The sequence below is a fragment of the Halorubrum sp. Eb13 genome (assembly GCF_002252895.1).
Lineage (GTDB): Archaea > Halobacteriota > Halobacteria > Halobacteriales > Haloferacaceae > Halorubrum.
Genome location: NZ_NHPE01000140.1, coordinates 54,411 through 95,665, shown reverse-complemented (window position 1 = coordinate 95,665; position 41,255 = coordinate 54,411). Strand labels below are relative to the sequence as shown.

Here is a 41,255-nt window from a genome sequence, read left to right as displayed (position 1 = left end):
GTAGGCTCGGCGGTCACGACACCGGTCGAAGCGGCTTTTCGCGGTCACCGGCTTTCGACTTCGACAGCGGCGGCGCTCTGGCCGTCGGCGGGTCGAGTGTGAGAGCGGAAGAGAGGTGTCGCCGGCGAGACCGTTTATTTCGGCGGTCGTCAGTGCTCGGCGGGCTCGTCGGGGGCGCGCATGTCGTCGATGCGGAGGATGAGGATGTTCGCGGTGTCGTCTTTCCCGTCGACGGTTCCGTCGATGACGAGCTTCGAGAGCGGCGTGGGGCCGACGGTGACTGAGTCGCCCTCGTGGAAGCTCCGGACGGAGCCCTGGACGTGGATCTCGGCGCGGCAGAGCTCGGGGTGGTGAACGCTGGAGAGGTCGATCCCGTCGACGTTGACGCCCGTTACCTCCTCGCCCTCGTGGAAGATCGGGACGTCGGCCGGCTCGTCCATGCGCTGGATGTCGAGCGCCTCGTACGCGTTCGAGGTTGGCTTGTAGCCGCCCTTCGGACCGGGGACGCCCTCGACCAGCTGGAGCGCTTTCAGGCTCTGCATCTGGTTGCGGATCGTGCCGGGGTTGCGGTCGACTTCCTCGGCGATCGCCTCGCCCTTGACGGCGTCTTCCTGTTCCCCGTACAGGTTGATGAGGGCCGTGAGGATGCTTTTCTGACTCGACGTGAGCTCGATCGATGACATGGTCGCGAATAGATTGCGGCACCGCTTAAATGCGATGGAAGCCCATTATAAACGATCGTGCGAGATCCGCCGATCCGCGCCGTCGACGGCTACGATCCGCGCCGTCGACGGCTACGATCCGTACGTCGACGGCTACGACCCGTACCGTCTGCGCAGCCGGACGTACGCGAGCGGGCTCGAGAGCGCGACGACGACGCCGACCCCGATCAGGGCCAGTCCGAGGTCGCTCACGAACAGGGCGAACCCGGCGCCGACGAGGCCGATCACCGCCCCGGTGAAGGCCACGGCGATCATGCCGCCGATCGGTTCGATGTCGCTGCCGCTGACGTCGGCGGGGTCGAACTCGGGAGGTGGCTCGTCGGCGGCGTCGCTTCCGGCGTCGTCCTCGTCGGCGGCGGCGGAACTGCCGTCGCCCTCGTCGACAGCGCCGGAACCGCCGTCGGTGCCGCTCATACCCGACGATCGGGACGCGGCGACAAAACCGTGTGCGATCGCGTCCGGCGGTCGGTCCGGCTGGACCCCCGCCATTCAAGCGCCGGGACGCCGCGTCCACTGGTATGACCACCGTCAGGATCATCGGCGCGCCGACCGACTACGGGGCGAACCGACGCGGCGTGGACATGGGACCGTCGGCCATCCGGTACGGCGGGCTCGCCGACCAACTCGCGAGCGCGGGCGTCGAGACCGTCGACGCCGGCGACCTCGCGGTCCCGCGCGCGGAGGAGCGCGACCCGGACGCGGACGCCCCGAGCGGGGGGAAAGCGAAGTTCCTCGGGGAGACGGCCGACGTCTGCCGGCGCCTCGCGGACGAAGTGGGCGGAACGCTCGCCGACGGCGCCGTCCCGCTCGCGCTCGGCGGCGACCACTCGATCGCCATCGGGTCGCTCGCGGGGTCCGCGCGCGACGCCGACATCGGGGCCGTGTGGTTCGACGCTCACGCCGATCTCAACACGCCCTCGACGACCCCCTCGGGCAACGTCCACGGGATGCCGCTCGCGGCCGCGCTCGGCTTCGACGAGTTCGCGGGGTCGGAGTGGGCGAACGCGCCCGGGCTCACCCCGGAGAACGTCGCGCTCGTCGGGCTCCGCTCCGTCGACGAGTCGGAGGTCGAGGTCATCCGCGAGCACGGCTTCGCGGCGTACACGATGTCCGACATCGACGAGCGCGGGATCACCGACGTCACCGAGGAGGCGATGGCGACCGCGGGCGACGGCGTCGACGGCGTCCACGTCAGCCTCGACCTCGACTGGCTCGATCCCAACGAGGCGCCCGGGGTCGGGACGCCGGTCCGCGGCGGGGTGACCTACCGTGAGGCCCACAGCGCGATGGAGATCGTCGACGAGGCCGGCAGCCTCCGGTCGATGGAGCTCGTCGAGGTGAACCCGACGCTGGACCAGCACAACGAGACGGCCGAGCTCGCGACGGAGCTGGCGGCGAGCGCGTTCGGGAAGCGGGTGTTGTAAGGAGTGACCCGCGGCGGTCAGACCCCGCGGTCCAGCTCGTCGACGACGCGCTGGAGGTCGGCCTCGCGCTCGATCTCCCGTTTGATCTCCTCGCGGCGACGGACGGCCGCGGAGTCGGCGTCGTAGGCGCGGACGAACTCGGCGCGGGTGTGCTCGTCGAACGCGTGTCGGATCGCGAAGTAGCCGTCCGGGACGATCGTGCCGCACACCTTGCACTCGTGGCGCTGGTGGCCGTCGGTCTGGTGGACGATGGCCGACTCAACGTCGTCGAAGGCGGCGTCACAGCCGTCGATTCCGCACGTCCAGCGGGGCATGTGTTCCCGTCGCTCCCGCGGGGGATTAACCGTTTCCCCCGGCGGCGACGGGTCGTCGGCGCCGCCCGGGAGCGTCGGCGTCGGACGCGCTCGCTGTACCCCGCGCCGGAACCGGATCCGCTCGCCGTCGAACGATACCCCTTTGCTCGGGGACGCATATCGTGCATTCGTGACCCGATCGAGAACGCGCGTCGACGCCCACGTGAAGGTGCTCGACGACGACGTCGTGGCCCTCGCGAAGGAGCGGGGGATCGACGCGCTCGTGTACGCGCCACACTTCACCCGGCTCCGGACGGTCCAAGAGCGCGCGGGTCGGTACGCCGACGACGACCTGACGATCGTCCCGGCTCGCGAGGTGTTCACCGGCGACTGGGGGAACCGCCGGCACCTCCTCGTCCTCGGGCTGGAGGAGCCGGTTCCCGACTACATCACCTTCGAGGCGGCCATGGCCGAGTTCGAGCGACAGGACGCCGTCGTGCTCGTCCCCCACCCCGGCTTCGCCACCATCTCGCTGACTCGCCCGGAGATCGCGGCGCACGCCGAGCGGCTCGCAGCGGTGGAGACGTACAACACCAAGCTCCTCCCGCACCAGAACGGCCGGACGCGACGGATCGCGGAGGTGACCGATCAGCCCGGGTTCGGCTCCTCGTACGCGCACCTCCCCGGCACCGTCGGCGAGGCGTGGACCGAATTCGAGGGCGACTTCGACGACGCCGACGCGGTCGTCGACGCCTTCCGACAAGAGCGTCCCCGGACAGTGGTCCACCGCGGCGGGGTCCGCCACCAGCTCCGCGGGCTCCTCGAGTTCGCGCACCTCGGCTACGAGAACACCTGGGAGAAGCTCGACCGGCTGTTCCTCTCCGGCGACGAGCCGACCCTGCCGACGAACGTCGTGTACGAGGGTCGGTTCAACGACGTGAGCGTCTACTCCGGGACGCTCTCGGACTACCGACCGAAGTGACGCGGCCGCCGTTCCGCGATCGCAGAGAAGTGAGACGCCTCAGACGCCGAGCCCCGCCGCCGCCTCCGAGGCGGCCGCCGAGAGATCGAGGTCGAGCGTCACGACGTAGGTATGGAGCGCCCAGAACGCCGCCAACTCCAGCGCCGTGATGACGACGGTGACGAGGTCGGCGTACTTGCTGCTCGTCGTCACGCCGGAGGGGAGGCCGTACTCCGTGTCCGACAGCGGGTGGAACAGCGCGATCCCCCGGCGGCTCCCGACGACGTCGAGGAGGTAGTGGGTCAACACGCCGATCCAGACGTACTGGAGGTTCCCGAAGACGATCGGGTACGCGACGAAGACGGCGAGCACCGGGAGGCTGTGGAGGGTCTTCCGGTGGCGACCGAACGCGGTGTCGACGTCGGGGAACAGCGCCCCCAGCACGATCGGCACGGTGATCTGGGCGGTGGTCCGCGCCGTGGCCATGTCGAGCCCGGGCTCGATGACGAAGCCGAGCCCGAGCGCGAGCAGCAAGGCGTTGAGGACGTGGCCGCGTTTGTTCATACCACCGGGTGGCTGGGGCCGTAAGTGAAACCTCCGGATTCGGGCGACCGGCGGAGGGCGGTCCAGCCGGTCGCGCGAGCGCGCCGTCCGTTTGACTCGGGCGCGCCGCCGGTCGAAAGAGCCACGGCGGACGCCGCCCAGCGGTCGGTATGGAGTACGAGGAGCCGAAGTTCTTCCACGTGATGCAGTACGCGGCCGCGGCCGACCGCGACGTCATCGACATGGTGAGCGGCAACCCCGACTGGGAGCCGCCCGCCGCGCTGCGGGAGGCGCTCCGCGAGTACGCCGACCTCCCCCCGGACGCCTTCCAGTACCCGCCGAGCGAGGGCCTGCTGGAGCTCCGGGAGGCGATCGCCGAGCGGCGGAGCGTCGACGTCGACCGCGTCGTCGTCACGAACGGGACCGGCGAGGCGAACTATCTCGCGATGGCGCGCGCGTTCGATCGGGACGCCGGCGACGAGGCCGTCCTCCTCGATCCGGTCTACCCGTATTACCCCGGGAAGGTGGACATGCTCGGCGGCGAGGCGGCGCTCGTCCCGACCGAGCGCGACGGCGGCCTCGACGTCGCGGCGATCCGCGAGGCCGCGAGCGCGGACACCGCGCTGATCGTTTTGAACACGCCGAACAACCCCACGGGAGCCGTGTACGACCTCGACGCGGTTCGCGAGGTCGTCGAGATCGCGCACGCGGTAGACGCCCTCGTCCTCGTCGACGAGGTGTACGACCACTTCGACCAGACCGGCCGCTTCGAGTCGGCGCTGACGCTGGACTCCGACCGCGTGATCGTCACCAGCGGCTTCTCGAAGTCGATGGCGATCACGGGCTTCAGAGTGGGGTACGGGATACTCCCGGCGGGCCACGTCGGCGACGCGAAGACGCGGCACATGCTCGTGAACGTCGCGGGCCCCCGGCCGTCGCAGTGCGCGGTCCACCACGCGCTCGCGGAGACGCCGCCCGAGTACTACGCGGAGGCCCGCGAGCTGCTGGCGGACCGGGCGGACGCGTTCACCGACGCGCTCGACGCGGCCGGCGCGGAGTACAGCCGCCCCGAGGGCGCCTTCTACGTGCTGGCGCGCTTCGAGGGCTTCCCCGGGACGATGGCGAACGTGAAGCGGTTAGTCGACGAGGCCGGCGTCGCCGGGATGCCCGGCGAGGCGTTCGGCAGCGCGCGCGACGAGTGGATCCGGTTCGCCCTCGTCACCCCCCGCGCCGTGGAGGCCGCGGAGCGGCTGGCGGACTACTTCGGAGACTGATCCGCGGCGGATCGCGGTCGGCGCGTGCCTGCGAGGCCGCCTGGCGGCCGAGCAGCACGCGCGAGGGAGTCAGTCGCCCGGAGCGACGCGGAGGGCGACTGACGAGGCTGGGGAGGTTGAGGTGTGGGACGGTGCGGACGGGTGGGATTCAAAGGGGCAGGCGCGAGGCGGGCGGAGGCGACGCAAGCACCGTAAGGAGTGAGCGCAGCGAACGACTGAGGAGCGCAGCGAGCGTGCGCCCGCCTCGCGCCTGGGGCTTTGGCGGTGTTCTCCGTCGATCCCCGACCAGCGATTCAGTAACGTTCAACCGAAACGTACCGAACCGCGTCTAGCCGAAGTTCTCGACCTTCGCGGCGTCCGCGTCGCCGCCGGCGGCGTCGATTGCGGCCTCGGCGTCGGCCACCAAATCGGCGAAGCCGTACACGAAGACGGTCTCGCCGTCGACGCCCGTCAGCGCCTCGGCGACCGCGTCGTCGAGTTCCTCGTCGGCGTCGAGGAGGTGGATCGCGGCGCCGCGCTCCTTCAGCCGGTCCAAGCGGTCCGCGTGCGACACGCCGTCGTCGCGGTAGACGACCGCGGCCTCCGCGCCGTCGTCGAGCGCGCGCTCCGCGATGGCGACCGCCGGGCCGACGCCCGGGCCGCCCGCGATCACGACCGCTCGCGGCTCGCCGTCGTAGTGCTGGTCGCCGAACGGGCCCGAGAGCGTCATCTCCGTGCCCGCCTCCGCGTCGGCGAGGAACGCGGAGAACTCGCCGCCCTCCTCGGGATCGATGCCGACCGTGACCTCGAAGCTGTCCCCGACCGTGGGCGACGAGAGGGTGTAGAAGCGGGCGACCGACTCGCCGTCGATCTCGGTGCCGAGCCTGACGAACTGACCGGGTTCGGCGGCGAACCCGTCCGGCGCGTCGAACCGGAGGGCGTACGTGTCGCGGCCGACCGCCTCGACCGCGCTGACCGTCGCTGTCGTGTCCATACGACGGATCCGGTCGGCGGACACAAACGTGTTCCCGTCCGCGTCGGTGTTGCCCGCGTCTGAGACGACCGGCCGGTGACGGGCGCTCGGGATTCGACGAACGTCGAAAACCGACTGCGACGCAGAGGGTCGATCGTGAGGAAAAATGGAAAACGATCGTCCACCTGAGACGGTTTTAGATAGGAATTTTTTGTTGTATATCCATATATACGATTAAATATGGACGAATGTTTGAAAAGCCGCTGGTAGCTCCTTCCAGAAGTCTTTTGATGAGTCCGGCGAAAACTGCGACATAGCATGGCTGCGGACTTCAACTGGGCCGTCGGCGGGGAGGCCGGCGACGGCATCGACTCGACCGGGAAGATCTTCGCGCAAGCGCTCTCCCGGGCGGGTCGACACGTGTTCACGTCGAAGGACTTCGCCTCGCGGATCCGTGGCGGTTACACCGCCTATAAGGTGCGAACCTCCGTCGACAAGGTACAGAGCGTCGTTGACCGGCTCGACGTGCTCATCGCGTTGACCCCCCGGACCATCGAGGAGAACCTCGACGAGCTCCACGAGGGGTCGGTGATCATCTACGACGGCGAGCGGACCACGATGCAGGACGTCGAGATCCCCGGGGAGATGACCGGGATCGACGTCCCGCTCAAGCGGCTCGCCGAGGAGGCCGGCGGGGCGATCATGCGGAACGTCGTCGCGCTCGGCGCGGCCTGCGAGGTCGCCGAGTTCCCCATCGAGAACCTCGACTCCGCCCTGGAGAAGCGATTCGCGGACAAGGGCCAGAAGCTCGTCGACAACAACAAGGAGGCCGCCCGCGCGGGGCGGTCGTACGTCGGCGAGGAGTACGACCACGAGTTCGACTACGACTTAGAGACCACCGACGAGGACTACGTCCTCCTCAACGGCGACGAGGCCATCGGCATGGGCGCCATCGCCGCCGGCTGCCGCTTCTACGCCGGCTACCCGATCACGCCCGCGACCGACGTGATGACGTACCTCACCGGCCGGATCGAGCGCTACGGCGGCCACGTCGTGCAGGCCGAAGACGAGCTCTCCGCGATCAACATGGCGCTCGGCGCGGCCCGCGGGGGCGCGCGGTCGATGACCGCGACCTCCGGGCCCGGGATCGACCTGATGACGGAGACGTTCGGGCTCATCGCCACCTCGGAGACGCCGCTCGTCATCTGTAACGTGATGCGCTCCGGCCCCTCGACCGGGATGCCGACGAAACAGGAGCAGGGCGACTTGAACCAGATGCTGTACGGCGGCCACGGCGAGGTGCCGCGGTTCGTGCTCGCGCCGACGACCATCGACGAGTGCTTCTGGAAGACGGTCGAGGCGTTCAACCTCGCCGAGAAGTACCAGCTCCCCGTCTACCTCACCGCCGACCTCTCGATGGCGGTCACCGAGCAGACGTTCTCCCCGGACACGTTCGACATGGACGCGGTCGAGGTCGACCGCGGCTTCGTCGTCGACGAGGCCGACATCGACGACCACATGAGCGACTCCGGCGGCTTCCAGCCCCACGAGATCACCGACGACGGGGTGTCGCCGCGGGCGTTCCCCGGCACCGCCGACGGCGCGCACATGTCCACCGGGCTCGAACACGACGAGCAGGGCCGCCGGACCGAGGACACCGAGATGCGCGTCGCACAGGTCGACAAGCGCAACCAGAAAGTCGAGACGGCCCGCGAGCGCGAGGACTGGAGCCCGCGCGAGTTCGGCGACCCGGACGCCGACACGCTCGTGATCACGTGGGGGTCGAACGAGGGCGCGCTCGCCGAGGCGGTCGAGATGCTCGACGACGAGGGGCTCGACGTGCGGGTGCTCTCGGTGCCGTACGTCTTCCCGCGGCCGGACCTCACCGACGACGTCGAGGCCGCGGAGAACGTCGTCGTCGTCGAGTGCAACGAACAGGGGCAGTTCGCGGACCTGGTCGAGCACGACGTACTCGCGCGCGTCGACCGCGTGAACAAGTACAACGGCGTGCGATTCAAGGCCGACGAACTCGCAGCGGAGATCAAAGCGACCCTCGCGGAGGGGGCGGAGGCGTAACCAATGAGCTCAGACATTCGATTCACCGATTTCAAGTCCGACAAGCAGCCGACGTGGTGCCCGGGATGCGGCGACTTCGGCACCATGAACGGGATGATGAAGGCCCTCGCGGAGACGGGCAACGACCCCGACAACACCTTCGTCGTCGCCGGCATCGGCTGTTCCGGCAAGATCGGCACGTACATGCACAGCTACGCGCTCCACGGCGTTCACGGACGCGCGCTTCCGGTCGGGACCGGCGTCAAGATGGCCCGCCCCGACATCGAAGTGATGGTCGCCGGCGGCGACGGCGACGGCTACTCCATCGGCGCGGGCCACTTCGTCCACGCCGTCCGGCGCAACGTCGACATGACGTACGTCGTGATGGACAACCGCATCTACGGGCTGACGAAGGGGCAGGCGTCGCCCACCTCGCGCGAGGACTTCGAGACGTCAACGACCCCCGACGGGCCGAAGCAGCCCCCGGTCAACCCGCACGCGCTGGCGCTGGCGTCGGGCGCGACGTTCATCGCGCAGTCGTTCTCCTCCGACGCGCTCCGCCACCAGGAGATCATCCAGAAGGCGGTCGAGCACGACGGGTTCGGCTTCGTCAACGTCTACTCGCCGTGCGTCACTTTCAACGACGTCGACACGTACGACTACTTCCGCGACTCGCTGGTCGACCTGAAGGAGACGGACCACGACCCGACCGACCGCGGCGACGCGAAAGACGTCATCCTCGACTCCGAGAAGGAACACCAGGGCGTCATCTACCAGAACGAAGAGTCGGTGCCGTACCACGAGCAGCACGGCGTCGACGAGGACATGTCGGTCATCCCGGACGGCGCGCCCGAGGGCGCGACCGACCTCGTCCGCGAGTTCTACTGACGCCGCCGTCCGTCTTCGCGACCGATTTTTTTGACGACCGGCGACCGCCGAAGCGCCCGACATTCCGACCTCGGCCGAGAGCCAAATTCCGGCGACGGAGCCGGCTCACGCCCTGTTCGTGACCGGTTTCAGCAAGCCTAATTACGTGGGTCCGAATTACATTGTATATGGTTGATCGCTACGACGTCGTTATCGCGGGCGCCGGACCAGCGGGGGCGCAGTGCGCCCGCGACCTGGCGACACGCGACTACGACGTCGTCGTTCTCGAAACGGAGCCGGAGGCCGAGTTCCCCCGCCAGAGCAACAAGTCGACCGCGGGGACCTTCCCGTCGATGATGTCGGCCTTCGGGATCCCCGACGACGTCGTGATGTCGTACACCGACGACGTGGTCCTGGAGTCGCCGAACAGCTACTACGAGAGCTACCAGCCCGGCGCGGTCTTGGAGTTCGCCGACTTCAAGCGCTTCCTCGTCGAGGACGGCCGCGAGAACGGCGCGGAGTACCGGTTCGACTCGCGCGTCTCCCGCCCGATCCTCGACGACGACGGGGTCGTCGAGGGCGTTCGGTACGACGGCGACGAGGAGGTGTACGCCGAGGTGGTGGTCGATGCCACCGGCCCGGCCGCGCCGATCGCGAGCGCGCTCGACGTGGTCGACCTCGAACGGGAGAACCAGGCGATCGGCATCGAGTACGAGATGGAGGGCGTCGAGATGAACCACCCCGAGTACGCCGACCTGCGGCGGGCGATGATGCTCCGGCTCGACCACGACATCGCCCCCGGCGGCTACTCGTGGATCTTCGCGACCGGTGAGGACACCGCGAAGGTCGGCATCTGTTACATCCAGAACGACCGCCACCGCGAGTTCGCCGAAGAGGGGAAAACCGTCGACGGCTACCTCAACGACTGGATCGAGCGCGATCCCCGGTTCGCGGACGCCGAACAGATCGACGACACGATCCACCGCGGCTCCGCGCACATCCAGATGCCCGACGAGATGCACACCGACCGGTTCCTCGCGATCGGCGACACCGTGCCCACCATCGACCCGCTGTGGGGCGAGGGGATCCACAAGGGGATGAAGTCGGCCCGCGCCGCGGCCGCCACCATCGACCGGTGTCTCACCGACTCGGAGCGGCGCCTCGACGCCGAGAGCCTCGCCGTCTACGAGCGGCTCTGGCACCGGGACGTGGCCCCGCGGATGCGCGCCCGGCTGATGCTCACCCGACTGCTGTACCTCGCGCCGAACGAGCGGTACGACCGGTTCATGGAGGACCTCCGCCGGACCGACGACAACACGCTTGAACAGGCGAATCAGGGGAACAAGGCCGCGATGGCGAAGCTGCTCCACCTCGACGACCTCCCGTTGTTGACGAAGTTCGCCCGGGAGCGGTGGGGCGCGTAGGTCGCTCGGTTTAGAGGTCGGCCGCGTCGCGAGAGACCGCTGCCGCTCCGTCTACCGCTCGTCGATCGGAACGATCTCGGCGCTCTCGGGGCCGGTGTACCGGGCGCGCGGACGGATGAGGCGGTTGTCGGCCTGGTACTCGACCATGTGGGCGATCCAACCGCCGGCGCGGCTCATCGCGAAGATGGGCGTGTACATGTCGACCGGGATACCGAGCGAGTCGTAGACGGAGCCGGAGTAGAAGTCGACGTTCGGCGCGATACCTTTGTCTAACAGTCCTTCGTCGGTGAGGTACTCCTCGATCGCGGTGGTGTAGTCGAGCCACTTCGTGTCGCCTGACGACTCGGAGAGGTCCCGCAGCTTCTCCTGGAGGATCTTCGCCCGCGGGTCCTTCACTTTGTACACGCGGTGGCCGAAGCCGGGGATGCGCCGGCCGTTCTCGCGGGCGTCTTTCACCCACGCGACCGGGTCCTTCGCGGAGTCGTCGATCTCGTAGAGCACTTCCATCACGTCTTGGTTCGCGCCGCCGTGGAGCGAGCCGGAGAGCGCGCCGATCCCCCCGGTGACGCCGGAGTAGACGTCGGCCAGCGTCGATCCGATCACCATCGCCGTGAACGTCGAAGCGTTGAGCCCGTGGTCGGCGTGGAGCGTGAGGGCCATGTCGAACGTCTCCTCGCTGACGGCGTCGGGCTCTGTGCCGGTGAGCATGTAGAGGAAGTTCCCGGCGTACGAGAGGTCCGGGTTCGGGGCGAGCGGCGCCTCGCCCTGACGCGCGCGTTCGAAGGCCGCGAGGACGGTGGGGACCTTCGCCGTGATCCGACGGCCCTGCCGGCGGGCCGTCTCCGTGACATCGTCGTCGTCCGTGTCCGCGTCGGGGTCGTACGCCGACAGCATGGAGGTCGCCGTCCGGAGGGCGGCCATCGGCCGCTCGCCGGCGTCGGCGAGGGTCCGGACCGTCTCGAGGACGTCGTCGTCGACGGCCCGCTCCGCGGCCAGGTTCGCGGCGAACGCGTCGAGCTCCTCGCGCGTCGGCAGCGAACCGTGCCAGAGGAGGTACAGCACCTCCTCGTAGCTCGCGCCGCGAGCGAGGTCCTCGATGTCGTACCCACGGTACACGAGCTTGCCGACCTCGCCGTCGACGTGGCTCAGCTCCGACTCCGCGACGAGGACGCCTTCGAGCCCGCGCTTTAACTCGTCTGACATGCAGTGACGTTCCGACCACCGCCAAAAAAGCGTTATCTTTCAGGAGGGATGAAGTTCGACGATCGACGAATATCGGGGAGTCGAACGACGCCGATATCGGCGGGCGAGACGCGGCGTATCGGCCGCGTCAGCGAGCCGGAACGACCGTCACGGTTCGCTTGCGGTCGATCGCGTCCTCCAACTCCTCGGCGATGGCCGAGCCGCGGGACACCTGCACCTCGCCGCCGCGCCCCACGGTGGCGGTGAACAGGTACTCGCCGTCCGCGCGCACCTCCACCGTCTCGCCGACGCCGTCGTCGACGTCGATGACGACGTGCCGGGACGTGATCTCCGGCTGGACGACGGTGCCGCGCTCCTCGCCGACCTGTCCGCCTCGGCCATCTCCCCCTCCGGCCGCGCCGCGGCTGCCGGCACCGGTGCCGCGCGAATCCTCCGGCTTCTCGTCGTGGGTGCGGACGTCGATCTCGATGCCGAGCCGGTTTTCGATGTCGCTGATGCGGCCGCCCCCCTTGCCGATGACGGTGCCGATGTCGCCCTCGGAGACGTACACGACCGCCTCGTCGTTCCCCCTGAGCTCGACGTCGACGTGGCCGTGCGCGACCGAGCGGATCTCGCGTTCGATCTCCTGTTTGGCGATGCGACCGACGCCGGTCTCGCTCTCGCCTTCGCCGTCCTCGTCGTTCAGCGGGACCGTGACGACCTGTCGGTTGAACGTGTAGATCTCGTACTCCGGACGGCCGGTCTCGAAGTTCGACACCTGGATGACCGGGCGGGCGAGGTCCTCGGCGGTGAGTCCGGCGGGCACCTTCACCTCGGTCGTCACGTCGTAGACCGTGTGGACCTCGCCGGCCTCGATGTACACCACGGTGTCGACGATCTGGGGGATCATCCCCAGCTCGACGCGGCCGACGAGCCGCTGGAGCGCGTCGATGGCGCGGGAGGCGTGGACGACGCCGACCATCCCGACGCCTGCCATCCGCATGTCGGAGAACACCTCGAAGTCGTTCGTCTTCCGCACCTCGTCGTAGATGGTGTAGTCGGGGCGGACTAAGAGGAGCGAGTCGGCCGTGTTCTCCATCTCGCCGCCGAGGGCGCCGTACTGGGTGATCTCCGGGCCGACCTGGAGGTCGCGCGGCTTCTCCATCGTCTTCACGGCGTAGTCGCTGTCGTTGAGGAACTCCGCGACCGCCTGCGCGAACGTCGACTTCCCGGCGCCGGGCGACCCGGAGATCAGGACGCCGCGCTTCCGCTCTTTGAACCGCTCGCGGAGCTCGTCGGCGAACTCGTAGTCGTCGAGCGTCGTCTTCGCGATCGGGCGGACCGCCGTGACCTCGATCCCGTCCGCGAACGGCGGTCGCGCGACCGCGATCCGGTAGTTCCTGAACTGGACGATGTCCATGCCGTCGTCGGAGAGCTCGATGAACCCCTCGTTGGACTGGCGGGCCAAGTCGACGATGGCGGTCGCCCACTCGTCCATCTGCGCCTCGCTCGTCGGCTCCTCGTCGATGATCTCGTACCGCATCTCGCCGAGGGCACCGCGCTTCGCCTTCGGCTTCGTCCCCGTCTTGAGGTGGACCGACATCGTCTCGTCGGTGAAGAACTCCTGAATCGGAAGCTCGTCGACGACGCCGCGGGCGACCGGCTCGACGTACTCGACGTCGATCCCCTTCGCGCGGGCGACCTCCGCCTGGACGATGTCGCTCGAGAGAAGCGTCGCGTCGTGGTCGGCCGCGATGTCGCGGATCAGGGCGTCGACGTCGCCCTCGTGGGCGTGCGATCGGGCGTCCCCGTCGGCGCGCTCGCCGACGTACCGGAGCTCGATCGTCCCCTCGTCGGCGAGGTCGGCGAGGCGCTTGAGCTCGCTCAGGCCGTCCCACCCCGACTCCAGCCCGTCGTTCGCCTGCGACTCCAGCTCTCCGACGACGGCCTCGGGGACGAGGACCGTCGCCCCCTCGTAGGTTCCGTCCGCGACGCGTTCGGACACGCGGCCGTCGACGACCGCACTGGTGTCCGGTACTACGTTCATACCGTGGTTCCGGGCGGGAGCGGTATAAGCGTGTTCGACCCGCGCGGCGTCCCGCTTTGCAGGGCCGAACCAGCGCCGCGGCCGCCGGGGCGCGACCGCTCAGTCGTCGGCCGCCGCCCGCGACTCGCGCTCCGATCGCAGCCGCCGGGCGTACTCGGTGAAGTTGTCGAACAGGCCCTTCACCTCGCAGGCGGCCTCGTGCGCCGACGGGGTGATGCCGTCGAGAACGGCGTCGACCCGGGCGTCGCCGAGCCGCTCGCGTTTCCCCTCGGTGACCTCGCGGGCGGTGTCGACGTCGTACTCCGGGTGGAACTGCACGCCCCAGCAGTGGCCGTCGCGGAAGGCGTGGACGCCGTGGTCGTTCTCGGCGAGCAGCGTCGCGCTCGGCGGGAGGTCGATCACCGCGTCGCCGTGGGTGGTGAACGCCGTGAACTCCTCGTCGATCCCGTCGAACAGCTCGTCGTCGCCGCGCCGACGCACGGCGTTGTACCCGATCTCGAAGCCGTCCATCCCCGCCACGCGCCCGCCGAGCGCCTCCGCGAGCACCTGGTGACCGTAACAGACGCCGAGCACCGGGACGCCGGCCTCCGCGGCGTCCGCGACGTAGTCCACGAGCGCGGGGATCCACGCCTCGTCCCAGTAGACCGACGACCGCGAGCCGGTGACCACCACGCCGTCGAAGTCGGTGTGGTCGGGAAGGTGTCCGTCGACCGCGTCGAACTCGACGAGGTCGGCGTCGAGCTCCCGTCGGAAGTTCCGCCGGGTGTCGGCGCCGTCGTGGGCCGCGTTCAGCAGGGCGAACCGAAGCCGTGTCATTGCCCGCACCGAGGCGGGACGGACGCAAAACGGTTGCGGCGGCGGGAAGCGCTACCGGCGTCCGGGAGGGGTCGATCCGAGGGGACCGAACGGGTCACCCGGAGAGCGGGTCGGCGCCGTGCTCCGCGAGCCACCCGGCCAGCGCGTCGTTGACCGCGGCCGACGCCTCGACGCCGACGAAGTGCCGCGCGCCCTCGACCACGTGGAGCTCGCCGCGGGGGAGCCCCTCCGCGAGCGTCTTCGCCGCCGACACCGGACAGACGGCGTCGTCGGTCCCGTGGACGACGAGCGTCGGCGTCGTGACCTCGTAGAGCCGGTCGGCGACGTCGAACGATTCGACGGCCGCGCGGTGCGCCTCGAACGTCTCGCGGTCGGCGTCCTCGGCGAGCCGCCACTCGGCGATCCGCGGGAGCGCGTCGGGGTGCGCCTCGCGGAAGTCGACGGAGAGCAGGCCGTGGAGGGATCCCTCCACCGCCGCCGGGTCGGTGGGATCGGCCCACACGCCGTCGGGATTGTAAGCGTCGCCCGCGGGCGGCGTGCCGACGACCGTCAGGCTCGCCGGGCGCGAGGAGGCGAGCGCGGCCGTGAGCGCGACCATCCCGCCGAGGCCGTATCCGACGAGGTGGGCGTTCCGGATCCCCTCCGCGGCGCATACCGCGTCGACGTCGGCGGCGAGGCCTTCGACCGCGTACGGGCCGGGCGGCGCGTCGGACCGGCCGACCCCGCGCGTCTCGGGCGTTATCACCGTGTGCGGCCCCGCCAGCGCGGCGTGCTGCCAGCCGAACTGCCAGGCGCCGAGCCCGACGTCGCCGCAGAACACGACCGCCTCGTCGGGATCGCCCGCGTCCGGCGCGTCGACCTCGTAGCGGACCGAGACGCCGCCGTTGTTCGCGTGTGGCATGGTGAACTCGCGGGTGGGTTAGGCCTCTTGGAGGCTCCGAAGCACGTCCGGCGCCGCCGCGAGCGCGTCGTCGAGGGCGTCGACGTCGGGGCCCCCGCCCTGCGCGAAGTCCGGGGGTCCGCCGCCGCCGCCGCCCACGCGGCCGGCGAGGTCGGCGACGACCTGTCCGGCGTTGACGTCGACGCCGTCGGGGACGCCGACGACGAAGCTCGCGGAGCCGTCCGCCCCGCTCCCGACGACCGCGACCTTCCCGTCGTCGACGTGCGCGTTCGCGGTCGCGCGCAGTTCGTCGGCGTCGCCGTCGAGCCGCTGGATCACGGCCGCGGCACCGCCCACGTCGACCTCCTCGGCGTCGGCGCCGCCGGAGGCCCGCGCGGCGGCGAGCTCCTCTTTCAGCGACTCGATCTCCTTGCCGCGCGCCTTCCACTCCTCGAAGAACCGCTCGGCCGTCTCGGGGATGTCGAGCGGGTCGACGTCGAGCACGCTCGCGGCGTCGTACAGCGCGTCCTCCGTGCGCTGGGTCGCCTCGATCGCCGCGCCGCCCGCGGCGAATACGATCCGCTCGACGCCGTCCTGGACGGGTTCCGTCTTCAGCACTTTGACGGCGCCGATCTCGCCCGTCCGGTCGACGTGAGTGCCCGCGCACGCCTGCACGTCGGCGTCGCCGACGTGGATCAGCCGGACGTTCGTTCCCGGCGGGACACCCCCCTGATAGAGGTCGAAGCCGTGTTCGGCCTCGGCCTCGTTGCGGTCGGGCCACTCCTGGCGCACGGGCACGTCGTCGCGGACGAGCTCGTTGGCGACGCGCTCGATCCGCTTGACGTCCTCGCGGGTGATCCGCTCGTAGTGGCGGACGTCGAGCCGCGAGGAGTCGATCCCCTTCTGCGCGCCGGCCTGCCGGACGTGTTCGCCGAGCACCTCGCGGGCGGCGTGGCCGATCAGGTGCGTCGCCGTGTGGTGCGCGCGGAGTCGGTCGCGGCGGTCGCCGTCTACCTGGCCCTTGACGAACTCCCCCTTGCCGGGGTCGGCGTCGGTTCGATGGAGCACGACGCCACCTTCCTCCTGCACGTCGACGACGTCGACCGTCGTCTCGCCGGCGGTGAGCTGCCCGCGATCGGCGGGCTGGCCGCCGCCCTCGGGGTAGAACATCGTCTGGTCCAAGACGACGTCGTAGCCGTCCTCGCGCTCGAAGACGTCGAGGACGACGGCCTCGAACTCGGTTCGGCCCTGGTCGTCGTAGAACAGCTTCTCCGTCTCCGGGAGGTCGCCGAGCCGCTCGTCGGCCGCGTCTTCCGCCTCGTCGGCGTCCGCCTCCTCGTGGCGGTCGGCGACGAGCCCGTAGAAGTCGTCCGGCACGTCGACCGTCGCGCCCCGCTCGGCCGCGATGTCGGCGACCATGTCCGGCTGGATCCCGTGGGAGTCGTACAGCTCGAGGAGCGTCTCGGTCGGGATCGGTTCGCCGGTGCCGGCGTACTCGTCGGCGAGCGACTCCACCTTGCGGGAGCCGCGTTCGAGCGTCTCGCGGTACTTCCGCTCCTCGGTGCGGACGATCTCGCGGATCGTGTCGCGGTTCTCGTAGCCGAGGCGCTCGGCCTGCATGTCGACGAGCTCGTCGAGCGGGGCGTCGACGTCGACCTCGTCGACGAGCCGCTTCGTCCGCCGGAGCACCATCCGGGCGAGGTAGCCCGTGCCGACGTTCGAGGGGACGATCCCGTCGCCGAACATGTACGCGAGCGTCCGCGAGTGGTCGGCGATCGCGTAGATGGATTCGAGGGGCTCGACGAGCTCGCGGAGCCGGTCGACGTCGACGTCGAGCCGGTCGGCGATCTCGCCGCGCGCGTCTTCCACGTCGTCGACGTCGTCGATGTCGAGCCGACCGGAGAGCTTCGCGGCGCGGTGGACGAGCGCCTGCTCTTCCTCCGTGTGCTCGATCCCCGCGTTCTCCTTCAGGAAGTCGATCGCGTCGGGGTAGACGGCCTCGTACACGGTCGCCGTCCCCTGGCTCATCCACGTCCACCGCTCGAGCCCGTACCCGGTGTCGACGATGTACGTGTCCATGAACGAGTACGTGTTCCCGTCCTTCATTTCGTAGTCGCCGTCCGGGTCCCGCTCCATGCACATGAAGACGAGCGTCGCCAGCTCGGCGCCCTTGTAGATGACCTCGATCGCCGGCCCGGCGTTGCCGCCGCCGACCCACGGGTCCTCGATATAGGTGATCTCGTCCAGATCGGCGCCGAGGCTCTCGAACAGCTCGTCGCAGTACGCGACCGTCTCGTCCTTCCAGTACACCTCGCCGTGGTAGGCGTACTCGCCCTCGTCGACCTCCTCGCGCGTGTTGAACGCGTGGTGGGCCATCATCTCGAACGCCATCGTGTGCCGGCCGGTCTTGCCGACGTTGTCGATGTCCTGCATCCGGATGCACGGCTGCGAGATGGTGAGGGGGTTCGCCGGCGGCGGGGTCTGCCCCGAGGTGACGAGCGGCTGGAAGTCGTAGATCGACGCCTGCGTCAGGAGGACGTCGTCGCGCCAGCGGTTCGCTGCGACCGGGTACGGGTCGATCCGCTCGTGGCCGTGTTCCTCGAAGAAGGAGAGGAACGCCTCCCGCATCTCGGACAGCGACCGCGGCTCCGGGAAGCCGGGGTCGTCGATGAAGCTGTAGTCCTCGCAGGGCGGCTCCCCGCAGAGTTCGCGGTCGCCGTCTCGGGTCCAGAAGTGCGCGCCGCAGGAGGTGCACTCCTTCCGGACGAACCCTTCCTCCTCGAAGTAGTCGAGACGGTACTCCGCTTCGAGATCGCTCATTACAGGAACGTGACCCGTGTTCGTGCAAAAGGGTTCCGGGGTGGGTCGCGCCGGGTCGGCGGCCCGCGAGTCGGGGCGTCTCGAGCTCCCCCGACGAAGGGAATACTTATCATCGCGTCGACCCGTTTCCGGATCACAGTGAACGCCGCGCCGAGCGAAAGACCGGTGGTACTGGTCCTCGCTACCGATGCTCACATCTCAGCCGATCTCCCCGACGACGCGACAGCGCGATCCGCAGAGCCGAACGAGGTCGACGAGGAGAGCCTGCGCGACGTCGACCTCGCGGTCGTCAGCGACGCCGCCGGGCTCGCTCGCGTCCGCGACGGCCGCGAGTCCCTCCCGGTCGTCGCCCTCGTGGACGACCCGGCCGGTGACGTGGCGACGGCCCCGACCGTCGACGCCGTGTCGACGACGACCGCCGACGTGGCGGCGACCGTCCGGTGGCTCCTCGCGCGCGACGGGTCAGTCCGGTCCGATCCGTCCCGACCGCCCTCACGGGTCGAGCGACTCAACGCCGGGGCGACGCGACTCGCGTCGGTCCGGTCCGTGGAGGAAACGCACCGGGCCGCGATCGCCGTCGCGGACGAGGTGTTCCCGCCGCACCACTGCCTCGTCGGCGTGCGCGACGGGAAGTGGATCGAGCCGATCGCGGCCTCGGCCGAGGTTCCGATCGAGGACTGCAACCGCGTCCGAGTCGGGAGCGGGGCCGCCGGGACCGTCGCGGTGACCGGCGAACCGGTCGTGGAACCGAATCCGAACGCCGAGAGCCCGTACGACACGGTTCTCACCCTTCCCGTCGGCGACGACACGGTCTTCCAACTGGTGACGGACGACCCGGACGGGTTCAGCGAGGCCGATCGACGCCTCGCCGGACTGCTCGCTTCTCACGTCGAGGAGACCCTCGATCGGATCCGGGCCGACGAGGCGCTCCGGAGCGAGCGCGACCGCCTGCTCGCGCTGTTCTCGAACGTCCCGGACCCCGCGGTCGCGTACGATTACGTCGACGGCGAACCGGTCGTCCACCGGGTCAACGACGCCTTCGAGGAGACGTTCGGCTACGACGCGGAGGCAGTCGGGGGCGAGTCCCTCGACGACTACATCGTCCCGGTTGAGGACGGCGCGGTCGAGGAGGCAATCGACCTCAACGAGCGGCTCCAACGCGGCGAGAACGTCCGGCGAGAGGTGACCCGGAAGACGGCGGACGGACTCCGCCACTTCATCCTGCACGTCATCCCGATCCGGCTCGACGCGGAGAACGCCTCCGGGTACGCGATTTACACGGACGTCACGGACCGGCGCGAGCGCGAGGCCACCCTCCGGGAGCAGAACGAGCGGCTCGACGAGTTCGCGAGCATCGTCTCGCACGACCTCCGGAACCCGCTCGGCGTCGCGCAGGGGTACGTCGAGCTCGCGAGCGACACCGGCGACACGGCTCACCTCCCCAAGGCGGGCGAGGCGCTGGAGCGGATGGGCGAGCTCGTCGACGACCTGCTCTCGCTGGCCAGACAGGGCCGGTCGGTCGGCGAGACGGAGCGCGCCTCGATCGCGGCGCTCGCGAGAGACGCCTGGGCGAGCGTCGACACCGGCGGGGCCGAGCTGGTCGTGGAAGGGGACGTGACCCTCGACGCTGACCCCGCCAGAACGCGCGAGCTCTTCGAGAACGTGTTCCGGAACAGCGTCGAGCACGGCCCGACTGACGGCCGGGCGGAGCCCGGCGAGAGCGTCGAACTCGGGTCCGCCGGCGGCCGACCGACCACCGTCGACGACGGGTGCGCTGCGGAGGGCCTCACCGTCCGCGTGGGCGAGGCCTCGCCCCGATCGGACGGCGACGGAGGGACCGGGTTCTTCGTCGAGGACGACGGCTGCGGACTCCCCGAGGAGACGGAGCGCGTGTTCGACACCGGCTTCACGACGGACGAGGACGGGACCGGCCTCGGGCTCGCGATCAGCGAACGTATCGCCGAGGCTCACGGGTGGGAGGCGCGCGCGGTGACCGGCGAGTCCGGCGGCGCAAGATTCGAGTTCAGAACGTCGTAACCGGGTGCCACGACGCCGGTGCGGGACCGCGGCCGCGACGCGGGTCGCCCGGCGTCTGCGGCCGCGCGGGTCCGAAACGACCTTAGGCCGCGCGCTCGCCTCTCCGGTATGGTCGAGAACGTCGTCTATCCCGCGTACTTCGACGCCGAGCGGTCGCGCTCGGAGGGCCGCCGCGTGCCGGCGGACCTCGCGATCTCCGAGCCCACCGTCGACGAGATCGCTAAGGCGGTCCAGCAAGTCGGCTACGACGCTGTGATCGAGCGCGACAAGACGTACTCCCGCGAGTTCGAGCCGCGGGGCGCGGTCGTCGTGCGCGGCACCGAAGACACCGCGAAGAACGACCTCGTGCAGGCGGTCGCCGCCTACCTCGGGGTCATCCGCGAGTGACGATGCGGCGAGTCGGTACCGTGGTCCGCACCGCCGGGGGGCTCGCGATCGCCCGCGGCGACCGCGGCGAGGAGCCGCCGCGGATCGGCTCGGCCGTCGTCGACGAGTCGCTCTCGACGGTCGGCCGCGTCGTCGACGTTTTCGGCCCAGTCGACCGGCCGTACGTGGCCGTCACCCCGAACGACGGCGACGGCCTCGCGTCGCTCGTCGGCGGGAAGCTGTACGCGCGCTGACTCAATCTCCGGCCGCTGCCTCCCCGTCCTCGGCTAGAGCCTCCCCGTCTCCGGCCGCTGCCTCGTCCTCGCCGACCGTCGCTTCCCCCTCCACGACGTCGAAGTCGGCCAGCGTCTTCGTCGAGCGGACGAGCCGCTCCGAGACGATCAACTTCTCCGTGCGGTCCAGCCGCGCCCAGTCGAGCTCCGCGGGCGGCGACTCCTCGAACGCGCGGAACTGCTGAAACACCGCGTCGTTAACAAACCGCTCGAACGAGCCGCAGTTCGGACACGTCACCGAGAGGTGCGACGTGTCGAACTCCCGGCTCACGGTGTGATCCAGACAGTTCAGACAGCGGTACGTCCGATTCCTACTCATACCGGATATTAACACTGGACGCGGGAATACCTGCGGTTACCGGACGGCTGATCGATCGGAAAAAACGAAAAGCGGGCGCGAACCGCGACGCCGCTAGAACAGCGCCGACGCGGCGGCCTCGGCGGTCTCGATGACCGGGCCGAAGCCGGGTAACAGCAGCACCGTCGCGACTGCCGCGAAGACGACCGCGGCGTACAGCGCCGTCGGCCGCACGTCGATCGTGTCCAGCGCGGTCGGCGACGCGGGATCGTCGATGAACAGCGCCTTCACGACCCGGCTGTAGTAGTACAGCGAGATCACGCTGTTGACGGCGCCGATCGCCGCTAGCCACAGGAAGCCGTTGTCGATGGCTCCCATGAACAGGAAGTACTTCGAGAAGAACCCGGCGAACGGCGGGAGCCCGGCCAGCGAGAACATGAACACGGCCATCGCCGTCGAGGCGACGGGCGCGCGTTTGGCCAGCCCGGCGTAGTCCTCGAAGGTCCGGCCGACGCCCCACCGCTCCGCCATCGCGACGAAGAGGAACGCGCCGGTGTTCATGAAGCCGTAGACGAGCAGGTGCGCCATCGCCGCGCCCATCACGGCGCCGTTACCGCTCCCGTCCGCGGAGAGCGCCGCGACGCCGATGAGCGCGTAGCCGGCGTGGCCGATCGAGGAGTACGCGAGCATCCGCTTGACCTCCTCTTGGACGGCCGCCGCGAAGTTCCCCAGCGTCATCGTCACAGCCGCCAGGATCCCGAAGGCGAGCACCCAGTTGATGTCGGCCGCCAGCGACGCGCCGACCGGGAACGCCTCGGTGAACACGCGGAACGCGACCACGAAGCCGGCCGCCTTCGACGCCGACGAGAGGAACGCGCTCACGGGTGCGGGCGCGCCCTCGTACGCTTCCGGCGCCCAGAAGTGGAACGGGACGGAAGCGGTCTTGAACGCGACGCCGCCGAGGATCATCACGATCCCGAGGCCGGCGATCCCGCTTCGGCTGCCGATCCCGTCGGCGTCGGAGGCGATATCGCCGAGGACGCCGGCGACCTCGCCGAGCATCAGCGACCCCGTCGCCGCGTACACCAGCGAGATGCCGAACAGGAAGATCGCCGAGGAGAGCGCTCCGACGAGGAAGTACTTCAGCCCCGCCTCGACGCTCCCGCGGTTCTGCTTCAGGAACGCGACGAGCACGTACGACGGCAGCGACACCATCTCCAAGGCGACGAACACGACCGCGAGCGAGTTCGCGACCGCGAGTAGCGACATGCCCGTCGCCGCGAACAGCGTCAGCGAGTAGAACGTCGCCGGGTTCGGGTGGTCGTGGAAGTAGTCGTGGGCCGCGACAACGACGAGCGACGTCACGGACGCGAAGATGGCCGTGAAGAACAGCCCAAGCGTGTCCACCTTGACCGCGTCGGCGAACAGCAGGATCGCGCCGCCGGTGTCGCCGCTCCCGGTCCCGGAGGCGACGAACCAGACCGTCGCGGCCAGCGATGCCAGCGCGCCGAGCGCGCTCACGACCGCCATCGAAGTGTTCGACCGCGTGTCGGGACGGAGCGTGTCGACGAGCAGCAGCGCGAGTCCGGTGAACCCGAGCAGCAGCACCGGCAGCAACGCCGTCACCTGCGGGAGCGAGTTAACCATCGATGCTCACCCCCTCGACCACGGGAACGGCGGCGTCACGGATCATCTCGAAGAAGATGTCGGGAGCGACGCCCAGCACGATGATCGCCACCAGCAGGACCGCAAGCGGGGCGACGTCGTGGAACGGCGCGGGACCGACCTCGTAGTCGGTTGAGAGCTCGAACGGCCCGAATAGCGTGCTCTGCATCGCCGACAACAGGTAGCCGGCGACGATGACGATGCCGAACATCGCGAGCGCCGTGAACAGCGGCGCGTACGGGAGCGCCGGCGCGGAGAACGACCCCACGAAGATGAAGAACTCACCGGCGAAGCCGGCCATCAGAGGCAGTCCCATGTAGCCGAACGCGCCGGCGACGAGGATGCCGACCGTGACCGGCATCCGGTCGGCCATCCCCGCCATGTCGCCGACCATCCGCGTGTGGGTCGCGTTGTAGACGACGCCGACCGCCATGAACATCAGCCCCGAGATGAGGCCGTGCGCGACCATCTGGAACGTCGCGCCGCCGACGCCGTACTCGGTGAACACGACAAGCCCGAGGATGACGTACCCCATCGACGAGACGGAGGAGTAGGCGACGATGCGCTTGAGGTCCTTCTGCGCGAGCGCCAGCATCGCACCGTAGATGACGCTGATGACGGCGATCGCGGCGATCGGGACCGCGAGCGCGGACGCCTGCTCCGGGAGCATCGTGAAGTTGAACCGGAGCAGCGCGTACGTCCCCATCTTCAGGAGGACGCCCGCCAGGAGCACCGACACAGGGGTCGGCGCCTCGACGTGGGCGTCCGGCAGCCACGTGTGTACCGGAACGATCGGGACCTTCACCGCGAAGCCGGCGAACATCGCGAGGAACGCGACCATCGCGATCCGGTCCGGCGAGATGCCGAACCAGGTTCCGAGTCCGCCGTCGGCGATCGCGCCGGTGATCTCCGGGAGCGCGAACGAGGTCACGGAGTCGCCGAGCGCGAACGTCAGCGACATGAACCCGATGAACATCAGCAGCGACGCCGCGTTCGTGTAGACGAAGAACTTGATCGCGGCGTACTTCCGGCGCGGGCCGCCCCAGACGCCGATGAGGAAGTACATCGGGACGAGGACGGCCTCCCAGAAGACGAACCAGAGGAAGAAGTCCAGCGCCGTGAAGACGCCGAGGAGGTTCGCCTCCATGAACAGCATGAGCCCGTAGAACTGGCTCTGGCGCGAGTCGATCGGCGTCCACGCGCTGACTATCGCCAGCGGGACGAGGAACGTCGTCAACACGACGAGCGGGAGGCTGATGCCGTCCAGCCCGACGAACCACGAGACCGAGCGGCCGCCGACTTCGAGCCACTCGATCTGGGTCTGGTAGGCGATGTCGCCGCCCGTGAGAGCGTTTCCGGAGCCGTTGAACCCGGACCAGAGGTACAGCGATCCCGCGAACGGGATCAGGCTCAGCGCGAACGCGAGCCGGCCCGCCCACTCGTTCGGCGAGAGGAGGACGACGAGCGCGCTCACGAAGACGACCGCGATGAGCGCTTCGAGTATCACAGGAACCACCCCCCGGTGACGCCGAGCACGAGAATCAGCGCGACCAGCCCCAGCGTGAGCAGCGCGGCGTACTGCGAGACGACGCCGTTCTGCACCTGCCGGATCCGGTCACCGCCGATGAGACTCACCGAGGAGACGCCGTTGACGACGCCGTCGACGATACCTTGGTCGAAGGTGTCGGCGCCGCCGGCGACGTCCTCGGTGCGATACGCGAGCCATACCTGCAGTTCGTCGAGGTAGTAGTTGTTGTACAGCACGTCTTTGATCCCGCCGAGTTTCGCCGTGTGCTCCGTCGGCGACGGAACGTTGTAGAGCCGCCACGCAACCAGCAGACCGGTCAGCGCCAGTCCGAGCGAGACGGCCGCACCGACGAGCACCGTGGCGACCTCGCCGCCGACGATGTACTCGCTACTGTACGGTCCGATGTCGCCGTAGTGGTGCGAGGAGAGCCCCTCAATTCCGCCCCAGTCGTTGTCGAGCCAGCGGTGGAGCAGGTCGATCCCCTCCAGTCCGAGGACCTTCTGGACCGGCACCATGTTAATGAGGCCGGTGACGACCGCGAGCGAGCCGAGGACCGTCAGCGGCCCCTTCACGTTCCATCGGACGGGTTCGGGGTCGCGCGCGGTGTCGGTGCGGGGCTCGCCGTGGAAGGTCAGGAAGACCATCCGGAACGTGTAGAAGGCGGTGACGGGGACCGCGAGCAGCCCCATCAGGTAGCCGCCGAACAGCAGCGGCTCGCCCGGCGCGTGGACGAGCGCCTCGTAGAGGATCTCGTCTTTCGACCAGAAGCCGGCGAACGGGAAGATGCCCGCGAGCGCCAGCGACCCGGCCAGGAAGGTGTAGTAGGTGACGGGCATCTTGTCCTTCAGCCCGCCCATGTCCCACATGTCTTCGTTGTGGTGCATCGCGATGATCACCGCGCCCGCGCCGAGGAACAGCAGGGCCTTGAAGAACGCGTGGGTGGTCAGGTGGAAGACCGCGGCCACGTAGCCGCCCGCGCCGAGCGCGAGCATCATGTAGCCGTACTGCGAGATGGTGGAGTACGCGAGGACCTGCTTCAGCTCGTCTTTGACGACGCCCATCGTCGCCGCGAACAGCGCGGTGAAGCCGCCGATGAAGGCGATCACCGCGAGCGTCGTCGGCGTCAGCGCGTAGAAGCCGTACATCCGCGCGACGAGGTAGACGCCGGCCGCGACCATCGTCGCGGCGTGGATCAGCGCGGAGACGGGCGTCGGGCCCTCCATCGCGTCGGGGAGCCACGTGTGCAGCGGGAACTGCGCCGACTTCCCGACGACGCCGCCCAGGACGAGCAGGCCGACGGCGGTGAGCCACGTCTGCAGGTCGAGTCCGCCGGGGGTCCACGCGACCGAGCCCTCGCCGGCGAGCGCCGCCTCGGCGAGGTGCGGGAACGACTCCGGCCCGGCGAACTGCGCCGTACCGAACGTTCCGATCACGGCGACGACGCCGACGAGGAAGAAGTAGTCCCCGAAGCGGGTGACGAGGAACGCCTTCTTCGCCGCCGACGGCGGGCCGGGCTGCCGGAAGTGGAACCCGATGAGCAGGTACGAGCAGAGCCCGACCAGCTCGAAGAACATGAACGCCATCAGCAGGTTATCGGCGACGACGAAGCCGAGCATCGACGCCGTGAACAGGCCGAGACCGGCGTAGTATCGGGGGAGCCCCGTCTCGCCCTCGTCGTTCATGTACCCGAGCGAGAACACGTGCACGAGCAGCGCGACGAGCGTCACGATGACGAGCATGAGCGCCGACAGCGGGTCGACGAGGATGCCGAAGGAAAGCTCGACGTCCGTCGGGCCGATCCCGCCGGCGCTCGCCCACGTGTAGATGGTCCGGTTCGCCGCCTCGCCCCCCGCGACCGTCGCGAGCACCCACAGCGAGAGCAGGAACGAGCCCGCCGTCGCCGCGATGCCGCCGAACGCGCCCCCCTTGGGGAGGTATTTGCCGGCACCGAGCGCGATCAGGAACGAGAAGAACGGGAGGAGTACGATCGCCGGAACGTATGAGAACACGTCTATCATGTTACCACCTCATCTCCGTTGGGACGGTCACGTCAGTGACCCCGAAGTTGCGGTACAGCACGAGGATGATGCCGATACCGATCGCGACCTCCGCGGCGGCGAGCGCGATGACGAACAGCGCGAACACCTGTCCCGTGAGGTCGCCGTAGTACAGCGCGAACGCGACGAAGTTGATGTTCGCCGCGTTCATCATGAGCTCGACGCTCATCAGGAAGTACAGCGCGTCGCGCCGCGTGAGCACGCCGAACAGGCCGATACAGAAGACGGCGGCCGCGAGCAGCAGGTACCACTCCGGCGGAATCGAGGAGGCGACGGCGGTCATCAGCGCTCACCTCCGTCGCGGCCGCCGTCGGTAAACGCCTGTCCCACGGCGGCGATGATCGAGCCGCCCTCCTCACGTTTCGCCAGGTACACCGCGCCGTCGACGGCGACGTCGAGGGCGACCGCGGCGATCAGGAACGCGGCGAGGAACCCCTCGGAGGGGATCGTCGCGATGTCGTACTCGCCGAGGTTGAACAGGGCGTACCCGATGTTGTGGACGACGGAGGCGTCGGCCGGGAAGCCGGCACCCCCTGCGGTGAAGTCCGCCGACAACGCCGTCAGGGCCATCGTGACGAAGAGGAGCCCGACCACCGCGGCGGGGACGAGGCGTCCCCCGCGGCCCGAGTCGTCGTCGCTCATGCGCTATTCACCTCCGTTTCCGTCTCCGATCGCGTGAGCATCACGCCGAACGTGACTAAGATCAGGACCCCGCCCACGTAGACGAGGATCTGCATGGCGGCGATGAATTCCGCCTGCAGCATCACGTAGTGGACCGCGACGCTCGTCAGGGCACCGCCCAGCAGCAGCGCGGCGTGGAACACGTCGCGCGCTAGGACGACCCCGAGGCCGAACGCCAGCGTGACCGCGGCGAACAGCCCGAACGCGATGGTAGGATAAACCATTGTGTTTGTCTCCTATGAGAACCCCTTTGAAGATTTCGAGACGCGCCCGCTACTGGTAGTCGACCTCGCCGTCGCCCTCCCCGATCCACGCGCCGCGATCGGGGTTCCGGGACTCCAGCGGGTCAATTCCCTTGTACCACGGGACGTTCTTGAGCTGTTCTTTGTTGAACACGAAGTCGTCCTTCGTGTCCGCAGTGAACTCGAAGTTCTGCGTCAGCAGGATCGCGTCGACGGGGCAGACCTCCTCGCAGAGCCGGCAGTAGATGCACTGCCCGATGTGGAGGTTGTACTGCTCCCCGTTACGCTGGTCGTCCTGCACGATCTGAATCGTGTCGTTCGGGCAGACGTTCTCGCACTGGCGGCACCAGATGCACCGCTCCTGGCTGAACTTGTGGACCCCGCGGAACCGCGGGCTCACCTCGGGCGCGTCCTCCGGGTATTCCACCGTGAATGTCGTCCCGTCCAGCGCGTGTTTCATCGTCGTCGCCATGGATTTCATGAGTCCGATCATATTACGCGATCACCCCCACGATTACGGCCGTGAGCACCAGGTTCGCGAACGACAGCACCAGCATTCCCTTCCAGCCGATCTCGATCAGCTGGTCGATACGGACGCGCGGCAGCGCGGAGCGGGCCCACTGCGTGAACAGGAAGAAGCCCCAGATCTTCACCACGAACCAGATGAAGCCGATGCTCTCCGGGCCCGGCCCGGAGGCGCCGCCGAGGAACGTCACGGCGAGGATCGCGCCGCCGAGGAAGATGTGCACGAACTCGCCGAGGTAGAAGAGGACGAAGTACGCGGAGGAGTACTCTGTCTGGTAGCCGGCGACGATCTCCGTCGGCGCCTCCGGGATGTCGAACGGGTTCCGGCCGATCTCGGCCATGTTCGCGGTGAGGAACAGCACGAACGCGAACGGGTTCACGAAGGCGTACCACGCCGGGATGTCGATCCCGGCGATCGTCACCAGCGTCGTCGTCTGCGCACCGACGATACCGCTCATCTGGAGCGTGCCCGCGAACAGCACGACGGACATCGCCGTGACGATGAGCGGGATCTCGTACGCGAGGTTCTGCGCGACCGCGCGGAGCCCGCCGAGCAGCGAATACTTGTTGTTCGACGCGTAGCCCGCCATAACCAGGGATATCGAGGCGATGGAGGCGAACGCAAACACCAGCGCGAAGCCGACTTCGGGGTCGGCGAGGTGGAAGTTGATCGGGCCGAGACGACCCATCGGGATCACCGAGAAGCCGAGCAGTGCCGACGCGGGCAGGATGACCGGAGCGATGTCCCAGGAGGGACGGTCGACGCCCTCGGGAACGATGAGCTCCTTCGCCAGCAGCTGGACCGCGGACGCCGGGATGATCAGGAGGCCGAACGGCCCGACCCGGTTGACCGCGATGCGGTCGGTGAACGCCGCCGTGATCTTCCGTTTCGCCCACGGGCCGGCGACGCCGGTAAACGCGAGGACGATGTTCCCGACGACGGCCGCCGCGATCAGCGCCGCGACGACCTCGCCGAGCACGCCCGGCAACCCGAACGTCTCGGCGAGGAACTCGGGGAACAGCTGTGCGGGTGCCGTCCCCATCAGCGGTCCACCTCCCCGAGCACGATGTCGAGGCTCCCGAGCGCCGCGATGACGTCGGGGATGTACTCGCCGTTGGCCATCTCCGGCAGCGTCTGGAGGTTCGAGAAGCACGGCGACCGGATCTTGAACCGGGCCGGCTTGTCGGTGCCGTCAGAGCGGATGTAGATGCCGAGCTCGCCCTTCGCGGCCTCGACCGCCCGATAGATCTCGGCGTCGTCGTCCGGCCGCAGCGTGCGGGGGACGTTCGCCTGGATGTTGCGCTCCTCCTCGGGCCAGTCCTCGAGCAGGTCGACGCACTGCTCGATGATCTTCGCGGACTCCTCGACCTCGCGCATCCGGACGAGCAGGCGGCTGAAGTTGTCGCAGCCGTCCTCCGTGACGACGTCCCAGTCGAGTTCGTCGTAGTAGCCGTACGGGTCGTCGCGGCGCAGGTCGTAGTCGACTCCCGATCCGCGGGCGACGGGACCGGTCGCGCCGTAGTTCTTCGCGACCTCCGGCGGGAGGATCCCGGTGTCGATCGTCCGCATCTGGAAGATCTCGTTGGAGGTGACGAGGTTGTGGTACTCCTCGACGGACTCCGGCAGTTGATCGAGGAAGTCCCGAGTCTTCGAGAAGAACTCCTCGCGCGGCTCCGGGAGGTCCCAGACGACGCCGCCGAGCCGGAAGTAGTTGAACATCAGCCGCTGGCCCGTCAGGTCCTCCAGCAGGTCCTGCACGCGCTCGCGGTCGTTGATCGCGTACATGAACGTCGCGGTGAAGTCGCCGTTCACGTCGAGCGCGAACGTGGCGAGCGCGAGCATGTGCGCGGCGATCCGGCACATCTCGGCGCCCATCGTCCGGATGACCTGCGCGTACTCCGGCACCTCGATCTCGGCGAGGTCCTCGGCCGCGCGGGCGTACGCCCACTCGTTGAGCAACCCCGCGGAGATGTAGTCCCAGCGGTCGGGGTACGGCATGATCTGGTGGCGGTACGTGCCGGCTTGTGCCATCTGCTCCTCACAGCGGTGGAGGTAGCCGATGTCGGGCTCGACGTCGACGACCTGCTCGCCGTCGAGCGTCGTCTTCAGGTGGAGCACCCCGTGGGTCGCCGGGTGGTGCGGCCCGATGTTCAGGAACATCGTGTCAGACTCGGAGTCCTTGTGGTGCTCCTGCAGCGGGTTCGCGTGCTCCGGCAGCGTGGCGATCTGCGGCCGGTCCTTGTCGTAGTCCATCGACAGGGGGTGTCCCTGCCACGTCTCGGGCAGGAGGATCCGGCGCAGGTCAGGGTGGTCGTCGTACTCGACGCCGATCAGGTCGTACGCCTCCCGCTCGTGCCAGTCGGCGGTGCGGAAGACGGGCTCGGCCGACTCAGAGACCGGGTCGTCCTTGTCGGCGGGGACGACGACGCTGACCTCCTGGGTCGGGTCGTCGAACTTCTTCAGGTGGTAGATCGACTCGTAGCGGTTCTCGTACTCCTGCGCGGAGACCACCGAGAGGTGGTCGTATCCCGCCTGCTCTTTCAGGGTCGAGAGCGTCTCCTGAACGGTGTCCGGGCGGATGACGAAGCCGGGCGCGTTCAGATGGTCGTCGCGACCGACGACGAGGTCACCGAGAAGCGCCTCCAGCTCGTCCGGAGTGCGCTCGAGCGCCGCGTCGTCGGTGGTGTCCGGTCGTTCGAGGCTCATGGTGAATCAGCGAAGTTGTACCGCATGACGAGTTCGTCCTCGTCGATCTGGTCGGCGAGCTTGTCGACGAGCTCGTCCCGTTCGAGGTCGGAGAACTCCTCCAGTTCGTACGGCTTGACCGTCACGGGCGCGGCCTCGCCGTTGGCGACGCGCTCCTGCAGCTTCACGACGCCGTAGACGAGCGCCTCGGGACGGGGCGGGCAGCCGGGGACGTGGATGTCGATCGGGATGACCTCCTCGGCGCCCTTGATCACGTTGTACCCCTCCTGGAACGGGCCGCCGGAGATGGTACACGAGCCCATGCCGACGACGAACTTCGGCTCGGGCATCTGGTCGTAGACGCGCTTCATCCGCGGCGCGAACTTCGAGACGATCGTCCCGGGGACGATCATCACGTCCGCCTGTCGCGGCGACGCGCGGGGGACCCCGCTCCCGAACCGGTCGAGGTCGTGTTTCACGGCGTAGGTGTGCATCATCTCGATGCTGCAGCAGGCGATGCCGAACTGCAGCATGAACATGGAGGAGCCGCGACACCAGTTCAGGAACTTGTCGAACTTGGTGAGGATGAACGGCGAGGAGCCGAACGCCTCACGGAGGCGGGAGTTAAACCGGTCTCCCTGCCCGGTCATCCGGGCGTCTCGAGTCTCCGTTACGACTTGCGATTCGTCGGTGATGAATGGTTGATCGCTGCTCATTAGTTGAGGTCACGCTCCGTTTTTCTGCTGGTCGCGCGGGGACTCCGAGCCCAGCTGATCGCCCCCGACCGCCACGCCCAGACGAGCCCGATCGCGAGGATCCCGACGAACGCCAACATCGGCCACAGCAGAGCAGTCATCGGCACGCCGGCCTGGATGGCCGGGCGGTAGATGACGGCCCACGGGAACAGTAACACGGTCTCGATGTCGAACACGACGAACAACAGCGCGACCATGTAGTACTGGATGTTGAACCGGATCTTCGTCCCGCCAGTCGGGGTCTCGCCGGACTCGTAGGTGGTGCTTTTACCGGTCTCAGGCACGCTCGGACGGAGCAACGCCGACACTGTCATCATCCCTATCGGGATGAGCAGGCCGACGGCCGCCAAGGCGCCGATCGCTATCCAATCGCTCATATAGGTCTCCGTAACGTGCTGAGGTTTGGACCGCCCCCTCATAAGCGTTGAGTCTTCAGGGCATCGCCGCAAGGAGGCCGCAGACGACCGCGAGACCGCTCAACACCCGATCCGTCCGTGCTCGGTTCCGCGGTCGACCCGGTCGTCCGGACGCGTCCGAGACGATCCGTCGGGGGCTACTCCAGCAGACCCGTCCGAGGCTACTCCTCGTCTCGCGCGCGGAACCCGTCGATACCGAGGTCGTGGAGGTCGGCCGAGACGTCGGCGACGCCGCCTTTGAGGTCCTCGTGGTACGCGATCAGCCGCTCTTCGATGGCGTCGTGCTCGCGTGCGAGCACCTGTGCGGCCGACAGACCGGCGTTGAACGACTTCCCGGCGTCGACGGCGACGATCGGCGCCCCGGTGGGCATCCCGATCACGGAGTCCACCGACTTCTCCTGTACCGGCACCCCGATGACCGGGATCGGGTACGCGAGCGACGCGGTCATGTTCGGGAGGTCAGCGGACTTCCCGCCCGCCCCGGCGATCACCACGTCGAGGCCGCGGTCTCCGGCGGTCTCCCCGTAGGCGTACATCAACTCGGGGGTTCGATGGGCGGAGACGACGTAGCTCTCATAAGTGAACCGGGCGTCCGGCGCCTCGTCGAAGTCGGTCTGCTCCGCGAAGCCGAGCTCGTCGAGCGCGTCGAACGCGCCTTCCATCGTCGGGAGGTCCGAGTCCGAGCCCATGATGATCCCCACGTCGGGAGTCGTTTCGGGATCGGCGTCGGACTCCGCTTCCGCTTCGAGCCGCCGGATGAGGTCCTGCACCGTTGGCATGGACGAGGGTTCGGCGGAGGGCTACAAGGAACCCCCGGATGCGGCGCAGCCGCCGGGTGCTGCGAGGCGTCAGTCGCCCCGGGAGATCAGACGCCCGGAGGACTAGTCGCCCCGGAACGTCGTCGCGTCGCGGAGTTCTCTCGCCCGCGAGAGGAGGGCGTCGCGGTCGCTTTCGCCGTCTCCGGTCACCGTCAGGTGTCCCATCTTCCGGAGCGGGCGCGCGTCCTCCTTCCCGTACCAGTGGAGGTCGGCGTCGGGCGCCGCGAGGACCGATTCGGCGCCGCGGAGGGTCGCCGGTCCCGTCTCCTCGACGTCACCGAGGGCGTTCGCCGTGACCGCGGGCGCGGCGAGGTCGGTCGGACCGAGCGGCCATCCGAGGACGGCCCGGACGTGGTTCTCGAACTGCGAGGTCCGCGCGCCCTCGATGGTCCAGTGGCCGGAGTTGTGCGGGCGCGGCGCGATCTCGTTGACGAGCACCTCGCCGTCCCGGGTCTCGAACAGCTCGATCCCGTAGACGCCGCGTCCGTCGAGGAACTCCAGCACGTCGCCGGCGACCGACTCGGCCTCGGCGACGACCGCGTCGTCGGCGCGGGCGGGCGCGACGCTCTCGCGGAGGATCTCCTCCCGGTGGACGGTCTCCGTCACGGGGTAGGTCCGCGTCTCCCCGTCGGCGCCTTTCAGCCCCATCACGGCGATCTCGCGCTCGAAGTCGAGGAGCTCCTCGGCCATCGCGTTTCCGCCGACCTCGGCGAGCGCGTCCGCGGCGTCCGCGGGGTCGGTAACGGGGACGTTCCCGCGGCCGTCGTAGCCGCCCTCGCGCGCCTTCAGCATGACGCCGTCGAACTCCTCGACGACGCGTTCGAGCCCCTCCGCGGTCGCGACCGCGACGAACTCCGGGACGGGGATGCCGGCGTCCGCGAGCGCCTCCTTCTGGACCAGCTTGTCTTGGATCGTCCGGAGGGTGGCGGGGTCGGGCTGGACGGGCACGTCGTGCTCCGCGCTCGCCTCGGCCAGCAGGTCCGGATCGGCGAGTTCGATCTCGAAGGTGAGCGCGTCGACCCGGCTCGCGAGTTCGTGGACCGCGTCGGGGTCGTCGAAGTCGCCGACGATCTGGTCGCTGACGACGGGAGCGGCCGGGCACTCCGGCGTCGGGTCGAGCACGACGACCTCGACGCCGAGCCGTGCGACCGCCTCGCCCATCATCCGACCGAGCTGTCCGCCGCCGACGACGCCGAGCGTCGGTCCCGGCAGAGTGATCGACATATACGGCCGCGTACCCGACGTTACTGCATAAATATTCCCACATCGGAGCGAGAAATACGCACGAATATGGGCACTTTCGAGCGAGGCTGGGCCCACGCAACCGTTTTCCGTTCGGGATTGCTCCTCGCAGGTGTGACCGCGATACGGGGACTCTACGAGCGGGTCGACGAGTGGGCGCGCGGCCTTTCCCGAGGGCGGTACGCGGCCCTGTTGGGAGCGTCGGCTGGCGTCGGCGTGCTCGCCGTCGGACGCGCGTTGAGCGGGGACGTCCTCCTCGTTCGGGCCCTCACGATGGCGCTCGTCATGTTCGGTCTGGAGTACACGTTCGGCGCCTTCAGCGGATCGTGAGACCTTTCAGCGGAACATGAGGCCCTGCGGAGCGAGAGACCAGTGACCGGAGCGCCGAGCGAACGCGGTCGGAGTCCGGTGGCCGCACCCGTCAGACACGTCGGCGACGCCCTCAGAGTTCGGCAGTCGCCAGGTCGCTCTCCAAGTCGTCGACGAACTCGTTGTACGCCTCGACGAATCCGCGGAACGAGTCGGCGTACTCGCGGACGTCGGCCGCGGAGGGCGCCTCATACTGCGAGAGGAGGTAGAGCCCGCCGGAACCCCCGACGCGGAGGTACGAGACGGTCCCTTCGTCCCACTTCAGCTCCCAGCGGTCGCCGTCGACGCGGGCGGTGTACGTCCCGTAATCGTCGCCCTCGTAGCGGTGGATCTCGCCGGCGATGAGGGTGCAGGTCTGACGGATCGCGCCCAGCACGCGGTCGCGCTCGGCGACGACTCCGTCCGTCGAGGCGGGCTCCGGGAACTCGGCGCTCACCCCGTCGAGGACGCCCGACAGCGACGCGACGTACTCGTTCCACGCGGCGACGAGGTTCGCGTAGTCGTCGAGGGCGGCCGCGAGGTGGGTCGGGTCCGGCGGCTGTTTCGTCGAGATGACGTACACGTCCGAGCCAGACTTCGGCGAGAACAGCAGGAACTCCAGCTCTCCGGCCTCGTGCTTGACGGTCCACGTCCCGCCCGGCGTCGACAGCTCCCGGCGGCCGTAGTCGCCCCCCTGAAGCTTGGCGAGCTGGTAGGCGATCGTTCCGGCGTGATCGCGGACCGCGGCGACGACCTCGTCGCGCCGGTCGGCGACCGCGTCCGTGTCGCTCACGTCGAGGTCGAGCCCGAGGTCGGCGTGCGTGGTCACGATCGGTCTGGGCGCCACAAGGGGTTAATCGGTTCGGGTCGGGGGAGGGAGAGCCGACCCGCGGCCGCCGGTCACGCGATCGATTCCCGGATCTCTCGGACCCGCGCCGGCTCGTCGATCCCCGAGCGCAACACCACGGCGAACACCCCCTCGCCGTCCGGCTCCGGCGCGTCGCCGCTCAGGATCGCGTCCGAGCCGGTCTCCTCGGCGAGCCACCGCCGACCGTCGGCGATCGCCTGTCGGTTGAGCCACGCCGGCGGGCCGCCGACGACGAGGAGCGTCCGGTCCGCGCGGCCGTCGGGGACCTCGACCGTCGACTTGCCGCGGGCCGCCTTCCGGATCGTGGTCTCGATGGCCGACACCGCTTCGCCGGTGTCGACCTCGGCGGGTTCGTCCGAGCCGAACAGCCCGAGGCCGAACCGCGACCCCGACTCAGGCGGTTCGACCGCCTGCGTGGCGTGGCCGACCGCGGCGATCTCCCCGTCGTCGCCGACCGCGCGGGCGACGTCGCTCGCGTCGAGCACCTGCTGCGGGGTCGACTCCCGGTCGCTCGACTCGCCGGCGCCGAACAGCGCCGCGATCCGGTCCGCGACGACGCCGTTCAGCCGGTCCCGGGCGTCGACGAGCGTCTCGCCGGGGCGGAGCCACGCGTCGTTGTCGAAGGGAAAAACGGCCGCACAGCGGTCGGAGAGCGCGTCGAGCGTCCGGGCCGCGTTCTTCTCCGCGAGGGGGCGACGCGGCTCGCGCTCCGCGGGTTCGGTCGCGCTCCCGCGGACGGGATCGACCTCGCTCGCCGCCGACTCCGCCGGCGTCGGGAGCGCCCCGACGGCGTACACCGAGACGTCGTAGAGGCGCGACAGCTCCTCGGCGAGCGCCGGCGCCGCCCCGGCCCCCGCGCCGCCGCCGAGGCCGACGACGATCACGAACGCCTCCGCGGCCGAGGGGTTCTCGTCGTCCATGACGCGGCCGAGCTCGCTCGCGTGGGCGTCACCGAGCCGCCTGCCGGCGTGGAGGTCGCCGTCGAGCCCGCTCCCGTCGGCCGCGTCGCCGAAGCGGTAGCGCCGCGACTCGTCGAGCGAGCGCAGGGCGTCGAGCGCCGCCGCGTCCGTGTCGAACGCGTTACACCCGTGCAGGAACCGGTCGTCGCCGTGATCGGCCGCGAGCCGGTCGGCGATCCGGCCACCGGCGCCGCCGAGACCGATGACGTGAAGACGCATACGTCACTCCGGTCGGCGAGCGGGGGCTTATCTCTTCGGCTCGGCGGCGAGCGGAAGCCCGCGCGGCCGCGGTGCGGGCGGTCAGAACTCGTCCAGTCGCCGCTGTCCGCGGGGGACCGCCGCCGGGCGCCCGTCGGTGTCGGTCTCGTCCGGGCTGCCGCCGAGCAACCGGATCAGCGCCGTGTCCGCGAAGGTGAGCGCCAGCACCAGCACGATCGGCGCGAGGAACAGCCCGTGGAAGCCGAAGACGACGGGACCGAAGATGTACGCGAGCATGAGCAGTCCGACGTGGGTCGTCTTCCCGCTGAAGTACGGCCGGAGCACGACGTCGGGGATCGTGTCGACGATGACCGCCGCGACGGCGAGGAAGACGGCCACGTAGGCGAGCAGCGCGAGGTCGTCGCCGCCCAGGAGCGTCGGTACCGAGGTCACCGCCGCCAGCGGGACGTACACGATCTTCATCCCGATCACGGGGATCAGGCTCGCGATCCCGGTGAGCGCGCCCGCGAGCGCCGGATACGGTACCTCGACCGGCGGCGGCGCGACCACGTTGTAGGCGGTGTAGGTCACGACGGCGATGATCGAGATCGCGATGACGTTGAGCAGGTTCCCGTACAGCACCGCCTCCAGCTCGGCGTCGGCCGTCTCGAGGTACTCTCGGACGACCGCGTCGTCGTCGAACGTGAGCAGCCACTCGTGGAACTTCGACCCGTCGAGCAGGAGGTAGTACGTGACGACGACGACGATGAGGAGGTTGAGCGCGAGCCCCCCGAGCGTGCTCGCCAGCAGCGGCGCCTGCTCGGAGACGAACTCGATCAGCGGATCGAGCTGACCGGAGCGGTACGCGGCGACCATCCCGTCGAGAGTGGGGTTCGAGAGCTCCGCCAGGTCCCCGACCCAGGAGTTCTCCGCGCCGACCGTCTCGGCGACCGGGTAACGCCCGATGAACCGGCGCGCCTCGATCAGCACCAAGAGCACGGTGTAGCCGATGAGCCCGATCAGCGGAACCCCGATGAGCGACAGGGAGACGGCGGCCCGGACGCGCGCGGGGAGGTGGAACTGTTCGAGCCTGTGGAAGAGCCGCCGCGTCGAGTAGTACAGGAACACGGCGACCGTGAGCGGAGCGACGAACCGGTACCCGATGAACCCCACGACGAGCGCGACCGCGATACCGAAGAGGGCGATGACGAACCGCTTCTGGTCCATGGCCGCTCGTCTCGGTGTGCCGACATAAAATATACGCCTTCGAACCGGACCGTCGACCGTCAGTCGTCGTCGAGGTCGACCGACCGGCCGCCGGCGTCTCCGTCGACCGACCGGCCGCCGGCGTCCCCCTCGGTCGACCGACCGCCGACATCCTCGTCGACCGACCGATCGCCGGCGTCCCCGTCGCTCCGCGGGTCGATCCCACGGTCTTCCATCGCCTGCTCGAACCGCGCCGCCTGTTCGCGGTGCAGCGACAGGATCATATCAGCCAACACGCCGAAGATCAGCAGCTGGATACCGAGGACCGTCGCGCCGACGGCGCCGATGGCGATCACCTCGTGGCTCACGCGGAACGCGAGCCACTCGTAGAGGACGTACGCGGTCATGAGCGCCCCCGCGGCCGTCGAGACCGCGCCGACGCTCCCGAAGTAGAACAGGGGGTTGTTCGTCTTCGCCTTGCGGTACAGTTCGAGGAATATCACGCCGCCGTCGCGGATCGGGTGGAGGTTGGTCGCGGATCCCCCGGGGCGTTCGCGGTAGGTGATCGGGACGACCGCGACCGGCACCTGGTTCTTCACGCACTCGACCGCCATTTCGGTCTCGATCCCGAACCCGTCAGCGGTGAGGTGGAGCCGGAGGAACGACTCCCGGGTGAACGCCCGGTAGCCGGAGAGGATGTCCCGGTATCCCTCGCCGTGGATCGCGCGGAACGCGAGGTTGATGATCCGGTTTCCGATCCGGTTCAAGCGGGTCATCGCCCCCGGTCGCATGTCGGCGAACCGGTTCCCGATGACGTGGTCGACCTCGCCGGCCAACAGCGGGTCGAGCATCGCGTCGACGTCGTCGGCGTCGTACGTCGCGTCGGCGTCGGCCATCACGACGTACGGCGCGTCGACGTGGTCGCGCACCGCCTCGCGGACGGCCTGCCCCTTCCCGCGGCCCGACTGTTCGACGACGCGCGCACCGGCCTCCTCGGCGGCCCCCCGCGTCCCGTCGGTGGAGCCGCCGTCGACGACGAGGACGTTCCCGATCCCGGCGTCGCGGAAGGCCTCGACGACGCGCGCGACCGTCTCGACCTCGTCCATCGTGGGCAGCAGGACGCAGACGTCGTCGTAGTCGCTCATGTCGGGTCGACGGCGGGCGAGTCCCTAAACTCTGCCCTTCCGACGCGACGATCCCCGGGGGCTGAACGCTCCGATCGTCGAGCCGCGCCGACGGTCCTGCGGCCACCCATACGCTCATGTGTCCGACGACAGATCGTGTGAGCATGTCGCATCCACCCGATCCCCACGTCGACGAACTGCTCAGCGCGGCGCGGACGGCGATCGGCGACGAACTCCGGAGCCTCACCTACTTCACCGCGGACGAGGTCACCCAGCTGTACCTCCGCAGCGACCTGAGCCGCACCGCGGACCTCGTCGGGTTCGCGGAGAACGAACGCCAGGGGTTCCACTCGCAGTCGCTGTACGCCAACACGCAGCTCGGCGACTACCAGTTCACCGTTCGCGTGTTCGAAAACGGGTATCTCACGAGGGTTATCGCCGGGGAACACGGCGTCTGGGTGACGACGGATTCGATGCAGATGGACCGGTTCGAGGAGCTCGCCAGCGCGCTCTCGGCGATCCTCCGATCGTTCGGCCCGGCGTGACGGTGGCGACTCGGTCCGGGGAAACGGACCGACCCGGATCCCGGTCGCTCAGCCGAGGTGGCTCTTCAGCTCCGGGACCAGCTCATCGGGATCGACCGGCTTGGTGACGTAGCCGTCGGCGCCGGCCTTCACCGCCTCCATCATCTTCTCCTGCTGGTCGACGCTCGTGCACATCACGACCACGGCGTCCGGCCAGCGGTCCTTGATCGCCCGCGTCGCCTCGATCCCGGTCATCTCCGGCATGACGACGTCCATCGACACGGCGTCGGGCTCGTGCGCCTCGAACAGCTCCACGGCCTCAGCGCCGTTCTCCGCCTCGCCGACGACGTCGAACGACCCCTCCAGCGCGTCCCGGACCACGGTCCGCTGGAACGAGGAGTCGTCGACGACGAGTACCCGCTCGGTCATGGCGAGTAATCGGCAATTGAACGGCATAAGCGCGCGGATCGCCCGGCGCCCGACCTCGGACGGTGCGTCCGCTCCGCGCAACAACACCTTGTATATTCGTCGAAGCGTATAATGAACATAGGAACAACGTTAAGGTGTATCCCGCGGTACTTTACCGCATGGAAACGCGGAAGGTCCAACGGCTGGGTCCGTCGACGCTGGCGATGACCCTCCCCGCCGAGTGGGCACAGGAACACGGCGTCAACAAGGGCGACGAGGTGTCGCTCCGGATGGGCGGAAAGGGAACGCTCACCGTTCTCCCGGAGTCGGTGAGCTCGGAGGAGTCGGAGGCCGTCATCAACGCCGACGGGCTCGACGCGCGGTCGCTGGAGCGGGCCATCGTCGCGCAGTACGTGCTCGGGCGACGCGTGATCCACGTCCGGAGCGAGGGCACCCTCGACAGCGAACACATCAACGCCGTCTACAAGGCCGAGACGCAGCTGATGGGGCTCGGCGTCATCGAGGAGACGCCGGAGGACATCTCTATCCGCTGTTCGGTCGACCCCGAGGACTTCACCCTCGACAACCTGCTCGAACGGCTGGAGAACACCGGGTCGACGATGCGCGGCGAGGCCGTGAAGGCGCTCGCCCACGGCAACCCCGACCTCGCGCAGCGCGCGCTCAACCGCGAGCGGCAGGCGAACAAGATCTTCGTCCTGCTGCTCCGGCTCATCTTCACGGCGTACCAGAACCCGAACCTCGCCCGCGCGGTCGGATTGGAGGAGGGGTTCCCCCTCATCGGCTACCGCTCCGTGGCGAAGAACCTGGAGCTCACCGCCGACAACGCGGAGGACATCGCCGACATCGTGATGGAGGCCGAGGGTCACACGCTCGACGTCGACAGCGCCACGATGCGGCAGATCCGCGAGTTCACCGATCAAGTGGACGACCTGACGGCGCTCGCGGTCAGGGCCGTCGTCGAGCGCGACTACGACCTCACCGTCGAGTGCCGCGACATGTTCGCTCGGCTGGAGGACCGCGAGCAGGAGATCCTCGGCGAGCTGCCGAGCGACCTCGACAACGACACGCTGCTGATGACCCGCGAAGTGCTCGTCAGCCTCCAGCACACCGCCGAGTACGCGATGCGAAACGCGGAGATCGCCGCGAACCTCGCGCTCAACGAGGAGTCGGAACACGTCGAGATCATCTGAGGCGTCGTCCGAGTCGCCGGTTTCGACACCCGTCGCGCCCGCGGCGTGGCCCAGTGCCGCGCCCGCGACGTGGCCCGGCGTCGCGCCCTTCGTATGAACTAAGTAGCCGCCCGCGAAGCGACGGGTATGAGCGAGGGATCTATCGAGTCTGACATGGAGATCGGCGTGGCGCTCGCGTTGGGGGCCATCGCGCTCGTTGGCACGGCGCTGATGTTCGGATACCCGTCGCAGCTGGGCCGCGCGTGGGGGTTCGCGGCGGCGTTCGTCTTCGCCCTCTGTTCGGTCGCCGCCGTGCAGCTGTTCGACTGAGCGACCGATCGACGAGAAACCGTTAAGGACGTCTGACGCCTACGTTCACGCCATGAGCGAGTACACCGAGGAAGAGCAGCGGATCCTCGCGTACCTCACGGACAGCGTCACCCGTGGCGAGCGGTACGTCCGCTCGAAGACGATCGGCGACGCCATCGGCCTCACGGCCAAACAGGTCGGCTCGCGACTCCCCCGACTGGCCGAGAAATCCGACGATGTCGACATCGAGAA

43 protein-coding genes (1 of these 43 only partly in view) are annotated in these 41,255 nt (G+C 69.0%); 14 read left to right on the top strand and 29 right to left on the bottom strand.

Annotated elements, in window-relative coordinates; genetic code table 11:
* Positions 1 to 149: 149 nt before the first annotated feature.
* Both DJ75_RS15995 and DJ75_RS15990 read right to left on the bottom strand, forming a co-directional pair.
* Positions 150 to 683 (bottom strand): Rrf2 family transcriptional regulator, encoded by a 534-nt coding sequence (locus DJ75_RS15995; RefSeq protein ID WP_094525408.1) that lies wholly within the window; start codon positions 681 to 683, stop codon positions 150 to 152.
* Positions 684 to 815: 132 nt separating this feature from the next.
* Positions 816 to 1,136, bottom strand: coding sequence for a hypothetical protein (locus tag DJ75_RS15990; protein ID WP_094525407.1), 321 nt, complete (start codon positions 1,134 to 1,136; stop codon positions 816 to 818).
* 104 nt (positions 1,137 to 1,240) lie between these two features.
* Between DJ75_RS15990 and rocF the strand changes: the two genes are divergently transcribed.
* Entirely contained in the window at positions 1,241 to 2,146 is a 906-nt protein-coding gene (rocF, locus tag DJ75_RS15985) for an arginase (RefSeq protein ID WP_094525406.1), read from the top strand.
* A 17-nt stretch (positions 2,147 to 2,163) separates the two neighbouring features.
* Here rocF and DJ75_RS15980 read toward each other — a convergent pair whose 3' ends face one another.
* Positions 2,164 to 2,460: a hypothetical protein gene (locus DJ75_RS15980; RefSeq protein ID WP_092561897.1), complete on the bottom strand. Its 297-nt coding sequence runs from the start codon at positions 2,458 to 2,460 to the stop codon at positions 2,164 to 2,166.
* A 169-nt stretch (positions 2,461 to 2,629) separates the two neighbouring features.
* Here DJ75_RS15980 and DJ75_RS15975 point away from each other — a divergent pair, with 169 nt between their 5' ends.
* Positions 2,630 to 3,421, top strand: a complete 792-nt coding sequence (locus DJ75_RS15975) for a PHP-associated domain-containing protein (protein ID WP_241881348.1) — start codon at positions 2,630 to 2,632, stop codon at positions 3,419 to 3,421.
* A gap of 39 nt (positions 3,422 to 3,460) precedes the next feature.
* On the opposite strand, the gene DJ75_RS15970 is transcribed toward DJ75_RS15975, so the two are convergent.
* Entirely contained in the window at positions 3,461 to 3,964 is a 504-nt protein-coding gene (locus DJ75_RS15970; protein ID WP_094525404.1) for a metal-dependent hydrolase, read from the bottom strand.
* Positions 3,965 to 4,113: 149 nt separating this feature from the next.
* Here DJ75_RS15970 and DJ75_RS15965 point away from each other — a divergent pair, with 149 nt between their 5' ends.
* Positions 4,114 to 5,217 carry a pyridoxal phosphate-dependent aminotransferase gene (locus DJ75_RS15965; RefSeq protein WP_094525403.1) on the top strand — a complete coding sequence of 368 codons (1,104 nt, stop codon included), beginning with the start codon at positions 4,114 to 4,116 and terminating at the stop codon, positions 5,215 to 5,217.
* Between the two features lie 328 nt (positions 5,218 to 5,545).
* Here the strand turns inward: DJ75_RS15965 and DJ75_RS15960 are convergent, their stop codons facing one another.
* Positions 5,546 to 6,190: an FAD-dependent oxidoreductase gene (locus tag DJ75_RS15960; protein WP_094525402.1), complete on the bottom strand. Its 645-nt coding sequence runs from the start codon at positions 6,188 to 6,190 to the stop codon at positions 5,546 to 5,548.
* A gap of 297 nt (positions 6,191 to 6,487) precedes the next feature.
* On the opposite strand from DJ75_RS15960, the gene DJ75_RS15955 reads away from it, so the two are divergent.
* From DJ75_RS15955 to DJ75_RS15945, 3 genes are all read left to right on the top strand, one after another.
* Complete coding sequence (locus DJ75_RS15955) at positions 6,488 to 8,245, top strand: 2-oxoacid:acceptor oxidoreductase subunit alpha (RefSeq protein ID WP_094525401.1); 1,758 nt, start codon at positions 6,488 to 6,490, stop codon at positions 8,243 to 8,245.
* A gap of 3 nt (positions 8,246 to 8,248) precedes the next feature.
* The gene (locus DJ75_RS15950; RefSeq protein ID WP_094525400.1) at positions 8,249 to 9,112 is read left to right on the top strand and encodes a 2-oxoacid:ferredoxin oxidoreductase subunit beta; all 864 of its coding nucleotides are present in this window, start codon (positions 8,249 to 8,251) and stop codon (positions 9,110 to 9,112) included.
* Between the two features lie 167 nt (positions 9,113 to 9,279).
* Positions 9,280 to 10,515 (top strand): digeranylgeranylglycerophospholipid reductase, encoded by a 1,236-nt coding sequence (locus DJ75_RS15945; RefSeq protein WP_094525399.1) that lies wholly within the window; start codon positions 9,280 to 9,282, stop codon positions 10,513 to 10,515.
* 51 nt (positions 10,516 to 10,566) lie between these two features.
* Here the strand turns inward: DJ75_RS15945 and citZ are convergent, their stop codons facing one another.
* The 5 genes from citZ to alaS form a co-directional block, all read right to left on the bottom strand.
* Entirely contained in the window at positions 10,567 to 11,718 is a 1,152-nt protein-coding gene (gene citZ / locus DJ75_RS15940) for a citrate synthase (RefSeq protein WP_094525398.1), read from the bottom strand.
* Positions 11,719 to 11,845: 127 nt separating this feature from the next.
* On the bottom strand, positions 11,846 to 13,744 hold the full coding sequence (locus tag DJ75_RS15935; protein WP_094525397.1) for a PINc/VapC family ATPase: 1,899 nt from the start codon (positions 13,742 to 13,744) through the stop codon (positions 11,846 to 11,848).
* Between the two features lie 99 nt (positions 13,745 to 13,843).
* Positions 13,844 to 14,560: a type 1 glutamine amidotransferase gene (locus DJ75_RS15930; RefSeq protein ID WP_094525396.1), complete on the bottom strand. Its 717-nt coding sequence runs from the start codon at positions 14,558 to 14,560 to the stop codon at positions 13,844 to 13,846.
* Positions 14,561 to 14,654: 94 nt separating this feature from the next.
* On the bottom strand, positions 14,655 to 15,461 hold the full coding sequence (locus tag DJ75_RS15925) for an alpha/beta fold hydrolase (RefSeq protein WP_094525395.1): 807 nt from the start codon (positions 15,459 to 15,461) through the stop codon (positions 14,655 to 14,657).
* 18 nt (positions 15,462 to 15,479) lie between these two features.
* Positions 15,480 to 18,260, bottom strand: a complete 2,781-nt coding sequence (gene alaS / locus DJ75_RS15920) for an alanine--tRNA ligase (protein ID WP_094525394.1) — start codon at positions 18,258 to 18,260, stop codon at positions 15,480 to 15,482.
* Between the two features lie 138 nt (positions 18,261 to 18,398).
* On the opposite strand from alaS, the gene DJ75_RS15915 reads away from it, so the two are divergent.
* The 3 genes from DJ75_RS15915 to DJ75_RS15905 all read left to right on the top strand — a co-directional run bounded on the left by DJ75_RS15915 (position 18,399) and on the right by DJ75_RS15905 (position 20,917).
* Positions 18,399 to 20,297 (top strand): ATP-binding protein, encoded by a 1,899-nt coding sequence (locus DJ75_RS15915; RefSeq protein WP_094525393.1) that lies wholly within the window; start codon positions 18,399 to 18,401, stop codon positions 20,295 to 20,297.
* A gap of 108 nt (positions 20,298 to 20,405) precedes the next feature.
* A complete protein-coding gene (gene srp19, locus DJ75_RS15910) occupies positions 20,406 to 20,684 on the top strand; it encodes a signal recognition particle subunit SRP19 (RefSeq protein ID WP_094525392.1) in 279 nt (92 codons plus the stop codon).
* A 2-nt stretch (positions 20,685 to 20,686) separates the two neighbouring features.
* On the top strand, positions 20,687 to 20,917 hold the full coding sequence (locus tag DJ75_RS15905; RefSeq protein WP_094525391.1) for an H/ACA ribonucleoprotein complex subunit GAR1: 231 nt from the start codon (positions 20,687 to 20,689) through the stop codon (positions 20,915 to 20,917).
* A gap of 1 nt (position 20,918) precedes the next feature.
* Here the strand turns inward: DJ75_RS15905 and DJ75_RS15900 are convergent, their stop codons facing one another.
* From DJ75_RS15900 to DJ75_RS15835, 14 genes are all read right to left on the bottom strand, one after another.
* Positions 20,919 to 21,275 (bottom strand): hypothetical protein, encoded by a 357-nt coding sequence (locus DJ75_RS15900; protein ID WP_094525390.1) that lies wholly within the window; start codon positions 21,273 to 21,275, stop codon positions 20,919 to 20,921.
* 93 nt (positions 21,276 to 21,368) lie between these two features.
* Positions 21,369 to 22,901: an NADH-quinone oxidoreductase subunit N gene (locus tag DJ75_RS15895; protein WP_094525389.1), complete on the bottom strand. Its 1,533-nt coding sequence runs from the start codon at positions 22,899 to 22,901 to the stop codon at positions 21,369 to 21,371.
* Complete coding sequence (locus DJ75_RS15890; protein WP_170938272.1) at positions 22,894 to 24,426, bottom strand: NuoM family protein; 1,533 nt, start codon at positions 24,424 to 24,426, stop codon at positions 22,894 to 22,896. Before DJ75_RS15890 ends, DJ75_RS15895 begins: the two co-directional genes overlap by 8 nt.
* Positions 24,423 to 26,465 carry an NADH-quinone oxidoreductase subunit L gene (nuoL, locus tag DJ75_RS15885; RefSeq protein ID WP_094525388.1) on the bottom strand — a complete coding sequence of 681 codons (2,043 nt, stop codon included), beginning with the start codon at positions 26,463 to 26,465 and terminating at the stop codon, positions 24,423 to 24,425. Before nuoL ends, DJ75_RS15890 begins: the two co-directional genes overlap by 4 nt.
* A 1-nt stretch (position 26,466) precedes the next feature.
* Positions 26,467 to 26,787 carry an NADH-quinone oxidoreductase subunit NuoK gene (nuoK, locus tag DJ75_RS15880; protein WP_008004452.1) on the bottom strand — a complete coding sequence of 107 codons (321 nt, stop codon included), beginning with the start codon at positions 26,785 to 26,787 and terminating at the stop codon, positions 26,467 to 26,469.
* Positions 26,787 to 27,146 (bottom strand): hypothetical protein, encoded by a 360-nt coding sequence (locus tag DJ75_RS15875; protein ID WP_094525387.1) that lies wholly within the window; start codon positions 27,144 to 27,146, stop codon positions 26,787 to 26,789. The genes nuoK and DJ75_RS15875 overlap by 1 nt, the downstream gene beginning before the upstream one ends.
* Entirely contained in the window at positions 27,143 to 27,409 is a 267-nt protein-coding gene (locus DJ75_RS15870) for an NADH-quinone oxidoreductase subunit J (RefSeq protein WP_094525386.1), read from the bottom strand. Before DJ75_RS15870 ends, DJ75_RS15875 begins: the two co-directional genes overlap by 4 nt.
* A 49-nt stretch (positions 27,410 to 27,458) precedes the next feature.
* Positions 27,459 to 27,920 (bottom strand): NADH-quinone oxidoreductase subunit I, encoded by a 462-nt coding sequence (locus DJ75_RS15865; protein WP_006113010.1) that lies wholly within the window; start codon positions 27,918 to 27,920, stop codon positions 27,459 to 27,461.
* Between the two features lies 1 nt (position 27,921).
* On the bottom strand, positions 27,922 to 28,995 hold the full coding sequence (locus DJ75_RS15860; RefSeq protein WP_094525385.1) for an NADH-quinone oxidoreductase subunit H: 1,074 nt from the start codon (positions 28,993 to 28,995) through the stop codon (positions 27,922 to 27,924).
* Positions 28,995 to 30,659, bottom strand: coding sequence for an NADH-quinone oxidoreductase subunit D (locus tag DJ75_RS15855; protein WP_094525384.1), 1,665 nt, complete (start codon positions 30,657 to 30,659; stop codon positions 28,995 to 28,997). The genes DJ75_RS15860 and DJ75_RS15855 overlap by 1 nt, the downstream gene beginning before the upstream one ends.
* On the bottom strand, positions 30,656 to 31,354 hold the full coding sequence (locus DJ75_RS15850; RefSeq protein WP_094525383.1) for an NADH-quinone oxidoreductase subunit B: 699 nt from the start codon (positions 31,352 to 31,354) through the stop codon (positions 30,656 to 30,658). Before DJ75_RS15850 ends, DJ75_RS15855 begins: the two co-directional genes overlap by 4 nt.
* Positions 31,354 to 31,770, bottom strand: coding sequence for an NADH-quinone oxidoreductase subunit A (locus DJ75_RS15845; protein WP_092562085.1), 417 nt, complete (start codon positions 31,768 to 31,770; stop codon positions 31,354 to 31,356). The genes DJ75_RS15850 and DJ75_RS15845 overlap by 1 nt, the downstream gene beginning before the upstream one ends.
* Before the next feature lie 200 nt (positions 31,771 to 31,970).
* The gene (gene purE / locus DJ75_RS15840) at positions 31,971 to 32,588 is read right to left on the bottom strand and encodes a 5-(carboxyamino)imidazole ribonucleotide mutase (protein ID WP_094525382.1); all 618 of its coding nucleotides are present in this window, start codon (positions 32,586 to 32,588) and stop codon (positions 31,971 to 31,973) included.
* A gap of 102 nt (positions 32,589 to 32,690) precedes the next feature.
* Positions 32,691 to 33,851 carry a 5-(carboxyamino)imidazole ribonucleotide synthase gene (locus DJ75_RS15835; RefSeq protein WP_094525381.1) on the bottom strand — a complete coding sequence of 387 codons (1,161 nt, stop codon included), beginning with the start codon at positions 33,849 to 33,851 and terminating at the stop codon, positions 32,691 to 32,693.
* A gap of 132 nt (positions 33,852 to 33,983) precedes the next feature.
* Between DJ75_RS15835 and DJ75_RS15830 the strand changes: the two genes are divergently transcribed.
* Positions 33,984 to 34,199 (top strand): hypothetical protein, encoded by a 216-nt coding sequence (locus DJ75_RS15830; RefSeq protein ID WP_094525380.1) that lies wholly within the window; start codon positions 33,984 to 33,986, stop codon positions 34,197 to 34,199.
* Between the two features lie 112 nt (positions 34,200 to 34,311).
* Here DJ75_RS15830 and DJ75_RS15825 read toward each other — a convergent pair whose 3' ends face one another.
* The 4 genes from DJ75_RS15825 to aglJ form a co-directional block, all read right to left on the bottom strand.
* Positions 34,312 to 35,046, bottom strand: a complete 735-nt coding sequence (locus DJ75_RS15825) for a hypothetical protein (protein WP_094525379.1) — start codon at positions 35,044 to 35,046, stop codon at positions 34,312 to 34,314.
* A 71-nt stretch (positions 35,047 to 35,117) separates the two neighbouring features.
* Complete coding sequence (locus DJ75_RS15820) at positions 35,118 to 36,263, bottom strand: cell division protein FtsZ (RefSeq protein WP_094525378.1); 1,146 nt, start codon at positions 36,261 to 36,263, stop codon at positions 35,118 to 35,120.
* Positions 36,264 to 36,344: 81 nt separating this feature from the next.
* Complete coding sequence (locus DJ75_RS15815; RefSeq protein ID WP_094525377.1) at positions 36,345 to 37,469, bottom strand: AI-2E family transporter; 1,125 nt, start codon at positions 37,467 to 37,469, stop codon at positions 36,345 to 36,347.
* A gap of 59 nt (positions 37,470 to 37,528) precedes the next feature.
* Entirely contained in the window at positions 37,529 to 38,593 is a 1,065-nt protein-coding gene (gene aglJ, locus DJ75_RS15810; protein ID WP_094525376.1) for an S-layer glycoprotein N-glycosyltransferase AglJ, read from the bottom strand.
* Between the two features lie 143 nt (positions 38,594 to 38,736).
* Between aglJ and DJ75_RS15805 the strand changes: the two genes are divergently transcribed.
* Entirely contained in the window at positions 38,737 to 39,117 is a 381-nt protein-coding gene (locus DJ75_RS15805) for a hypothetical protein (RefSeq protein ID WP_094525375.1), read from the top strand.
* Between the two features lie 48 nt (positions 39,118 to 39,165).
* Here DJ75_RS15805 and DJ75_RS15800 read toward each other — a convergent pair whose 3' ends face one another.
* A complete protein-coding gene (locus tag DJ75_RS15800; protein WP_094525374.1) occupies positions 39,166 to 39,525 on the bottom strand; it encodes a response regulator in 360 nt (119 codons plus the stop codon).
* Between the two features lie 158 nt (positions 39,526 to 39,683).
* Between DJ75_RS15800 and DJ75_RS15795 the strand changes: the two genes are divergently transcribed.
* The 3 genes from DJ75_RS15795 to DJ75_RS15785 form a co-directional block, all read left to right on the top strand.
* Positions 39,684 to 40,715 carry a phosphate uptake regulator PhoU gene (locus tag DJ75_RS15795; protein WP_094525373.1) on the top strand — a complete coding sequence of 344 codons (1,032 nt, stop codon included), beginning with the start codon at positions 39,684 to 39,686 and terminating at the stop codon, positions 40,713 to 40,715.
* Between the two features lie 126 nt (positions 40,716 to 40,841).
* Positions 40,842 to 41,024 carry a hypothetical protein gene (locus tag DJ75_RS15790; protein WP_094525372.1) on the top strand — a complete coding sequence of 61 codons (183 nt, stop codon included), beginning with the start codon at positions 40,842 to 40,844 and terminating at the stop codon, positions 41,022 to 41,024.
* Positions 41,025 to 41,076: 52 nt separating this feature from the next.
* On the top strand, positions 41,077 to 41,255 hold the 5' portion of the coding sequence (locus DJ75_RS15785) for a hypothetical protein (RefSeq protein ID WP_094525371.1). Its footprint extends 49 nt past the window's final position; 179 of the gene's 228 nt are visible here — the first part of the coding sequence; it begins with the start codon at positions 41,077 to 41,079; the stop codon falls past the right edge of the window.

Excerpts from the sequence above, each read along its gene's own strand:
- DJ75_RS15970 (WP_094525404.1), bottom strand. The coding sequence starts at position 3,964 with ATGAACAAACGCGGCCACGTCCTCAACGCCTTGCTGCTCGCGCTCGGG.
- srp19 (WP_094525392.1), top strand. The coding sequence starts at position 20,406 with ATGGTCGAGAACGTCGTCTATCCCGCGTACTTCGACGCCGAGCGGTCG.
- DJ75_RS15980 (WP_092561897.1), bottom strand. The coding sequence starts at position 2,460 with ATGCCCCGCTGGACGTGCGGAATCGACGGCTGTGACGCCGCCTTCGAC.
- DJ75_RS15965 (WP_094525403.1), top strand. The coding sequence starts at position 4,114 with ATGGAGTACGAGGAGCCGAAGTTCTTCCACGTGATGCAGTACGCGGCC.
- DJ75_RS15925 (WP_094525395.1), bottom strand. The coding sequence starts at position 15,461 with ATGCCACACGCGAACAACGGCGGCGTCTCGGTCCGCTACGAGGTCGAC.
- DJ75_RS15865 (WP_006113010.1), bottom strand. The coding sequence starts at position 27,920 with ATGATCGGACTCATGAAATCCATGGCGACGACGATGAAACACGCGCTG.
- DJ75_RS15800 (WP_094525374.1), bottom strand. The coding sequence starts at position 39,525 with ATGACCGAGCGGGTACTCGTCGTCGACGACTCCTCGTTCCAGCGGACC.
- DJ75_RS15945 (WP_094525399.1), top strand. The coding sequence starts at position 9,280 with ATGGTTGATCGCTACGACGTCGTTATCGCGGGCGCCGGACCAGCGGGG.
- DJ75_RS15875 (WP_094525387.1), bottom strand. The coding sequence starts at position 27,146 with ATGAGCGACGACGACTCGGGCCGCGGGGGACGCCTCGTCCCCGCCGCG.
- DJ75_RS15820 (WP_094525378.1), bottom strand. The coding sequence starts at position 36,263 with ATGCGTCTTCACGTCATCGGTCTCGGCGGCGCCGGTGGCCGGATCGCC.
- DJ75_RS15860 (WP_094525385.1), bottom strand. The coding sequence starts at position 28,995 with ATGGGGACGGCACCCGCACAGCTGTTCCCCGAGTTCCTCGCCGAGACG.
- DJ75_RS15815 (WP_094525377.1), bottom strand. The coding sequence starts at position 37,469 with ATGGACCAGAAGCGGTTCGTCATCGCCCTCTTCGGTATCGCGGTCGCG.
- DJ75_RS15950 (WP_094525400.1), top strand. The coding sequence starts at position 8,249 with ATGAGCTCAGACATTCGATTCACCGATTTCAAGTCCGACAAGCAGCCG.
- citZ (WP_094525398.1), bottom strand. The coding sequence starts at position 11,718 with ATGTCAGACGAGTTAAAGCGCGGGCTCGAAGGCGTCCTCGTCGCGGAG.
- DJ75_RS15955 (WP_094525401.1), top strand. The coding sequence starts at position 6,488 with ATGGCTGCGGACTTCAACTGGGCCGTCGGCGGGGAGGCCGGCGACGGC.
- DJ75_RS15790 (WP_094525372.1), top strand. The coding sequence starts at position 40,842 with ATGAGCGAGGGATCTATCGAGTCTGACATGGAGATCGGCGTGGCGCTC.
- DJ75_RS15960 (WP_094525402.1), bottom strand. The coding sequence starts at position 6,190 with ATGGACACGACAGCGACGGTCAGCGCGGTCGAGGCGGTCGGCCGCGAC.
- rocF (WP_094525406.1), top strand. The coding sequence starts at position 1,241 with ATGACCACCGTCAGGATCATCGGCGCGCCGACCGACTACGGGGCGAAC.
- DJ75_RS15990 (WP_094525407.1), bottom strand. The coding sequence starts at position 1,136 with ATGAGCGGCACCGACGGCGGTTCCGGCGCTGTCGACGAGGGCGACGGC.
- DJ75_RS15795 (WP_094525373.1), top strand. The coding sequence starts at position 39,684 with ATGGAAACGCGGAAGGTCCAACGGCTGGGTCCGTCGACGCTGGCGATG.
- DJ75_RS15855 (WP_094525384.1), bottom strand. The coding sequence starts at position 30,659 with ATGAGCCTCGAACGACCGGACACCACCGACGACGCGGCGCTCGAGCGC.
- nuoL (WP_094525388.1), bottom strand. The coding sequence starts at position 26,465 with ATGATAGACGTGTTCTCATACGTTCCGGCGATCGTACTCCTCCCGTTC.
- DJ75_RS15900 (WP_094525390.1), bottom strand. The coding sequence starts at position 21,275 with ATGAGTAGGAATCGGACGTACCGCTGTCTGAACTGTCTGGATCACACC.
- DJ75_RS15935 (WP_094525397.1), bottom strand. The coding sequence starts at position 13,744 with ATGAACGTAGTACCGGACACCAGTGCGGTCGTCGACGGCCGCGTGTCC.
- DJ75_RS15905 (WP_094525391.1), top strand. The coding sequence starts at position 20,687 with ATGCGGCGAGTCGGTACCGTGGTCCGCACCGCCGGGGGGCTCGCGATC.
- DJ75_RS15995 (WP_094525408.1), bottom strand. The coding sequence starts at position 683 with ATGTCATCGATCGAGCTCACGTCGAGTCAGAAAAGCATCCTCACGGCC.
- nuoK (WP_008004452.1), bottom strand. The coding sequence starts at position 26,787 with ATGACCGCCGTCGCCTCCTCGATTCCGCCGGAGTGGTACCTGCTGCTC.
- DJ75_RS15870 (WP_094525386.1), bottom strand. The coding sequence starts at position 27,409 with ATGGTTTATCCTACCATCGCGTTCGGGCTGTTCGCCGCGGTCACGCTG.
- purE (WP_094525382.1), bottom strand. The coding sequence starts at position 32,588 with ATGCCAACGGTGCAGGACCTCATCCGGCGGCTCGAAGCGGAAGCGGAG.
- aglJ (WP_094525376.1), bottom strand. The coding sequence starts at position 38,593 with ATGAGCGACTACGACGACGTCTGCGTCCTGCTGCCCACGATGGACGAG.
- DJ75_RS15845 (WP_092562085.1), bottom strand. The coding sequence starts at position 31,770 with ATGAGCGATTGGATAGCGATCGGCGCCTTGGCGGCCGTCGGCCTGCTC.
- DJ75_RS15895 (WP_094525389.1), bottom strand. The coding sequence starts at position 22,901 with ATGGTTAACTCGCTCCCGCAGGTGACGGCGTTGCTGCCGGTGCTGCTG.
- DJ75_RS15805 (WP_094525375.1), top strand. The coding sequence starts at position 38,737 with ATGTCGCATCCACCCGATCCCCACGTCGACGAACTGCTCAGCGCGGCG.
- DJ75_RS15850 (WP_094525383.1), bottom strand. The coding sequence starts at position 31,354 with ATGAGCAGCGATCAACCATTCATCACCGACGAATCGCAAGTCGTAACG.
- DJ75_RS15930 (WP_094525396.1), bottom strand. The coding sequence starts at position 14,560 with ATGACACGGCTTCGGTTCGCCCTGCTGAACGCGGCCCACGACGGCGCC.
- alaS (WP_094525394.1), bottom strand. The coding sequence starts at position 18,260 with ATGAGCGATCTCGAAGCGGAGTACCGTCTCGACTACTTCGAGGAGGAA.
- DJ75_RS15835 (WP_094525381.1), bottom strand. The coding sequence starts at position 33,851 with ATGTCGATCACTCTGCCGGGACCGACGCTCGGCGTCGTCGGCGGCGGA.